Source organism: Brevibacterium picturae (assembly GCF_030453725.1).
In the GTDB taxonomy this organism is placed as follows: domain Bacteria; phylum Actinomycetota; class Actinomycetes; order Actinomycetales; family Brevibacteriaceae; genus Brevibacterium; species Brevibacterium sandarakinum_A.
The window spans coordinates 1-46256 of sequence record NZ_JAKDJU010000006.1 but is presented as its reverse complement, the minus strand read 5'-3'; the positions used below and the strand labels follow the sequence as shown (position 1 = coordinate 46256).

The 46256-nt window shown below is 64.7% G+C and carries 40 protein-coding genes; 19 read left to right on the top strand and 21 right to left on the bottom strand.

Annotation, left to right across the window (positions count from 1 at the left end):
- Nucleotides 1-127: 127 nt before the first annotated feature.
- Nucleotides 128-5020 (bottom strand): NAD-glutamate dehydrogenase, encoded by a 4893-nt coding sequence (locus L0G76_RS01605; protein WP_304355679.1) that lies wholly within the window; start codon nt 5018-5020, stop codon nt 128-130.
- Nucleotides 5021-5159: 139 nt separating this feature from the next.
- On the opposite strand from L0G76_RS01605, the gene L0G76_RS01600 reads away from it, so the two are divergent.
- Nucleotides 5160-5624 carry a DUF2505 domain-containing protein gene (locus L0G76_RS01600; RefSeq protein ID WP_304355678.1) on the top strand — a complete coding sequence of 155 codons (465 nt, stop codon included), beginning with the start codon at nt 5160-5162 and terminating at the stop codon, nt 5622-5624.
- Between the two features lie 52 nt (nt 5625-5676).
- Here the strand turns inward: L0G76_RS01600 and L0G76_RS01595 are convergent, their stop codons facing one another.
- From L0G76_RS01595 to L0G76_RS01585, 3 genes are read right to left on the bottom strand one after another with little or no spacing between them, the layout of a single operon-like run.
- Nucleotides 5677-6129 carry a DUF6912 family protein gene (locus L0G76_RS01595; RefSeq protein WP_304355677.1) on the bottom strand — a complete coding sequence of 151 codons (453 nt, stop codon included), beginning with the start codon at nt 6127-6129 and terminating at the stop codon, nt 5677-5679.
- A 9-nt stretch (nt 6130-6138) separates the two neighbouring features.
- Nucleotides 6139-7359, bottom strand: coding sequence for a CpaE/TadZ family protein (locus L0G76_RS01590; RefSeq protein WP_304355676.1), 1221 nt, complete (start codon nt 7357-7359; stop codon nt 6139-6141).
- Complete coding sequence (locus L0G76_RS01585; RefSeq protein WP_304355675.1) at nt 7356-8006, bottom strand: hypothetical protein; 651 nt, start codon at nt 8004-8006, stop codon at nt 7356-7358. The genes L0G76_RS01590 and L0G76_RS01585 overlap by 4 nt, the downstream gene beginning before the upstream one ends.
- Before the next feature lie 140 nt (nt 8007-8146).
- Here L0G76_RS01585 and L0G76_RS01580 point away from each other — a divergent pair, with 140 nt between their 5' ends.
- Nucleotides 8147-8368: a helix-turn-helix domain-containing protein gene (locus tag L0G76_RS01580; RefSeq protein ID WP_092102246.1), complete on the top strand. Its 222-nt coding sequence runs from the start codon at nt 8147-8149 to the stop codon at nt 8366-8368.
- A 45-nt stretch (nt 8369-8413) separates the two neighbouring features.
- On the opposite strand, the gene L0G76_RS01575 is transcribed toward L0G76_RS01580, so the two are convergent.
- Nucleotides 8414-8929 carry a hypothetical protein gene (locus L0G76_RS01575; RefSeq protein WP_304355674.1) on the bottom strand — a complete coding sequence of 172 codons (516 nt, stop codon included), beginning with the start codon at nt 8927-8929 and terminating at the stop codon, nt 8414-8416.
- A gap of 148 nt (nt 8930-9077) precedes the next feature.
- Here L0G76_RS01575 and L0G76_RS01570 point away from each other — a divergent pair, with 148 nt between their 5' ends.
- Together L0G76_RS01570 and L0G76_RS01565 are read left to right on the top strand one after the other, a co-directional pair.
- Nucleotides 9078-9773, top strand: a complete 696-nt coding sequence (locus L0G76_RS01570) for a LysM peptidoglycan-binding domain-containing protein (RefSeq protein ID WP_304355673.1) — start codon at nt 9078-9080, stop codon at nt 9771-9773.
- On the top strand, nt 9770-10240 hold the full coding sequence (locus tag L0G76_RS01565) for an Rv3235 family protein (RefSeq protein ID WP_304355672.1): 471 nt from the start codon (nt 9770-9772) through the stop codon (nt 10238-10240). The genes L0G76_RS01570 and L0G76_RS01565 overlap by 4 nt, the downstream gene beginning before the upstream one ends.
- A gap of 22 nt (nt 10241-10262) precedes the next feature.
- On the opposite strand, the gene secA is transcribed toward L0G76_RS01565, so the two are convergent.
- The gene (gene secA, locus L0G76_RS01560; RefSeq protein WP_304355671.1) at nt 10263-12959 is read right to left on the bottom strand and encodes a preprotein translocase subunit SecA; all 2697 of its coding nucleotides are present in this window, start codon (nt 12957-12959) and stop codon (nt 10263-10265) included.
- A gap of 54 nt (nt 12960-13013) precedes the next feature.
- A complete protein-coding gene (locus L0G76_RS01555) occupies nt 13014-14255 on the bottom strand; it encodes a winged helix-turn-helix domain-containing protein (protein ID WP_304355670.1) in 1242 nt (413 codons plus the stop codon).
- Between the two features lie 178 nt (nt 14256-14433).
- Here L0G76_RS01555 and L0G76_RS01550 point away from each other — a divergent pair, with 178 nt between their 5' ends.
- From L0G76_RS01550 to L0G76_RS01535, 4 genes are all read left to right on the top strand, one after another.
- Nucleotides 14434-14844, top strand: coding sequence for a hypothetical protein (locus tag L0G76_RS01550; RefSeq protein ID WP_304355669.1), 411 nt, complete (start codon nt 14434-14436; stop codon nt 14842-14844).
- A 40-nt stretch (nt 14845-14884) separates the two neighbouring features.
- Nucleotides 14885-16018, top strand: coding sequence for a sensor histidine kinase (locus L0G76_RS01545; RefSeq protein ID WP_304355668.1), 1134 nt, complete (start codon nt 14885-14887; stop codon nt 16016-16018).
- A 28-nt stretch (nt 16019-16046) separates the two neighbouring features.
- Nucleotides 16047-16688: a response regulator gene (locus L0G76_RS01540; RefSeq protein ID WP_197679651.1), complete on the top strand. Its 642-nt coding sequence runs from the start codon at nt 16047-16049 to the stop codon at nt 16686-16688.
- A gap of 68 nt (nt 16689-16756) precedes the next feature.
- Entirely contained in the window at nt 16757-17830 is a 1074-nt protein-coding gene (locus tag L0G76_RS01535; RefSeq protein ID WP_304355667.1) for a DUF418 domain-containing protein, read from the top strand.
- A gap of 101 nt (nt 17831-17931) precedes the next feature.
- Here L0G76_RS01535 and hpf read toward each other — a convergent pair whose 3' ends face one another.
- From hpf to mtrA, 5 genes are all read right to left on the bottom strand, one after another.
- Nucleotides 17932-18591, bottom strand: a complete 660-nt coding sequence (gene hpf / locus L0G76_RS01530; RefSeq protein ID WP_304355666.1) for a ribosome hibernation-promoting factor, HPF/YfiA family — start codon at nt 18589-18591, stop codon at nt 17932-17934.
- A gap of 66 nt (nt 18592-18657) precedes the next feature.
- On the bottom strand, nt 18658-19368 hold the full coding sequence (locus tag L0G76_RS01525) for a ComF family protein (protein WP_304355665.1): 711 nt from the start codon (nt 19366-19368) through the stop codon (nt 18658-18660).
- Between the two features lie 31 nt (nt 19369-19399).
- Nucleotides 19400-21121, bottom strand: a complete 1722-nt coding sequence (locus L0G76_RS01520) for an LpqB family beta-propeller domain-containing protein (RefSeq protein WP_304355664.1) — start codon at nt 21119-21121, stop codon at nt 19400-19402.
- Nucleotides 21118-23085, bottom strand: a complete 1968-nt coding sequence (gene mtrB, locus L0G76_RS01515; protein WP_304355663.1) for an MtrAB system histidine kinase MtrB — start codon at nt 23083-23085, stop codon at nt 21118-21120. Before mtrB ends, L0G76_RS01520 begins: the two co-directional genes overlap by 4 nt.
- The gene (gene mtrA, locus L0G76_RS01510) at nt 23082-23762 is read right to left on the bottom strand and encodes an MtrAB system response regulator MtrA (protein ID WP_167951561.1); all 681 of its coding nucleotides are present in this window, start codon (nt 23760-23762) and stop codon (nt 23082-23084) included. Before mtrA ends, mtrB begins: the two co-directional genes overlap by 4 nt.
- 135 nt (nt 23763-23897) lie before the next feature.
- Between mtrA and L0G76_RS01505 the strand changes: the two genes are divergently transcribed.
- The 5 genes from L0G76_RS01505 to L0G76_RS01485 are packed head-to-tail and all read left to right on the top strand — an operon-like array spanning nt 23898 to nt 29210.
- Nucleotides 23898-24950, top strand: a complete 1053-nt coding sequence (locus L0G76_RS01505) for a hypothetical protein (protein WP_304355662.1) — start codon at nt 23898-23900, stop codon at nt 24948-24950.
- The gene (locus L0G76_RS01500) at nt 24947-25603 is read left to right on the top strand and encodes a DUF4129 domain-containing protein (protein ID WP_304355661.1); all 657 of its coding nucleotides are present in this window, start codon (nt 24947-24949) and stop codon (nt 25601-25603) included. Before L0G76_RS01505 ends, L0G76_RS01500 begins: the two co-directional genes overlap by 4 nt.
- Nucleotides 25600-26865 (top strand): DUF4350 domain-containing protein, encoded by a 1266-nt coding sequence (locus L0G76_RS01495; protein ID WP_304355660.1) that lies wholly within the window; start codon nt 25600-25602, stop codon nt 26863-26865. The genes L0G76_RS01500 and L0G76_RS01495 overlap by 4 nt, the downstream gene beginning before the upstream one ends.
- Nucleotides 26862-27923, top strand: coding sequence for an AAA family ATPase (locus L0G76_RS01490; RefSeq protein ID WP_304355659.1), 1062 nt, complete (start codon nt 26862-26864; stop codon nt 27921-27923). Before L0G76_RS01495 ends, L0G76_RS01490 begins: the two co-directional genes overlap by 4 nt.
- Nucleotides 27924-29210, top strand: coding sequence for a DUF58 domain-containing protein (locus tag L0G76_RS01485; RefSeq protein WP_304355658.1), 1287 nt, complete (start codon nt 27924-27926; stop codon nt 29208-29210).
- Nucleotides 29211-29252: 42 nt separating this feature from the next.
- On the opposite strand, the gene L0G76_RS01480 is transcribed toward L0G76_RS01485, so the two are convergent.
- On the bottom strand, nt 29253-30251 hold the full coding sequence (locus tag L0G76_RS01480; RefSeq protein WP_304355657.1) for a stage II sporulation protein M: 999 nt from the start codon (nt 30249-30251) through the stop codon (nt 29253-29255).
- Between the two features lie 93 nt (nt 30252-30344).
- Here L0G76_RS01480 and L0G76_RS01475 point away from each other — a divergent pair, with 93 nt between their 5' ends.
- The gene (locus L0G76_RS01475; RefSeq protein ID WP_304355656.1) at nt 30345-31169 is read left to right on the top strand and encodes an RDD family protein; all 825 of its coding nucleotides are present in this window, start codon (nt 30345-30347) and stop codon (nt 31167-31169) included.
- A 31-nt stretch (nt 31170-31200) separates the two neighbouring features.
- Here L0G76_RS01475 and ahcY read toward each other — a convergent pair whose 3' ends face one another.
- The 3 genes from ahcY to L0G76_RS01460 are packed head-to-tail and all read right to left on the bottom strand — an operon-like array spanning nt 31201 to nt 34489.
- The gene (ahcY, locus tag L0G76_RS01470) at nt 31201-32694 is read right to left on the bottom strand and encodes an adenosylhomocysteinase (RefSeq protein WP_304355655.1); all 1494 of its coding nucleotides are present in this window, start codon (nt 32692-32694) and stop codon (nt 31201-31203) included.
- An 11-nt stretch (nt 32695-32705) separates the two neighbouring features.
- The gene (locus L0G76_RS01465) at nt 32706-34151 is read right to left on the bottom strand and encodes a phosphohexomutase domain-containing protein (protein ID WP_304355654.1); all 1446 of its coding nucleotides are present in this window, start codon (nt 34149-34151) and stop codon (nt 32706-32708) included.
- Nucleotides 34148-34489 carry a DUF3499 family protein gene (locus L0G76_RS01460; RefSeq protein WP_487246975.1) on the bottom strand — a complete coding sequence of 114 codons (342 nt, stop codon included), beginning with the start codon at nt 34487-34489 and terminating at the stop codon, nt 34148-34150. The genes L0G76_RS01465 and L0G76_RS01460 overlap by 4 nt, the downstream gene beginning before the upstream one ends.
- 130 nt (nt 34490-34619) lie before the next feature.
- On the opposite strand from L0G76_RS01460, the gene L0G76_RS01455 reads away from it, so the two are divergent.
- Nucleotides 34620-34979 carry a hypothetical protein gene (locus L0G76_RS01455; RefSeq protein ID WP_304355652.1) on the top strand — a complete coding sequence of 120 codons (360 nt, stop codon included), beginning with the start codon at nt 34620-34622 and terminating at the stop codon, nt 34977-34979.
- Here the strand turns inward: L0G76_RS01455 and L0G76_RS01450 are convergent.
- From L0G76_RS01450 to L0G76_RS16310, 3 genes are read right to left on the bottom strand one after another with little or no spacing between them, the layout of a single operon-like run.
- Nucleotides 34976-36433, bottom strand: coding sequence for a DUF5719 family protein (locus tag L0G76_RS01450; protein ID WP_304355651.1), 1458 nt, complete (start codon nt 36431-36433; stop codon nt 34976-34978). The genes L0G76_RS01455 and L0G76_RS01450 overlap by 4 nt on opposite strands.
- Entirely contained in the window at nt 36430-39561 is a 3132-nt protein-coding gene (locus L0G76_RS01445; protein WP_304355650.1) for a glycosyltransferase, read from the bottom strand. Before L0G76_RS01445 ends, L0G76_RS01450 begins: the two co-directional genes overlap by 4 nt.
- Nucleotides 39558-39950: a WhiB family transcriptional regulator gene (locus tag L0G76_RS16310; RefSeq protein ID WP_487246974.1), complete on the bottom strand. Its 393-nt coding sequence runs from the start codon at nt 39948-39950 to the stop codon at nt 39558-39560. The genes L0G76_RS01445 and L0G76_RS16310 overlap by 4 nt, the downstream gene beginning before the upstream one ends.
- A gap of 545 nt (nt 39951-40495) precedes the next feature.
- Between L0G76_RS16310 and L0G76_RS01435 the strand changes: the two genes are divergently transcribed.
- The 4 genes from L0G76_RS01435 (at nt 40496) to L0G76_RS01420 (ending at nt 43852) form a co-directional block, all read left to right on the top strand.
- Nucleotides 40496-41623, top strand: coding sequence for a coenzyme F420-0:L-glutamate ligase (locus L0G76_RS01435; protein WP_304355649.1), 1128 nt, complete (start codon nt 40496-40498; stop codon nt 41621-41623).
- A gap of 79 nt (nt 41624-41702) precedes the next feature.
- Nucleotides 41703-42416 (top strand): hypothetical protein, encoded by a 714-nt coding sequence (locus L0G76_RS01430; protein WP_304355648.1) that lies wholly within the window; start codon nt 41703-41705, stop codon nt 42414-42416.
- Nucleotides 42404-43174, top strand: a complete 771-nt coding sequence (locus tag L0G76_RS01425; protein ID WP_304355647.1) for a CoA transferase subunit A — start codon at nt 42404-42406, stop codon at nt 43172-43174. The genes L0G76_RS01430 and L0G76_RS01425 overlap by 13 nt, the downstream gene beginning before the upstream one ends.
- Before the next feature lie 12 nt (nt 43175-43186).
- Nucleotides 43187-43852, top strand: coding sequence for a 3-oxoacid CoA-transferase subunit B (locus tag L0G76_RS01420; RefSeq protein ID WP_304355646.1), 666 nt, complete (start codon nt 43187-43189; stop codon nt 43850-43852).
- 295 nt (nt 43853-44147) lie between these two features.
- On the opposite strand, the gene manA is transcribed toward L0G76_RS01420, so the two are convergent.
- A complete protein-coding gene (gene manA, locus L0G76_RS01415) occupies nt 44148-45461 on the bottom strand; it encodes a mannose-6-phosphate isomerase, class I (protein ID WP_304355645.1) in 1314 nt (437 codons plus the stop codon).
- Nucleotides 45462-45815: 354 nt separating this feature from the next.
- Nucleotides 45816-46256: C40 family peptidase (locus L0G76_RS01410; RefSeq protein ID WP_304355644.1), on the bottom strand; the 441-nt coding region annotated here is incomplete at its 5' end.

Here is a 46256-nt window from a genome sequence, read left to right as displayed (position 1 = left end):
CAGGGTCACCTGCTCTGGCCGTTTTTGGCGCCCATTCCGGGGGACTTGTTCGCCGTGTGTTCGCCGGGCGATGTGGGCCGACGTCAGCGATGATCTGACGCTATCACTGATCTCTTGCGGTCACTGCTCAGAAACCGTGCTCCGATTCCCATGCCGAGGAGCGGACCACGCCGCGCATCATGCGCAGCAGCACCGACAGAGGGGCCTGGGTGACGGACTCGAGTCCGAGGATGGTCTCGGTCGTATCCAGCACCCGCGCGGCCACTGTGTCATTGCGTTCGAGCCATTCGGCCAGACGCTGCTTGGCACGCTCGTCCGGAGTCCCGGAGATCGGCGAGTCCGTCGCGGCGAGAACTGTCCCGGCCACAGAGAGGATGGCCGAGTAGAAGTCATCGCGCAATGAGCCGCGGGCCAGTGCCGACCACCGGTCGCTGCGGTCGAGGGCGCCGATGAGTGTCAGCACCTGCGAACCGGAGAACTTGTCGTTGACGGCGTAGTACACCTCTGCGACATCCTCCGCGGATTCATTCGTCCGGCCGGACAGCTGGGCGACGTCGAGGAGTGCGAATTCGTCGAGCAGAGCTGCCGCGCGCCACGCGAGTTCGCTCGGCACGCCTTCGTCGATGTAGCCCTGAGCCGTGGCCCTCATGCTGTCGGCGTCGAACCCATCGACGAGGTCGGGCACCCTGGCCCGCAGCGCCGCGACGACCTTGCCGTACGTCTCGATGCCGGAGTCGACGTCGAGTGTGTCGGGGGCCTGCTGCACCAGCCAGCGAGAGGACCGATCGAGCAGACGCACATAGGCGTGCTGCAGCTGGACCTGCACTGAGGTGGGCACCTTATTGTCGAGTGCACACACCGCCTCGAAGAAGTCGTCGAGTCCGAAGATCTCGGAGACGACGACGAAGACACGGGCGATCTGCGGCACCGAGGCGGGCGTCTCCTCCAGCATCCGGTAGACGTAGGTGAGCCCACCTCGGTCGATCATCCGGTTGACGAGCTTCGCTGTCGCGATCTCGCGGTGCAGGGGGTGCTCCGGTATCAGCTCTCCGTACTTCTCGACCAGGGAATCAGGGAAGTAGGAGGTCAGCTCCCGCCTCATCCAGTCCTCATCGGGAACCACGCTGTCGAGGATCTCATCGGCCGCATGCATCTTGGCGTAGGCCAGCAGAACGGCCAGTTCCGGGGAGACATACGAGCTGAAGTCACGGGTGGACAGTTCCAGCGCATCGGGCAGGAATTCGACCTGACGATCGAGGTCGGCGTTCTTCTCCAGATAACTGAGCATCCGCCCGTAGGTGCCCGACATCGATTCGGTCTGTGCCCGTGCCTCACCGAGGACGACGTTCTGGGCGTAGTTGTTGGCCAACACCCGATCGGCGACGTCATCGGTGAAGGACAGCAGCACGCGTTCCCGATCCTCGGCTGCGAAAGCTCCCTTGTGGAGCAGGGTGCGCAGGAGCAGCTTGATGTTGACCTCGTGGTCGGAGCTGTCGACTCCTGCGGAGTTGTCGACGGCATCGGTGTTGATCGCCACGCCGTTCAGCGCTGCTTCGACTCTGCCCAACTGGGTCACGCCGAGGTTGCCGCCTTCTCCGACGACCCGGCTGCGCAGGTCACGACCGTCGACGCGGATGGCGTCATTGGCCTTGTCGCCGACATCGCTATGGCTCTCATCCGAAGACTTGATGTAGGTCCCGATCCCGCCGTTGTAGACGAGATCGACAGGTGCTTTGAGGATCTGCGTCATCAGCTCGGCAGGGCTGCGTCTGCCGGGCTCGAGTCCCAGGGCCGCTGCGGCCTCGGGGCTGAGGTCCACGGACTTCGCGGATCGCGGGAAGACCCCGCCTCCGGTGGAGATGAGCTCCCTATCGTAGTCCTGCCAGCTGGAGCGCGGTAAGTCGAAGAGGCGCTTGCGTTCGACGAAGCTGCGTGCGGCATCGGGATTCGGATCAAGGAAGATGTCCCGATGGTCGAAGGCCGCGACGAGCCGAATGTGCTCGCTGCGCAGCATGCCGTTTCCGAAGACGTCACCGCTCATGTCGCCGATGCCCACGACATTGAAGTCATCGGCCGCGGTGTTGACACCGAGTTCGCGGAAGTGACGTTCGACGGATATCCATGCGCCGCGGGAGGTGATCGCCATCTTCTTGTGGTCATAGCCGACCGATCCGCCGGAGGCGAAGGCGTCACCGAGCCAGAAACCGCGACGCTCGGCGATGGCGTTGGCCACGTCTGAGAAGCGTGCGGTTCCCTTATCGGCGGCGACGACGAGATAGTAGTCATCACCGTCGTGGCGGATCACACGGTCCGGATGGACGACCTCCTGCTCACCGCCGTCGGCGGAGTAGACGAGGTTGTCGGCGACTTCGAGCAGACTTTCGATGAAGACCTCGTAGGCGGCCTGGCCAGCGGCCATCCACGCTTCGCGGTCGCTCATCGGAGGCAGCTGCTTGGGGAAGAACCCACCCTTGGCGCCTGTCGGGACGATGAGCGCGTTCTTGACCATCTGGGCCTTGACGAGGCCCAGGACCTCGGTGCGGAAGTCATCACGACGATCGGACCACCGCAGGCCGCCACGGGCTACTGTGCCGAAGCGCAGGTGCACGCCTTCGACCTGGGGCGAGTAGACCCACATCTCAAGAGCCGGTTTGGGCTTGGGCACGAAACTGAGCTCGTTGGCTCGGATCTTGAGCACGAGCGCCGTCGGCAGTTCGCCGGACTCATCGAGGAAGTAGTTCGTTCTCACGGTGGCGCGCAGCAGTTCGAGAGAGGAACGCAGCACACGGTCCGCGTCGAGGCTGGCGACCTGGCTGAGTGCCGTCTCGACCGACTCGTTGAGTTCGACCATCCTGTCTGCGCGACCGGACTCGTCAGTGGCCGGGTCGAACTTCGCGAAGAAGTAGTCCACCAGCAGCCGTGAGATATCCGGATTGTCGCTGTAGACCTCGCCCACATAGGCGTCGGAGTAGGTGAAACCGGCCTGACGCAGGTATTTGCCCAGTGCACGGATGATCGTCACATGCTTCCAGTGCATACCGCACACGACGAGACGATCGAAGACCCCGGCTTCCTTCTTGCCCTCCCAGCCGGCGATGAACGCATCTGAGATCCGTTCGCAGTCGGCATCGTCGAGCCCTTCGGGGAAGGTCAGTCCGAAGTCGTAGATGTAGCGGTGTGTACCGTCGACGAGGTCCAGCTCATGCGGGCGTTCGTCGAGAACGGTTGCTCCGAAGGCGGTGAGGAACGGCAGCACCTCCGAAAGTCCGACCCGCTCGTCGCGATAGAGCGCCAAGCGCACCGGGGCGTCCGAGGTGTCCTCCGGTCGGTAGAGTCGCACAACCGAACCATGACCGGCTTCCAGCGCTTCGAACCGTGCGACGTCGGCCACCGCATCAGCCGGTGTGTGGTGTTCTTCGTAGCTGGGTGGGAACGCCTTTGACCACCGGTCGGCGCGAGCGACCGAGCTGTCCCTGTCTCCACGCTCTGTGGGCGCGAGGAAAGCGTGGACGTCTTCTGACCAGGAGCGCACGGCGCCGACGATCCGCTTCTCCACGGTTTCGGGATCGATCTGCGGCAGTTCGACATCACGGGCGACGCGGGCAACGAAGTGAATGCGGGCCAGCGCGGATTCGGTCAGCAGCACGTCGAAGTCGACGCTTTCGGCCTGATAGAACTTTCGCAGAACCTCCTGGACCCGCATGCGCGCCGCCGTGTCGTAGAGGTCGCGGGGCAGGTAGAGGATGACGGAGACGAACCGCTGGTAGGGGTCACGGCGGACGAAGACCCTTGACTGGCGACGCTCCTGCATGTCGACGATCTGCATGACGACCTCGAAGATCGCCTCTGTTCCATCGTGCAGGAGGTCATCGCGCGGATAGGTCTCGAGGATGCCCAGGAGTTCGTTCGCCGAATGGGATCCGGCGGGGAATCCGCTGGCGGAGAGGATCTTGCGCACCTTGCGGTTGATGACCGGAATGTTGAGGACGCTGTCGTTGTAGAACTCGGGCTTGAACACACCGACGAAGCGACGTTCTCCGACGATCTCACCGGCTGCGTCGAAGGTCTTGACCCCGATGTAGTCCATGAAGGACCTCCGGATGACCCGGGAACGTGAGTTCGCCTTCGTCAGCACCAGCACATGGGGCTCATCGGCCTTATCGGCCACTGCCCGACTCAGGCGCGACTTCACCAACGGCCGCAGAGTGGAGATGCCCAGGGATGTGTGCTCGATCGGTTCGAGGCTGCTCTGGCTCTCATCATGGGAGTAGTCGTACTCGCGGTATCCGAGGAAGGTGAAATGGCCGTCGAGCCAGTTGAGCAGCTCCGCGGCGGCCTCGGCTTCGGAGGCGAGGTCTGAACGCGGAGGTTTCGCCTGCAGCTCCTTCGCGATGTCCTTGGCCCGGAGCGCCATGGCGCTGGCATCGGTGGCTGCGGCAACGACGTAGTCGAGGACGCTGCGCAGCTGGTCCTCGAGCTTGCCGTGCTCCTCTTCGGGAAGTCGATCGATCTCGAGGCGGATCCAGGACTGCTGCTGCGGAAGGACGGACCCGTCCGCCTCGGCGGTTTCAGCGATGAGAGGGATGCCGGCGGTGTCGGCGGAGACCGCCGGGGCCTCGGCCGGGGACAGCACCGACAGCTCGGAACCCTGTCCTTCGACGGCGATGATGGGGTGGTGGACCTGACGGATCGCCCGACCGCTGGTCGCCAGATCGCTGACGGTCGAGGAGACGAGGTGCGGCATGTCCGTCAGGACCATCGCGATGACGGTGTGGTTGTCACGGAACTCGGGAGAGTCGACTCCGGGATTGTAGATGGAGATCGCCGGTGATCGCCCGTCGTACTCGAGTCCCAGTGCGTAGTGCGAGGCGGCCGCCGCGGCCAGTGCCTCTGTTCCCGCTTCGGCTGTGCCAGGTTCGAAACGCGGATAGTACGCTTCGAGGAAATTCTCCGGGGCACCTTGCCCCTTCTGCTTCCTCCACTCTTCTGCAATGTCCGAATATGAGACCTGAGACACCATGTCACCTCTATGATCAGCGCGCAAAATTTACTGCGATTCGACACCGAACCGCCATCTCCCACACTATGCTCAAACGCTGAGAAAGGCACGCCGACGGCCCTGCCGCGTCATGACCCTGATCGCCTGGCAAACTTAAGCCATGCGAACTCTGACACTCAGCCATGAATACGCGGACTCACTGTCGGCTCTTCTCCTCAGGCTTGCCGACGTCTCGACCTGGCAGTCCCTGGGATCCGAGGCCCATGCGAAGCGGATCGATCCCGACACCGAGGTGACGGTGAAGACGCCGCTGCCGAAGAGCGAGATGCCCTCTGCCCTGGCCTCTCATCTCCCGGCGAATGCCGAACTCGTCGAGGTCTACCTCATTCCCGGAGATGTCATCGGAGACAGCGCGGAGATCCGGATGACCGCCCATGCGGCAGGGGTGCCCGTCGAGATCGATGCGCTCATCACGCTCGCGCAGACAGATTCGGGGACGTCTCTGTCGGTGCGCGCCGAGATCAGCTCTTCGATTCCCCTCTTCGGATCGATGGTCGAACAGGCAGTTGTGCCTATTCTTCAGACGCGACTCGACGACCGTCTGCACAAGCTCGACCAGTCCTAGGGCTGCCGATCTGAGACTGGCGTCCTGAGACTGAGGCCGGGTTCGCCCGGCCTCAGTCTCGGTCGCGCAGCAGTTCGGGCAGCTCGCTCACGTCGTACCAGAGAAGGTCAGCCTCGCCGAGGTGGTCCTCCGCTGCTTCGGTTCCCCGCCGGGCTGCGATGTCGGCAGCGTCCTCCCAGACCTCGGCCTCGTCGAGGTGGATGCTCGCGATTGATTTCATCTCGACTCCGTCCAGGGTGAGCACGTCGAATCCTTCGGCCAGCCCTTCACCGGCACTCGAATCGGGCGCGTCGTAGGCGACGACCGCGCGCGGTGAGACAGCGGCGGTCTCGAACGACTGGGTGGCGGCCAGTGCGGCCGCGATGCACAGAGCGTCGAATTCCCGTGCTTCGAGTTCTTCCCCTCCCAACTCTCGACCTTGGGCGTCGGGGGCGACTGCGTGCACGGATTCGAGTCCTGCACGCAGCGCGGTCAGTGTGGTCGGGATGTAGCAGCGAATGGACATGCTCCAATCCTAAAGGGACGCCGCTCTGCGCCGGGTACCCGGCTTCCGTGAGCGCTTCCGGGCCGGCAGCAGCTCGGCCACCACGTCAGCGATCTCCTGGCTGAGCACCGATTTCGGATTCGTCTCGTGGAGGGTGTGACCGGCCAACATGGCGGCATCGACCGTCGCCCGCTCGTCGCTGAAGATGAAATCGGGGTCGCGACGGACGAATCTGTTGAGCACTTCGCGAATGCGCACCTCGGCGGGGTGGCCGACGGCACCTGCACGGACCTTCGTGATGCCGATGCGCATCTTCGAGCCCATTGACTCCGCCCTGTCGGTGCCGAGCAGCTTGACGAGTCTCTGCAAACCGATCGGGTCGCCGGCGGCGAGGACGAGAACGGTGTCCGCGGCGTCGAGTGCGGCCCGAGTCGCACAGTGTCGATCGTAGAACGGATCGGCGAAGTCATCGTCGGGGTCCACCCGGTCTGCGACGTCGACGACGACGAGGTCGAACATCGTGGCCAGACGGGCAAGCACAGCGGTCAGGACCGAGGCTCGAATCTCCGGCCATCTGTCAGGCCTGGTCAATCCGGTGACGGCATGGAAGTCCTCGCGTATCGCAGCATGCGGAACGGCGGAGACGTCCAGGGGCGGAGTCTTCTCCGCCTCGAGTCGGCACAGACGTGCCAGATGCGCCGACTCCTCCGTCAGCCCCAAGGTCGTGGCCACCGTCGCGGCCACGGTGTCGGCGTCGACGACGACGCTGCGATGCCCTTGTCTGGCACCGTGATCGCCGAGGTTGACCGCCGTCAGGGTGCGGCCGGGTGAGGAGCCCGTCCCCCACACTGTGACGATGTGTCCCTGCCCGCCCGGTGGTCCGGGTGGGGTGCTGGGTCGCGGCGGGACGACGGTGGAATCGCGGGTGTCGTCGAGTGCCTGGGCAACGGTTTCGGCGTCTGCGGTGGACGGCACATGGCTGCCGATGCCGAGTGCCTCCAGCGACTCGGCGTCGTTGCCGAATCCCAGCACCGCCGTCCCCGCCGCCAGGATCGCGGCGATGACCTGTGCGTCCAGCCCCGGGAAGTACTGGCCGACGATGACGGCGTCGGCGCTGCCGGTCCTGCACAGCGCCAGCAGTTCGACGTCGTCTGCGGGTCGGGCGACGATGGTGACCTCGTCGACCTCGCTGAGGAGCTCGAACAGGATCAGGTCGAATTCGAAGTCCACGGCCAGAAGAACCTGCGTCATGACTGACCACTCCCGGCCCTGACCGCCGCGGGGGCGCCGACGACTGAGAGGAGACTGTTGCCGTCGAGGGCACCGAGCACATCGGAGAGCTCCGTGCTGGCGACGAAGACCTCGATTCTGGCACCATCCCCGACGCCGAAGCTGCCGACCTCACGAGTGATGTTGGAGACCGGAGCCGAGGTCACGATCTGTTGGGGGTCGACGCCCTCATCGTCGAGCCCTGTGGACTCAGGCTGAGCCCACACGTCGACCAGACTGCCGGCGTCGACCACCGTGGGCACTGAGCCGGCGACATCGATGGCCACGATCCTGCCCTCGAGCTCAGCGACCGGGGCCAGGGCCGAGGCCGGCAGAAGCTCACCGGCGGCGATCACAGCGCGTACGCTCGACTGATCCGGGAATCCGGCATCCGCGGACAGGTACTTGTCGCCGATATCGGCCAGATTTACCTCTGCCACCGTCAGATCCTCAGTACTGACCACCTGACCTGGGACAAGCGGCACCGCACTGGCCCACACACGGGTGGTGGCGTTCGCAGCGCTGATGAGCAGGTAGGTCGCGACGATGGCCACGACGACCAGGACCGCACCGACGAGCAGACGGGCATCGGTCCACTTCGGCCGACGAATTCGTTTCGAGAGCTCCATTGCATCTCCACCTCTGGAAAATTTCCCATGACAGGAACTGTTTCTGAGTGATAGTATTGAACACCAAACGAGGTCAAAGCAATGGTTTTGGCAAAAATTGTCACCAAGCAATCAGTCACCTGGAATGGGAAAGGGCCCTCATGGTCGTCGAAAATCGCTTCCTGCCGCTCACCGATGTGGCCGATCTGCTCAATGTCTCGATCGCTCAGGCCCGCGCCCTGGTCCGCACCGGGGATCTCCGTGCCATCAAGGTCGGCGGACGCGGACAGTGGCGGGTGGAGAAGACCGAGATCGAGGCGTACATCCAGCGCATGTACGAACGCACCGAGCACGAGATCAAAACCGGTTCGTTCGACGACTGAAGCGAGAGTCGCTCCCCTGGTCGAGGAACGACCGGGCACCAGCGCCTAGGCGAATGGGTTGACTCGGGTCTGCACCAGCGCAATCGCACGGTGAGGCACGATCCGCCCCGAGATCTCGACATAGTCAGAGGCCACCAAGTCGCAGCGCCCGCGGATAGCCCCGCCCTCACCCGCCAATTCCAGGGACACCTCCTCATGGACGGCGGCCAGACGCCTGAGCGCCGATCCCATCCCCAGCCGCTCCAAGGGCCCGGATTCGCGGCTGTGCCTTCTCGATCGGGTGCGAATCTCTCGTATCCATTCGATCGCCACAACGGCCGTCTCGATGCCGGCGATGACGAAGATCCCATTGCCCAGAAAGACAGCCGTCCCTGATATCTCTCGAGCGGCGACAACCACCTGCACCGGCTGGCCGATCGCGCCTCGCATGCGCTCGATCAAAGTTCGCTGTGCGGCATGAGCCGCGACTTCGTCACTGAGCTCACCTCTCCTGGCGTGGGCCTCACGCGAAGCGTGCATTGCTTCGACATCCGACAGGAGCGCGTCGATACGATCATCCATGAGATGAAGCCTGCCGCAGCCGAGAGCGACAGACAAGAGCCTCGGCACATATCAGCAGAACTACACCTTCGTAGTTATATTTGTCTATTGACACCAAACTACATCTAACAGCACTATAGAGTTACGTTTCCAATGAAGGGCGACTCTCATGTATCTGCTGATAGCTTGCACCATCTCGTGGCTCTGTCTGATCGGTGCTTTCCTCACCACCTGGGATCACCTCCCTGCGCCGCGCAGCACCACTGATCTGGTTGTCATCATCGTCGTGGGCACGGCCACCGTGCTGTTCTCTCGGCTGGGTGTCGTCTCGCTGCTGACGCTGCTGGTCAGGCTCCTTCCACATGGGCGCATGAGAACAATCGCCACGCGGACCGTGCTGCGCATCGTACCCACCATGCTGCGTTCGAGTGTTCTTGCCGCAGCCTCGGCCAGCCTGGTTGTCCACGCGGCGCACGCCTCTCCCCTGCCGGCCGATGCACCTTCGCTCGACGACCATCGGGTATCCGTCGCCGCCACAGCTGCCCCTTCGCTCGATCCGGGGTGGCCGACCGCAGTCCCAGACGATCCCCCGCCGGACCCGGGCTGGCCGACCGCTCCACCGGCTGCTCCACCGGCCGCCGGACCGGAGCCCTCGCCACACCAGAATGGGCCGACCACCGACGATGAGGCTGAGGTTCATATTGTCGGAGTCGGGGAAAGCCTGTGGTCGATCGCTGTGAACCAGCCCTCATCCCGTGGCCTCACTCAAGACATCGTCGACGACATCTACTCAGACAACCGGGACGTCATCGGTGCGAATCCGAACCTCATCATGCCCGGCCAACGATTGGAGATTCAGCCATGACCGCCCCACTGGTGCTTTCACGTCCTCGAGTGGCATCGACGCCATTGCGCAGCGGAGCGCAGAATCCTGTTGCGACCGCCCCTGCTGCGAAGCAGAGCAGGGGCAGCGAAGACGACAGAGACGACGGCCGCATTGCGGCTACCGCGACATCGTTGGCGGTGGCGTGTTTGGAGATCTTCGCCGGCATACGGCGCAGCGATTCCATCTCCCGCTGGGTCGACCGAGCTCTGCTGGACAAGATCGATCAACGCGCCCAGCTTCGAGCAGAGGTCGCCCCGAGCAAACCGATGGGAGAACTCGGCGCAACGCGCACCCTGCGTGCGGGCAATGCCAGAGTCTGCCGGGTCACCGACGCAATCGCCGAAGTCACCGTCGTGGTCCGCACACAGAACCGGTTCCGGGCGGTGGCAATTCGCTTGGAGCTGCTCACCACCCGGTGGACGATGACTGCGCTGCAGACGATGTGAGCGCGAGGTCAGAGATGCAGAGTCAGCTCTTCGCCTTCTTCTTCGCGCGACGCTGAGCACGGTTGGCCGGCTGCTCGGCCCCGGCCTCCTCATCCTCAGATTCTGACATTGAGGACGAACCGTCCTCGGAGGGCGCCGACAGCTGCATCTTGGGCGTCGTGTGACGCAGTTCGGCCGCATCGACCTCAACGTCGGAGTCATCGTCGGACGTGTCCTCGGCCTGTTTCACGGTCACCTGCAGTGTGTTGGTGAGTCGGACGACGTCCTCCTTGATCCCATCCTGCATGGTTTTGAACATGTCGAAACCTTCGCGCTGATATTCCACCAGCGGATCCTTCTGCGCCATGGCTCGCAGACCGATGCCGTTCTTCAGGTAGTCCATCTCGTAGAGGTGTTCGCGCCAGCGCTTGTCGATGACCGAGAGAACGACGCGTCGTTCGAGTTCACGGGTGGCTTCTTCGCCCAGCGTCTCTTCCCGCTGTTCGTAGAACACCTCGATATCCGACTGGATCTCCTGGTTGAGGCGGTTCTTCGTCAGGTTGCCGATGCCGCCGACCTCTTCGGCCAGGTCCTCTTCCGTGATCGAAGGCTCATAGATCTTGCCCAGGGCTTCGAAGAGTTCGTCGACCTTCCAGTCCTCGACCGGCCCGGTGGTGGCCTCTGCCACATAGTCGTCGATGATCTCCTCCCGGAACTTCGCGACCTGTTCTTCCAGATCTGCCCCGTCGAGGACACTGCGCCGCTCATCGTAGATCACGGTGCGCTGACGGTTGAGCACGTCATCGTATTTGAGGACGTTCTTGCGCTGTTCGGCATTGCGCTGTTCGATCTGAGTCTGCGCCGAGAGAATGGCTCGGGAGACCATTTTGGATTCCAGCGGAACATCGTCGGGGACATTGGCAGTGGCCATGATCCGCTCGGCGGCACCGGAGCCGAAGAGTCGCATCAGATCATCGGTCAGGGACAGGTAGAAGCGACTCTCACCGGGGTCGCCCTGGCGTCCGGAACGTCCACGGAGCTGGTTGTCGATGCGCCTGGACTCGTGACGTTCGGTGCCGAGGACGTAGAGTCCACCGGCCTCGACGACTTCTTTGGCCTCGGATTTGACTCGCTTCTCCGCTGCCTTGATGACGTCGTGCCATTCGGCCTCGTACTGCTCTTCGTCCTCCTGCGGGTCCAATCCACGCTGCTCCATCTCGGCCACCGCGAGGAATTCGGCGTTGCCGCCGAGCATGATGTCGGTACCGCGACCGGCCATGTTCGTCGCCACTGTGACGGCACTCTTCCGTCCGGCCAGCGCGACGATGGAGGCTTCACCTGCGTGGTTCTTCGCGTTGAGCACTTCATGGCGGATGCCGCGCTTCGCCAGGTGCTTGGAGAGGTATTCGCTCTTCTCGACGCTGGTGGTGCCGACGAGGATCGGCTGTCCGGTCTCGTGGCGTTCGGCGATGTCGTCGACGACGGCATCGAACTTCGACACCTCGTTCTTGTAGACGAGATCCGACTGGTCCATGCGCTGCATCGGCTTGTTCGTCGGGATCGGGACCACACCGAGTTTGTAGGTCGACATGAACTCCGCGGCTTCGGTCTCTGCCGTACCGGTCATGCCGGAGAGCTTCTCGTAGAGACGGAAGAAGTTCTGCAGGGTGATCGTCGCCAGGGTCTGGTTCTCTGCCTGGACCTTGACGTTCTCCTTGGCCTCGATGGCCTGGTGCAGACCCTCGTTGTAGCGGCGCCCCTTGAGCACACGACCGGTATGTTCGTCGACGATGAGGACTTCACCGTCGAGGATCACGTAGTCCTTGTCCTTCTTGAAGAGCTCTTTGGCGCGGATCGCATTGTTGAGGAAGCTGATCAGCGGGGTGTTCTCTGCGTCGTAGAGGTTGCCGATTCCCAGGTAGTCCTCGACTCGCTCGATGCCGGGTTCGAGAATACCCACCGTGCGCTTCTTCTCATCGACTTCGTAGTCTCGGTCGGTCTTGAGTCTCTTGACGACCTTGGCGAACTCTTCGTACCAGCGGTTGCCATCGCCTTCGGCCGGGCCGGAGATGATGAGTGGGGTGCGGGCCTCGTCGATGAGGATCGAGTCGACCTCGTCGACGATCGCGAATGCGTGTCCGCGCTGCACCAGTTCCTCGGCAGACCAGGCCATGTTGTCGCGCAGGTAGTCGAAGCCGAACTCGTTGTTCGTGCCGTAGGTGATGTCGGCGGCATACTGCTTGCGACGGTTGTCCGAGGACATGTTCGCCTGGATGCAGCCGGTCTCCATGCCGAGGAACCGGAACACGCGGCCCATGAGTTCGGACTGATAGGTGGCCAGGTAGTCATTGACCGTGATGATGTGCACGGAGCCACCGGTGAGGGCATTGAGGTAAGCCGGGGCGGTCGCGACCAGGGTCTTGCCTTCACCGGTCTTCATCTCAGCGATGTTGCCCAGGTGCAGTGCCGCCCCACCCATGAGCTGCACGTCGAAGTGGCGCATGCCCAAGGTCCGTTCCGAGGCCTCACGGACGGCTGCGAAGGCCTCCGGAAGCAGCGACTCGAGCGTCTCACCATCCTGATAGCGCTTCTTGAAGCGATCGGTTTCCTCCCGAAGCTCAGCGTCTGACATTTCGCTGAACTCCTCGGACAGCGCATTGATCGCATCCGTGTACTGGCGGAGCTTCTTCAGCGTGCGTCCCTCACCGGTACGCAGAAGCTTCTCGAGGAAATTAGCCACTTTTCTCCTAAACGGCATAAATGCCTGACAACAACTCGGACGACTCTATAATCCCTAGCTTAATGGCAGGTGAGTACCACTCATATCCACCGCCCCCAATCCGAGCCACTTCGCCATTTCGCGCAGTTCGAGTGCCAGGTCCTCCTCGTGCTCTTCGTCGGGTTCCCACGTCACCTTGAGCGCCCGGAGGGTGTTCGCCGCCCGGTCCCGATGCAGATCGACTCGTCCGACGAGGCGTTCGCCGAGGAGGAACGGCAGCACGTAGTATCCGTGGATACGGTCCTGGGCCGGAGTGTAGATCTCGATCCGGTAGTGGAAGTCGAAAAGCCATTCGATCCGCGGCCTGTGGAAGACCAAGGGGTCGAATGGGGCCAGGAGAGCTCTGGCCGTGACAGCACGAGGTGTCTTCGCGGCATGCCATTTCAGCGCCCGTGTCCCCTCGACGTCGACTTCGATGAGTTCGCCCGAGACGAGCAGCGAGGTGATCGCCTCGTCTGTGGGCCCGCGCCGCTGCCGGAAGTAGTCCGCAAGGCAGTCGGGTCGGGCGATGCCCAGTGCCCGGGCCGCGATCCGGGTCAGTTCGAGCACGTTGTTGGCTGTGCCGGATACACCGCGGGGTCGTTCGGCTTCGGGATCGATGCCCAGTTCGGGATGGGAGGCGGGTCCATAGGACAGCGTCGTCTGCGGCAGAGCAGGGCTGACGTCGTGCGGCAGAGCGTAGACGCGTTCGAAGTGATCGTTGCGCCCGGCGGCACTGATGACGCCGCCGGCGAACAGCGCTTCGAGCGCAATCTTGACCTGGCTGGGATTCCATCCCCAGTGACCGCGGTTGCGTTCGGGGATCTCATGGTCGACGAGTGCGGCGACCGCTCGTGCGGTTTTCGGCCCCGATCCCACAACGTCGAGGACTGACTGCTGCAGGGCTCGGAAGTCCCCTCCGCTGTCGGGGTGACGCTGACCGTAGTCGTTGCGCCACCATTCGGTTCTGGTCCGTTCGAAATGTCGCCATGTCTCCGGCGGAACGAAGGCCGCAGCATGGGCCCAGTATTCGACGCCCATGCGTGGTGCGGAGTAGAAGAGCCGGTCAAGGGTCTCACGTGGGTAGGGGCCGAGCCGCGAGTAGTACGGCAGGTAGTGCGCACGCACCACTCGTGAGACCGAGTCGATCTGGGTCAGTCCCATTCTGGCAAAGGTGGATTTCAGATGCCGCGCCGTCACCCGCGACGGGCGCGGACGATCGAGCCCCGTCGCTGCGATCGCAGTTCTCCGTGCTGCTGACAGTGTCATCTTCTGCATGGGCCCACAGTAGAGCACACCGATGTCACGGCACAGACGACCGCAGAGCCCCGCGCAGCCACATGTGTCCATCCGGCCGAGACGGATCAGCCCTTCGGCCGAAGCCGGGAGAGGTCGCGAGCGGAAGGATTGTGGATGTCACAACCGATCTCCCCAGCCGAAGGAACCAGGACACCTCATGAAGAAGGCCATCATCGCCCTCGCCTCCCTGCTCGTCATCATCGCCGCCGCCGTCGGCGCGCTCTTCGTCTGGGAGCACCAATCGAAGCTCGCGTTGGAGGGGCAGGTCGAGGACTCCGTCGACCTCACCTATGTCGATCTCGAGCTGCAGGACGGGACGAACAAGGACCAGCTCCTCGTCCACCAGCTCAGCAACGGCGAACCTGAGAGTCTCACCCGCTTCGTCACCTTCGACCACCCTGAAGGCGAGGTTGATCCGATCGAGCGCGTCGACGGCGAAAAGGTCACCTACTCGGCCGATGTGAAGGACCACAAGCTGCGCCTGGTCGCCGATGGACACAAGACCGGTGAGATCGCGGTGGAAAAGGGCGTGAGCCAGAATGGTGCAGCCGTGACCGATACCGGCTGAGCATCTGAGCGGCACAGTGCCCCGATTACACTGTGAAGAGATGAAGACTGTGATCACGTGGCTGTGGCTCGTCCCGCTGCCCCTGACGTTCGCGCTCGAGCTGCTGACCGGGACAGGGTGGCTGCTCACGGTCGCCGATGTGTTCGCATCGGCGACCGCGCTGCCGATCCTGGTGCGTTCTCAGCGCCGCACCGCCCGAGGCGAGGTCCCGAGCACGGGGATGCTCGCACTCGCGGCTCTGGCCCTGCTCCTTGCCCTCGTGCCGGTGGCCCTGGCCACAACCCTGAGCCTGACCGTGCTGTGGCTGAGCATGGTGACGGTGGTCATGCTCGCCCGCTGGTTCGCCGCCGGCCCACAACTCCTGATGCTCATTCTCCTCTCGGTGGGCAGCATCGTCACGCCCGCTCTGATGGCGGGCGATGGCCTGACATTCGCCTTCGGCGCATCCACAGTGATCGTGGCCAGCCTCGCCCTGGGTCTGCTCCTGCGGATGGTCGACCGGTCCCTGATCGAACGTCATGCCACCGCCGTCGAGGCGGAACGACGCCGGATGGCCACCGAGCTCCACGACCTGGTCGCCCACGAGGTCACCGGGATCATCGTCCTCTCGCAGGCCGCGGCACGCAGCGAGGACGCCGGTGTTCTCACGACCGCGCTGGCCACGATCGAGGAGTCCGGAACCCGTGCCCTCGAGGAGATCCGGGCGCTTGTCTCGAATGCCCCTTCACACGCCAGTGCCCGCTCGCCGATCGCTTCCGGCATCCAGGCTCTCCTCGATCGGGCCGAGAGCTTCGAGGGCGCATCGGTCCTCACTCTCGAAATCGATGACACCGTCACCGAGGTGGTGCCCTCCTCCGTCTGGCCCGTCCTCGACCGGGTGCTGGCGGAGGCGCTGACGAACATCCGCCGACATGCGGGAGCCGCGGTCCCGGTCACGGTCCGGGTGTCCACCGCCGCCTCGGCGAGGCCAGAGCACCGACGCGTTCGCGACATCGCCCTCACCGTGGTCAACGGCCCCGGTCCCGGTGGGATCGGAACCGGCAGTGGAACGGGGCTGCACGGGCTGCGCGCACGGGTCGACCACCTCGGCGGGAGTCTGCTCGCGGGGCCGGGCCACGAAGGCGGGTGGGTGTTGGAGGCTCGGATACCCTTGAACCCGACAGCAGACGAATGAGGCCGATGGCGGCCGATGGAGGGCGAACGTGATTCGAGTGGCGCTGGTCGATGACCAGGACATGGTGCGGATGGGGTTCTCCCTCATCCTCGACGCCGATGAGTCGATCTCCGTGGTCGGGCAGGCAGCCGACGGCGTCGATGCCATCGAATTGGCCAAACGCGAACAGCCGGACGTCATCCTCCTCGACATTCGGATGCCCAAACTCGACGGGCTCGCCGCACTTCCCCGCCTGACCCCGATCTCGAAGGTCATCATGGTCACGACCTTCGACGATGATGACTACGTCGATGCGGCACTGGCCGGCGGTGCGAGCGGGTTCCTCCTCAAGGATGCCGGACCCGATCTGCTGCTGGCCGCTGTCAGGGCAGCCGCGAACGGTGATGCTCTGATCTCACCGTCGCTGACCCTGGATCTGCTCAGCCGCCGCGCCCAGGCCGGGGGTGCGGGCGAGGACCGGGTCGCAGGCTTGAGCGGTCGGGAGAACGACGTCGCTCGTCTCGTGGCCAGGGGCCGGACGAACCAGGAGATCTGCGCCGAGCTCTTCATCTCGCTCGGGACCGTGAAGACCCACTTGGGCAACATCCAGACTCGCCTCGGAGCCCGCAATCGGGTCGAGATCGCCGCCCGGATGTGGGAGTCGGGTGTGATGAATCGGCCGAATGGCTGATCCCCGTTCTCACAGTCGGGCCATTGTGCTGATGTGGGCGGCGGGCGCATCCGACCAGAATGGCAATCATGAGTTCAGACACCAGTGACCACCCGTCCGCATCACCGACCATCACCCCGGCCCACACCACGGACACAACCCGTGCCATGAGCGGATCACATTCAGCAGGCCGATCCCGCATCGCAGCCCTCGACGTTCTGCGCGGGCTCGCCCTGTGCGGCATCATGATCGTCAATCTGCCGCCCATGTTCGGCCTCGACGCCATCACCGAGACCGGAGCGGTCGAGAGCTTCTACAGGGTCGAACAGGACTTCGTGCAGAACCGCTTCTTCCCGATCTTCTCCCTGCTGTTCGGCATCGGCTTCGGCATCATGTGGAACTCGGCCAGGGCCCGCAGCCCCCGACCTCGGCTGGCGCTGCTGCGTCGTTTACTCTTCCTCGGCGTCATCGGAGTCGGCCACACGTTCCTGCAGCCCGGCGAGGCTCTGCTGCCCTATGCGATCGTCGCGCTCCTCATCCTGATTCCCTCGACATGGATTCCCGCCCGAGCACTGGCTGTGACCACGTCGATCACCGGAGCGGTGCTCCTGGCCGCGGGGGTCTGGTCCGGCGGCGGTATGGTGATCATCCCCGGACTCTTCCTGCTGGGATTCGCCGCCGGGTACTCCGACATCGTCCGCCGCGGCCTGCATCATCCGGGCTGGCTGGCCCTGGTCGGTGCCGTGAGTGCCGTGATCTCCGTGCTCGGATTCCTCATCACCGACTACAACACCCGCCACCTGTACATGTGGATCACCGCCGGCCTCGGCATCACCATGGCGCTGTGCTTCGTCATCATCGTCATGCTGCTGATGACCACCCCCGCCGAGGCGATCCTGCGACCGATCTTCGCTCCTCTGGGTCGGATGGCGCTGAGCAACTACATCGGTGCCACCCTGCTCATCCTCGCTGCCAAGGCCGTTGAGCCCGACCTGGCCCAATTCGATGACCATGGCGGATATCTGGCGGGCGTGCTCATCTGCGTCGGCATCATGGTCATCCAGATGCTGGTCTCCGCCCTGTGGCTGCGCTTCGTCGGGCAGGGGCCGTTGGAGAGGCTCTGGCGTCTGGTCACCTGGGGTCGCGAAGGCGCTCGAGCCTGAGACCGGCTCCCCTCACGTCAGAGATTCCAGACGCAGATCGCCGAGGCGGGGACACCCACCTCGGCGATCGAGCTCGTGTTCTCGGGTGTGTTCAGATCGGGTCAGTCGAGAGCGCCCTGAAGTTCGCGATCGAGTGTGATGACGCCGTAGCTCCATCCCTTGCGGCGGTAGACGACGGACGGTTTGCTCGACTCCTCGTCGATGAACAGATAGAAGTCGTGACCGACGAGCTCCATGCGATTGAGTGCTTCCTCGATGCCGATGGGAGCCCCGTTGAATGTCTTCTCACGCAGAACCACGGGTGAGTCGCCTTCGGCCTTGATGCGACCGTTCGTCTTGTCGGCGTTCTCCGGCTCGTTCGGAGTGAGAGCCGCGCCTTCCTCGGGAACCAGAGAATCGGCGACGGGCATCTTGGCCAGTGCCTCAGCGGTCGATTCCTTCCGGTGATGACCGGCTCGAGGCACCTTGTTGCGGTCCCGGGCACGCCGTAATCGCTCGACGAGCTTCGCCCAGGCGAGGTCCAATGCAGCATATTTGTCGCTTGCCATGGCTTCTGCGCGAATGGCCGGCCCCTTCGCTACGACGGTGAGCTCGACTCGTTCGCTGGTTTCTGGCTGGCGAGAGTTCTTTTCATGAGCGACGTGCACCTCGACTCGTTGGGCTCGCGGCGCGAGCTGCTCGACCTTCGCGATCTTGTCCTCAATGTGGGCCCGAAAACTGTCGGAGATGGTCAGTTGACGTCCGTTGACAACAATGTCCATGATGCGTCCTTAGCGACTCGTTCCTCGGATTCATCCGATCCCATTCCCTTGGATGGGTAAACCCCGTTATACAGTAAAGGGAGAGACAAATCGAGTGCCCCCGCGGCCGAGCCCGAGAACGGCTCCTGCAGCGGGTCTGATCTGCACCGATGCTAGTACCCGTGCGCTTTCTGCCAAGGTAGCTCCAGTAGTTGAGAAGTCATCGACGAGAATGTCAGCACCGGATTCGCCTCCGCCTGCGGGAGATATCGAGTCTGAGGCCCTCGGCTCGAGGTACTGCGACCTGGCCACATTGCGCTGCCTCGCATGGGCTCCCAGACCGACCTGGTCATGGTGGCGTCGTGTGAGGAGAACGTCGACGACCTCCAAGGACAGTTCGGGAACGAGTTCGGCGGCGCGTCGGGCAAGGACCGCGGTGTGGGAGCCGCCTCGGCGTCGCCGTGCCTGCGCGGAGCTCGGCGCGGGGAACAGTCTGACCGGGCCGCCCGAATGATGAGCCAACTCCAAGGCCGCGGTGATGGAACGCGCAAGTGCCAGGGCCAGAGGGTCGAGGATGTCGCGGCGACCATTGTCCTTGAAATTGACCACCATGTGAGAGACCTGCGAACTGTATTCCGAGACGCCGACGACGGGGATCTGGCCGTACCGCGGCTCCATGGCTCGCGGGATGCCGCCGAGCAGCTTGAGACAGGCTGTGCACAGGGAGACGTCCTCCCGGCCGCAGCCGGCACACCGGCGGGGCAGGAAGAGTTCGCCGAATTCGGTCAGCAGTCCCATGGGAGAAATCTACTATGCCGGGCCCTGAGCCTCAGCCCGGGTAGGAGGGGTCCTTGGCCGAGATGTCGATGAGTTTCTGCCAGGCATTGGAATTGTAGGAGTAGATCTCTCCGGACGAGCTCGTCACGAGGATCGAGCGGCCGTCCTCACCGGAGGCGATTCGGCTGCCGTCAGGGACCTCTCCCAGCTGCGCGGGAGGCCCGGTCACACCGATGCGGAAGGGCTGGACCTGTTCGCCTTCCTTCGCGGCCAGCGCCGCCAGGGAGGTCGAACCGGCCCAGGAGATGTCCTTGACCTCCTCGAAGTTCGACCCGACTTCGATCGGGGCATCAGAGACCGCGCTGGCAGGTTTGCCCGCTTTGTCACGTGGGATGCCGACGACGTCGATGCGCGATGGTTCGCCCTTGTGCCGGCTCAGCACCGCGATTCGCGTGCCGTCTCGGGAGACTTCCAGGTCGATGAGGTCTCGACCGGAGAGGAAGTCCGTGGCGATGGTGTATTCCTGGCTGTCATCGCCGATGGCTGTGAGCTCGCCCTTGTTGTCGCGCTCTCCGGTCCAGACCGTATTGAACCGGTCGATGCTGGGCCGTACGAGCCTTTTGCCCTTGAGGATCGGAGTCGCGTCAACGGCATCGTCCTTGAGGCGCATCAGCTCCTTTCCGGAATTCTGCAGGTAGACGTAGAGCGAATCGTCGAATGACACTGCAGGATCGCTGGCCTTGGCTTTGGACAGATCGGGACTGTTCTCGACCTTGGCCACGGTCGTGCCCGAGATGCGCGAGAGCCGGTCTCTGGCCAGCACCACCGGTGGGCCGTCGACCTGGACCGAGGTGTCGGTCTTCGGCTGCAGACTCTTCGGGACGGCCTGTCCGCCGATGGTCAGCTCGATGCTCGAGATCGAGGGAATCACCTTCAGCGTCGACGCGATCTGCTGCCGGATCAGTCCCTTCTCCTTGTCCGTCGGTGAGTTTCCCTGGTTGCTCAAGGCGATGTGTGCGACGCCGTTTTCGATCGTCACCACGTTCGTATCGCTGAGCTTCACACCGTCGGGGATCGAGGTCACGACCGCGCCCGAGAGATATGAGGCGGGACCGCTGAGGAGTTCGTTGATGAGAGCGGTCGGAGTCGACGAGGACCGGAGGAACCAGCGGGAGTCCGGCACCAGGTACGAGTAGTCGGAGGTGAAGAATTGCAGTGAGTAGTTGAGGAAGATCGTCTGGAACTCCGTCTGGGAGATAAGCAGTCCGTCGGGCGCCGAGGCGATCCGCCATTCCCCGTTCTCCTGCCGCAGCGAGAACTCCATGTTCGACTGGGTTCCCGGTTTGGTGGAGTTGAAGACGCCCGAAGAGTCGACGAGCCCGACAACGGGCGCCGACATCGTCAGCGTCTTCTGGTCGGAGGTGATTTCGGCATTGAGCGAATCCAGATCGGTGTCATTGGGCAGCAGCGACACCGATTCCTGCGGGTTCCATTCCTGTGCCTCGGCCTCTGTGAGGAAGGACTTGGCCACCGAGAAGTTGTTGCCGGTCCCGGCACCGGCAGAGAGGAAGCCGCGGACGATCTCGCCGACGCTGTCCCCGGGTTCGGGTCCGTCCGGGATCCGAGCACTGCTGTCTCCCGGGGCACCGGAGCCCGCTTCGATATGGCCCACAGGCGAATTGCTCGGGATCGAAGAGCAGGCCGTCAGCGCCAGGGCGGCGACAGCGGCGAGGACGAGCACGTGCAGTCCTTTCTTACGGCGGGGCGTCGTCATGACTGCGATCCTCCTTCGGGTGCTGCATCGGTGGGCCAGACGGTGTCAGCGTCAATCTCACTGCGGGTGTCAATGCCGTCTGCATCGTCGTCGACGTCTGCACCAGTGTCGGTGTCGGTGCCGCTGTCGGTGTTGTCGTCTGCGTCCTCGGGGTCGTCTGCCCTCTCGCTGCTGCCGGTGAGGTCGGTCCCGTCGTCGATGATGGCATCGTCACCGCGGACGACCTCGGGCTGGCCACCATACCCTTCGGGAGTGGGAGGAGCCTGACCGGTTTCGACCACGATGGGAATCGACCCTGTCTGGATCCGCACGGAGCCGTCCGAGGACAGCGGACCCGCGACCAGGGCAGCACCCTGGACCTGCGCGTCCCGGGGCGGCAGGGGCAGAGGTGAGGAGGTGATCTCCTGATCGGGGCGGCGCGGAACGGTCAGACGGAAGCATGAGCCTTCTCCGGGTTTGCCCCAGACCTGCAGCCAGCCGTTGTGCAGGTGGGCGTCCTCGAGTGAGATCGCCAGTCCCAGACCTGACCCGCCCAGGGTGCGCTTGCGAGCAGGATCCGCACGCCAGAAGCGGTCGAAGACGTGCTCGACCTGCTCCTCATTCATTCCGACGCCGTGGTCGCGCACGCTCACGGCCACTGCCTCGGCGTTGGAGGCGACGTAGATGTCGATCGGGTTGGACTCTCCGTGTTCGATCGCGTTGACGATGAGGTTGCGCACGATCCGTGTGATGCGCACCCGGTCGACCTCGGCCATCACCGGTGAGGACGGGGAGTGGACGACGATGTTCGTCGACATCTGGTCCGCGACCATCGACACCGTCTCGATGATCGCGGTGACGATCGCACCGACGTCGACGGGTTTGGCCACCAGGGCAGCTGCACCGGCATCGTAGCGGGAGATCTCAAGCAGGTCCGACAGGAGGCTGTCGAACCTCTCCGCCTGCGAATTCAGCAGCTCAGCGCTGCGGGCCGTCACCGGATCGAGGTCGTCACGTGAGTCGTAGATGAGGTCCGCGGCGGCCCGGATCGTGGTCAGGGGTGTGCGCAGTTCGTGGGAGACGTCGGAGACGAACTGCCGCTGCAGCACGGACAGTCGCTCCATCTGCTGGATCTGATGCTGGAGGGTGTCGGCCATGTCGTTGAAGGACTCCCCCAGCACCGCGATTTCGTCATTGCCGTGGACCGGCATGCGCTCGTCGAGGTCACCATCGGCGATGAGACGGGCCACCTCGGCGCCGGTTCGCACCGGAGTCACCACGAGCCGGGTGACGATCCACGCCACGGCGCCCACGAGGACGACGAGGACGAGGGCGGCAACGAGCATCGACCTCTGGACGAAGTCGAGGGTGTCCTGCTGCTCGGACAGGTCGCCGAGATAGTAGAGCTGGAACTGCCCGGCGCCGGGGATCTGGAGCTCCTGAGAGATCAGCAGGCCGGGTCCGGTCCCATCGGGAAGACTCACCGACTGATAGAGCATGTCATCGGTCGGGGCCTTGCCGATGGCGTCCTCGAGCTCACCGCTGATGGGCACCTCGTACGGCGCACCATCGGAATCGGTCGTCCCGGCAGAGATCGTGGAGAACGAGGAGTTCGGGTCGCTGGGCTCCAAGGTCAGTGAATACACGGATCCGGTGGAGCGGTTGTAGATCGACGACAGCTGAGAGCTCAGGTTCTCCTGAGTCACGGCCTGACCATCAACGGGGGCGAGGCTGCGCAGCTCTGAGACGATCGTGCCGGCCTGGGACGACAGGGACTGCAGCCGGGTGTCGAAGAGACCTCGCGAAATCTGCTGTGACATGTACGTGCCCACCCCGAAGATGGCCACCGAGGTGAGGACGATGGTGAGAACGACGATCCGCAGCTGCAGGGAATGACTGAACGAGCGGAGGAGGAACCTCCAGAACGCCCTCATCGCCGAGGCCGCGGTGCGGATTGCGCCGCCCACAGCCGAAGAGCGACTCACGCCGCTCTGCCTGCCTTATAACCCACGCCGCGAACGGTGACGATGATGTCCGGCTTCTCCGGGTCACGTTCGATCTTCGAGCGCAGACGCTGCACGTGCACGTTCACGAGGCGAGTGTCAGCCGCATGCCGGTAGCCCCACACTTCTTCGAGCAGGGTCTCGCGGGAGAACACCTGCCACGGCTTGCGGGCCAGAGCCACCAGCAGATCGAACTCGAGCGGAGTCAGAGAAATCGGGGAACCGCCCTTGGTCACGGTGTGACCGGCGACGTCGACAACGACGTCGCCGACGGTGAGCAGCTCCGGGGCCTGCGGTTCGGAGATGCGCAGGCGGGCTCGCACCCTGGCAACGAGCTCCTTGGGTTTGAACGGCTTGGGAACGTAGTCGTCGGCGCCGGACTCCAGACCGAGGACGACGTCCACGGTGTCCGATTTCGCCGTGAGCATGATGATCGGCACCGAGGAGATCTCGCGGATCTCTCGGCAGACCTCGAGGCCGTCCTTTCCGGGCAGCATGAGGTCGAGGAGGACCAGGTCCGGGTTCACCTTCTCGAATTCGCCGAAGGCCTGATCACCGGTAGCGCAGAAAAAGGGCTCGAAGCCTTCACTTTTGAGCACAATTCCGATCATTTCGGCCAAAGCCGTGTCATCATCAACTACGAGGATACGAGCGTTCATCCTCCCATTGTCGCTTATCAGCGCCCAATCTTTCGACCTCGACACCCTCACCTGCCGATGCAGACGCTGTGAAGTTCGCGCCCGGGGCGGTTCGACTCTGCACCGGAGTGCCAATCATGGCAGGATTGTTCGGTGATGGAACGATCGAATGCGTGGACCTCCGAGGTCGACTGGCAGACCGGTCAGTGGCAACGACGAGATCAGGGCCCGACGCATCACGAATGGCACCCGCCTTCCCCGCGTGGAGTCCTGGCCAAACGGCCGCTGACCTTCTTCGAGGTGCTCGATTCCGGGTTCCGACTGCTGCGCTTCGTCCCCGGGCTCACCATCGGCGCGGCTCTCATCGTGTTCACCCTCTGGACTCTCGTCCTCACTGCGCTCGGAACCTTCGTGGTTCTTGAGTTCCTGCCCTTCCTCAACGACCTCGTCAGCAATGACGATGCGATGTCCGGGTTCCTCCTCCTCGCGCAGATGGGGTCGGTCGTCATCAGCCTGCTCAGCCTCGGCGTGGCTCATTTCCTCGCCGGATTGGCCGCCAGCGGCGCCGAGGGTTCGTTCGGTGCACGCAAGACCACGCTGACGCAGTCGTGGAGGTCTCTGCACGGCCGCCGGTGGACGCTCATTCTCGCCGCGCTCGTCCTGGGTGCCATCAATCTGGGTCTGCTCACCCTGCTTGGGCTCCCCTCTCTGCTGTTCGCACTGTTCGACAACACGGTCCTCGCGATCGTCACCGCCGTCATAGCGCTGGGACTCTGGCTGTGCGCCGTGATCTGGCTGAACCTGCGATTCGCCTTCACCGGTTCGGCGATCGCCGTCGAGAGGCTGGGCGTCCGTGCTGCGCTGGGACGCTCCTGGAGGCTGACCGGCCGAGGTTTCTGGCGCACCTTCGGTCAGCTCGGCCTCGGCTACTTCCTGTCCAACCAACTGGTCCAGCTCGTCATCACCCCACTCGTCACGGTCATCACCGCCGTCGCGACGGTCGCCGTCACCACCGTTGATGCAGCTTCCTCGGCGATGGCGCTCATCACCGTCATCGCCGGAGCACTTCTCCTGGTTCTGACGACGGTGTCCTCGGCGATCCTCTTCGCGTACTTCTCATGCCTCGTCTGTGTCTGCTACTTCGACCAGCGCATGCGCTCCGAAGGGTTCGATCTGGTCCTCATCCGTCGTGAGGAGAACACTGCATGAGCGCACTGCTGAGTTCGGTCATCGATCGTGGGACCGGGCGAGAATGGGTCGACCACGAGCTGTCGAAGAAGGAGTACTCGGACACCGACCTCACCCCCTTGGAACAGCTGGGACAGTGGCTGAGCGACATGTGGGACTCGATCGTCTCAGGTGCGCTGCAGGGCAACTCTCCCTGGCTGATTCTCATCGTCGTCGTGGCCCTCGCCGCCATCGTCGCGCTCATCGTCTGGCGGGTGCGCCGAGCCGGGCTGAGGAAGACCTCCCTTCCGCTGTCTGCCTTCGACCCCGTCGTCGCCTCACCGGAGCCCGGCCCGTGGAGGGACAGTGCACGGGCTGCTGCGCAGCGCGGCGACATGACGACGGCCGTCATCGATTCCGCACGCGCCATCTTCGCCGTGCTCTCCCAGAAGCAGATCGTCACGCTCGATTCGGCGTCGACGGCCAGCGAGCTCAGTCGCACCGCCGGAGGCGAGCTGCCCGAGCACCGGCGGGAGCTGACACGGGTCGCGAATGTCTTCAACGACCTGCTCTTCGGCGAGGACCCCGCCCGGACCTCCGCTGCCGCACTGAATGCAGCCTACGGCGAATTCCGCGCATTCGATGAGACCCTGAGCGTCCTGACTCCCAGGCATCGATCGGCGGTGGCATCGTGAGCGCCCTCATCGACGTCGCGACCAGAGGCACCCGCTCGAGCCCGGCGGTGCCGCTGACGGCTCGGCTGAGATCAGTTGGGGTGTGGATCGTCGCGGCCGCCGCCATCCTCATCACCGTGATCGTGACGATGCTGATGACGTCTGATCGTGGGGCCGATGCTCCGCTCCACTACGACTCCACGGCCCGCGACGGCACGAAGGCCATGGTCGAGACTCTGCGCGACCACGGGGTCGAGGTCACCACCACCGAGGATTTCGACACGGCCCACACGGCCTCCGGTCAGCCGGATACGACACTCCTGGTTCCGACGAAGACCGACATGCTCTCGCCGGGAGACATCGACGGATTCCGGTCCGAACTCGCCGCCAATGACAACCGTCTTGTGCTCATCGACCCCGGCTACACGGTCCAGGACTTCACCGATCGCATCACGGTCAATGACAGCCTCAGTCCGCTGGCGTCTCCGGAGGACATCTCACAGCCCGACTGCACCGTGGCCTCAGCTCAAGCTGCCGGCCCGACTGAGACCGGTGATGCCGAGTATGCCGAGTCCCGGAAGGGCACCGAGGGACTGCACACCTGCTATCCATTCGCCGGCCCCGGCGTCACCCAGATCGACGGCGGCGAAGTCACCCCCGGGTCTGCCCACGGGCAGCTCATCGTCGATGAGGGTGCCGGAGGAAAGGGAGATTTTCCCGTCACCGTCCTGGGCAATCCCGACTGGGTGACCAACGCCGGCATCGATGAGGAGGGCCATGCCTCGTTGGTGCTCTCCCAGCTGTCGCAGACCGACCATCTGGTCGTCTACTACCCCAGCCGGACCGATGAGTTCCAAGCACCGCCGTCGACCCTGGACTATGTGCCCAGCTGGTTCATCGCCGGGGCCCTGTGGCTGGTTCCATGCGTGTTCATCCTCCTGCTCATCCTCGGTCGCAGGTTCGGTCCCCTGGCCGTCGAACGACTGCCGGTCATCGTCCCCGCGGTCGAGACCGTGCATGGTCGGGCGGCTCTGGCCGCGCGCAGCCATGACCGGACCGGGGCGCTGCACACCCTGCGCACGGGAGCCCTGCTCCGCATCGCGAAACGGTTGGCCCTGGGCCCCGAGGCCGGCCTCCACGACATCATTCTCGCCATCGCGAACACGACGGGCCGCGATCCGGCCCAGGTCGAGTCGGTCTTCTCCTCCGCGGTGCCCCGCACCGACGCAGATCTGCAGCACATCGTCCATCTGCTCACCCTCATCGAAAGCGAGGTCCCATGACACAGACTCCTGGAGAGAACTCCGCCCAGCAGCCAACGCAGACCCAGGCAGCACAGTCTCAGTCGGCTCAGCCTCAGCCGACTCAAGAGCCCCATCCGCCCCAAGAGCGCGATCCCCTGCGGGAGGCGTTCGTCGATGTGCGCGCGCAGATCGCCAAGGCGGTCGTGGGTCAGGACGAGGCGGTCACCGGCATGCTCATCGCACTGCTGTGCCAAGGCCACGTGCTGCTCGAGGGTGTCCCCGGTGTCGCCAAGACCCTCCTGGTGCGCAGCTTCGCGAAATCGGTCAGCCTCGACAACACACGCATCCAGTTCACGCCGGACCTCATGCCCAGCGACGTCACCGGCTCACTGGTCTACGACGCGTCCGTATCGAACTTCGAGTTCCGTCCCGGCCCGGTGTTCACGAACATCCTCATCGCCGATGAGATCAACCGCACCCCGCCCAAAACCCAGTCGGCTCTGCTCGAAGCCATGGAGGAGCATCAGGTCTCGGTCGGCGGAGGCTCCCGTGCCCTGCCCGAACCATTCATGGTCGCGGCCACCCAGAACCCGCTCGAATACGAAGGCACCTATCCCCTGCCCGAGGCTCAGCTCGACCGGTTCCTATTCAAACTCGCGCTCGGGCTGCCCGAACGCGAGCTGGAACTCGAGATCCTCAACCGTCACGCCCACGGCTTCGATGCTTCCCACCTCGCCGAGGCGGGACTGACACCTGTCGTCGACGCGGACATGATCGCCCAGGCACGGGAGCGCATCGCCGAGATCTACATCGCACCGCAGGTCATCACCTACATCGTCGACCTGGCCCGAGCGACCCGAGAGGCACCGTCACTGGCTCTGGGCGTGTCTCCCCGCGGCGCCACCCGGATGCTCGGTGCCGCACGCGCCTTTGCCTGGCTCTCGGGCCGCGGCTATGTCACCCCCGACGATGTCAAGGCGCTGGCCCACATGGCCCTGGGGCACCGTGTGATCCTGCGCCCGGAGGCGCAGATGGACGGCCTCAACGTCGATCAGGTCCTCAACTCGATCATTGCGACCACCGAAGTACCGCGCTGAATGACGACCCGACTGCTCCTGCTCGCCCTGTTCGGGCTTGTCCCCGTCATGCTCATGCCGGGGTGGACGAGTGCATTGATCGTGGCCGGTGTCATCATCATCGTCGCCGTTGTCGACTTCTTCCTCGTGCCCCCGCCGAGGTTGGCCTCCCTTCAGCGCACCCCCGGACCGATGGTTCGACTCGGTGATCCCACCGATGCCACTCTCACAGTCGTCAATGACTCCCCCAGGCGTCTGCGCATCGCGGTCCGTGATGCGTGGTCACCGAGTGCCGGAGCGAAGAACACCCGCTCACAATTCGACTTACCCCCAGGCGAGAACACGCAGATGGTGACCCAACTTCTGCCCGTGCGCCGCGGCGCGCTGCACGGGGACAAGGTCACCGTGCGCTCACGCAGCGTCCTCGGGTTCATCTCCCGACAGCGGAGCTTCGATGTGCCGGCGATCGTGCGGGTCCTGCCCCCGTTCATCTCCCGGCGCGAACTTCCGTCGAAGACGCAGAAGCTGCGCGAACTCGACGGTCGGTCAGCTGTGATGATCCGCGGCATGGGTACGGAGTTCGATTCGCTGCGCGACTACGTCGACGGTGATGATGTGCGCTCAATCGACTGGCGCGCCAGTGCCCGCGCCCAGGATCTGGTCGTCAAGACCTGGCGGCCGGAGCGCGACCGGAGGGTCGTCATCGTCGTCGATTCCTCGCGGCTGGCCGCACGTCGCTGCGCAGACGGCACGGTCTTCGACGCAGCCCTGGAGTCTGCCCTGCTGTTGACGGCTCTGGCCTCGGGAGCAGGTGACAGGGTCGATGTCGTCGTCGCCGATGCACGCATCCGCGCAATCGCCTCGAGCCATCGTTCGAAGGACCCCGTCCATGACCTGTCGGTGGCCCTGACCACGGTCCACCCGGAACTCTACGATGCTGACTGGGAACAGATCTCGACGACTGTTCTGGCCACCTCCCGCCAGCATGCCCTCGTCGTCCTCGTCACCGCACTCGATGAGGGCAGCGTCTCCGATGAGATCCTGCCGGTCCTGCCGACGCTGTTGGCCAGGCACCGTGTGGTCCTCGCCTCGGTCGAGGATCCCGGATTGAGGGAGCTGGCTGCCAAACGCGAGGGAACCGATGAGATCTTCAGCGCTGCGGCCGCGGAATCGGAGCTGCTGACGTCGAAGTCGCTGCAGACCCGCCTGCGCGGAGCCGGTGTCCAGTCCGTCGAGGCCGCCCCCGACGACCTGCCCGGTGCGCTGGCCGATCTCTACATCAACCTCAAGGCGACCGGGAAGCTCTGAACTCCGCGCATCGATGAAGGCCGCAGGTCTGCGGTGGGCCCTCTACCGGTCTGTGGCGAGGATCGAATAGCCTGCCTGGTGCTCGTCGAGGTCGGCGCTGAGGCCGGCCCTGGCTGCGCGCTTGCCGAAGTACCAGACATAGGCGATGACTGCAGCGGTGTAGGCGACGCCGATGGCGATCTTGAGTGCCGGCGGAATCGGATTCGGCGTGACGAAGCCTTCGATGAGCCCTGAGACGAACAGCATGATGACCAGACCACCGGCGACGGTGAGCAAGGATCTGGCTTCGGAGGCGAGTTTGTTGCGTCGCAGCTGCGGTCCCGGCACCACCCAGGAGAAGAACAGTCTCAATCCCGCCGCTGCGGCGAGGATGATGCAGCTGATCTCGGGGATGCCGTGCGGGAGGATGTAGAGGAAGAAGTCCGAACCGCGGTCGAACTCGAACATCATCGCACCGGAGAAGCCGACGTTGACCGCATTGGAGAACAGCCCGGAGACGACGAAGACACCGGTGATGCCCAGGAGCACGAACTGCACCGCGATCCAGGCGTTGTTCGTCCACACTCCCACTGCGAAGAAGCCGTTCGGGTTCTCCTTGTAGTAGTCGACGAAATCATGTTCGGCGAACTGTTTGCGGAAGGCACGGTCACCGAAGGTCTCGAGCACTTCCGGGTGCATGCCCGCCCAGATCCCGGCCAGGCACGCCACTGCCAGAAAGCACGCGGCGACGATGAGGAAGTCCCACCGCAGCCGGTAGATCGACAGCGGCAGGCCGATGACGAAGAAGCGGGAGAGACCGCTCAGCCCGCCGGCGGGAACCGCGGAGAGATGATTGCGCGAACGATGGACGATCGCGGACAGCCGCGCAGCCTCCAGAGAGTCGGGAGCCACCGTCATGATCCGCGACAGGTCCTTCGATGCGTCCCGATAGAGGTCGAGGAATCTGTGCGTCTGCGCCGGAGTCAGCGTGTTCTTCTTCGCCAGCATGGACAGTTCTCGCCACTTGTCGCCGTGCAGTTCGGCCAGCAGATTCGGGTCCATGCTTCAAGCCTATCTGAGACTCCCGTCGACCAGAGTATGCGTCCCAGGCGATCGGCAATGAACCGGAGATGCGAATTATGACAAGATGGATCTGTGAGTATTCTGGTGACGGGTGAAGCCGTCGAACTGAGCATCCAGCCCGCAGCCCTGGCAGCACGCGCGCTGAGCTGCCTCATCGACTACATCGTCTACGCGATCGTCAACATCGGGCTCATCATCGCCATGTTCTGGTTCCTGCTTCAGATCCTCGACGTCAATGAGCTCCTCCTGACATCGGTCATGACCATCATGAGCATCTCGGTGTTCGTTCTCCTGCCGATGATCGTCGAAGTCCTCACCCATGGTCGCTCCATCGGCAAGCTCATCCTGGGCCTGCGGGTCGTCCGTGACGACGGTGGCGCAGTACGAGCCAGGCATTCGTTCATCCGGGCCATTCTGTGGCCCTTCGAGATCTTGTCGACCGGTGGCGGCCTGGCCGCCCTCTCCGGGCTGATCTCGCCACAGGCCAAACGCCTCGGCGACTACATGGCCGGAACAGTCGCCGTCAGCGAACGCACCGCCCCACCCCAGCCGGTCCGCACGCATGTCTCACCGCACCTGCACAACTGGCTGGCGGAGACCGATATCGCCACACTTCCTGCCGGCCTGCACCGACGAGTCGTGCAGTTCCTGTCGATGTCGGAGAACCTGGGACGCGATTCGCGCTGGGATCGTGCGAAGGAGCTCGCCACCGAACTCAACCCCTATGTCGCGCCAGCGCCGCCGGAGGGGACGATGCCCGAACAGTTCTTATCGGCCGTCATCCACCGGCAACGGTCTGCGGAGTTTTCGAAGCAGCAGCGCCGCAGTGAACAGTCTCAAGCCTTCCGCGCAGGAGTCAACAACCTCCCGCACGGGCTGAGCCTGCAGAGCCGGTAGGGCTCTGCAGGCTCAGGTTCGACTCAGTACCTCAGTACCGGTAATGCTCGGGCTTATAGGGTCCGGCGACGTCGACGCCGATGTATTCGGCCTGTTCCTTCGACAGCTCGGACAGGTTCGCTCCGAGTGCCGGCAGGTGGAGGCGGGCGACCTTCTCGTCGAGTTCCTTCGCCAGGCGGTGCACATCGTTGTCGTAGCGATCGGGGCTGTTCCAGAGTTCGATCTGCGCGAGCACCTGGTTGGCGAATGAGGCGCTCATCACGAACGAGGGGTGACCGGTAGCGTTGCCCAGGTTGAGCAGACGTCCTTCGGAGAGGACGAGGAAGTCCGTCCGATCCCGGTCCACCCCCTGATCGGCGGGGACGGGCACGCGCCACTCATGGACCTGTGGCTTGATCTCGACCTTGCTCACTCCGGAGACCTTGGCCAGCCCGGCCAGATCGATTTCGTCGTCGAAGTGTCCGATGTTGCCGACGATCGCCCCGGGCTTGAGGCGTGTCAGCACCTCGACTCCGACCACACGAGTGTTGCCGGTGGTCGTGATGATGATGTCGGCGCTCGGTGCCACCGTGGCCAGGTGTTCGACCTGGTAGCCGTCCATCGTCGCCTGCAGGGCGCAGATCGGGTCGATCTCGGTGACGATGACCCTGGCTCCCTGGCCGCGCAGCGCCTCGGCGGCGCCCTTGCCGACATCACCGTAGCCGACGACGACGGCGATCTTGCCGCCGATGAGGACGTCTGTGGCGCGGTTGAGACCATCGGGCAGGGAGTGGCGGATGCCGTAACGGTTGTCGAACTTCGACTTCGTCACCGAATCGTTGACGTTGATGGCGGGGAACGGAAGCTTGCCTTCCTCGGCCAGACGATAGAGGCGGTTGACTCCCGTCGTGGTCTCTTCGCTGACGCCCTTGATGCCGGCAGCCATGCGTCCGAAGCGGCCGGGCGAGGCTGCGAGTGATCTCCGAACCTGTGCCAGGAGGACCGCGAACTCCTCCGGGTCGTCCTCGCCCGCGGCCGGTACTCCCCCGTCGAGTTCGGCCTGGGCACCCTTGAGGACGTACATCGTGGCGTCGCCGCCGTCGTCGAGGATGAGGTTGGCGCCCTCGGCGAAGTCGAAGATCTTGTCCGCGGCCCACCAATACTCCTCGAGGGTCTCACCCTTCCATGCGAAGACGGGCACACCGGCGGGCGCTTCGACGCTGCCGGCGCCGACCACGACGGCGGCGGCCGCCTCGTCCTGGGTGGAGAAGATGTTGCAGCTGGCCCAGCGCACCTGTGCCCCGAGGGCGACGAGGGTTTCGATGAGCACGGCCGTCTGCACCGTCATGTGCAGGCTGCCGGCGATGCGGGCACCGGTCAGAGGTTTGCTGCGGCCGAACTCTTCGCGCAGTGCCATGAGTCCCGGCATCTCGCGTTCGGCCAGTCGGATCTGGTGCCGTCCGGCCTCGGCCAGACTCAGATCGGCAACCTTGAAGTCGGTGGGTTCGAGCACGGTACCTCCATCGGGAGCGAAAGCTGTTGTCATCTGCGTCGAGTCTATTGCCTGCGGGCCTCGACGAAGTCACTGGCCTGTGCGGTCAGTTCACGCAGGCGCTCGGGGTCGCCGGCTTCGACGTTGAGGCGCACCAGCGGTTCGGTGTTCGACTTGCGCAGGTTGACCCACCAGTCCTCGCCCTGCAGGCCGATGCCGTCGAGGTCGTCGACCGTGTTGGTCGGGAAGTCACCGGCCGCGGTGGCGAAGGCGGAGAGCACAGCATCGGGATCGGCCACGGTGAAGTTGATCTCTCCCGATTGGACGTAGAGGTCGTAGTCGGCGACGAGTCGTGACGCCGGTGCCCCGGTCTTCGCCAGGGCGGAGATCAGGTGGCAGGCGGCGAGCATGCCGGAGTCCGCACCGTAGAACTCATCGAAGTAGAAGTGTGCGGAGTGCTCGCAGGCGAAGACGGCGTGTTGGGAGCGCATGAGAGTTTTGATGCCGGAGTGGCCGACCTTCGAGCGCACTGCTCGCCCGCCGGCAGCTGTGATCGTGGCCGGAACGCTGCGTGAGGTGATGAGATTGTGGATGACCACGGGTTCGGCCACGCCTGCGGCCCTGGCGCGAACGATTTCGCGTTCGGCGACGAGTGCCCCCACTGCCGATGGTGACAGGGTCGCTCCGGTTTCGTCGATGAAGAAGCACCGGTCGGCATCGCCGTCGAAGGCCAGCCCCAGGTCAGCACCGTGCTCGAGTACCGCGCGGGAGACGTCGAGGAGGTTCTCCGGTTTCAGCGGGTTCGCCTCGTGGTTGGGGAACGTGCCGTCGAGTTCGGTGAAGAGTCCGATGACGTCGAAGGGAACAGCGGCGTAACCGGCATCGGTGCCGAAGACCTCGCCGAGGAGTTTGCCCGCCATGCCGTTGCCGCAGTCGATGACGACGCTCAGGCCCGTGACCTCTTCGACGTGGGTCAGGGTGCGGATGCGCTCGACGTAGCGTTCGCGCATGTCCGCGCCGGCAGCCTCGTCGATGGCGACCTCGGCAATGGTGGCGTCCGTGGGTGCCTGCGGTGCCAGTTCCCTGATCCGTCCCAGCCCCGAGGCGAGGCTGACTCCGGCCGCACGCGGGCCGCAGATCTTGATCCCGTTGTAATCTGCCGGGTTGTGGCTGGCGGTGATCATCGCGCCGGGCAGATCGAAGATCCCCGAGGCGAAGTACAGCTGGTCGGTCGAGCACAGCCCCAACAGCACGGCTCGATATCCGGCCGCTTCGATGCCGGCGGCGAAGGCCTGGGCGAAATCGGGTGAACTGGGTCGCATATCGTGGCCGACGACCACCTCGGCGCTCGAATGGAGCTGTGCCATCGCTGTCGCGGTGGCCCAGCCGAGGGCGAAGAGCACATCCTCGTCAAGCTGGTCGGGGATGCGGCCCCGGATGTCATAGGCTCCGACCGCGGGCTCGAGCGCAGTCGTGCGGGCCTCGACGAGTTCGGGACTGGGGTCTGTCATGAATCGCCGATGATGCGCAGGTGACCGTGTTTGCGACCGGGCATCGATCCGTCGCTTCGCCTCTCAGACGTCGACGACGACGCACTCGACGACGCTTCGTCTGCTCTCGTTCCCTCCCCGGGACGTCCCGCAGCTTCCCGGACGGCGTCGGCGATGGCCAACAGGTCGTCATGGGTGCGCTCGGGCGGCGCCTGCTCACCTTCGATGCGGATGAGCTGCCATCCCACGGGCGGGGTCAGTTTTGCGGCATGATCGGCGCACAGGTCATGGGCACCGGGCTCGGCGCGACGCGACAGCGGACCGATGACGACACAGGCATCAGCGTGCACGTACGTCATGGTGGCTGCGGCACTGCGCGAGCAGCTGACTTTTGAACACAATCTCACGGCTGACACAGTCCCTCACTTTACACGCGAGCACCGCCTGTCCTCGTCAGTCAGGGCCGTGTGGTCAGTACAATATTGACTCATGAGCACCAGGCGTCATCGTGATCGGCACGGCCGCGGACTGCGGTCCCCACTGTTCTTGGCCGATGTCCCCGCGCGCCTGCGCCGGGCCGACAGCTTCGCCCGTGTCGCGGCCGCGGAATTCGCCCGCTTCCGGGCGCAGGAACCGGCACTCCTCGCCGAGGTGGTACTGGCCATCGATGCCGTTCCACCGGCGAGTTCCACCGAGCCAGCATTCGGCCGGGTCTTCCCCGCCACCGCGCACAGGCTCACGCACATCGTCCTCTACCGGCGCGTCATCGAGTATCACAGCAGCGGACAGAGGGATTCCCTCATCGCCGAGGTGGTCGCCGACCAGGTCGAGATCCTCAGGAATTCCTAGCCGAGACGGATGTCGCGATAGGCCACGCCGGCAGGAGCCGGAGCCGGCGAGACCGCAGAGATCCCTGAGTCGGTGGTGACCACATAGCTGGCGTGGACACCATTCGACTGGGACCCTGAGGCGTTCTCACCGCTGATGACGATGGCGCGAACGGCGTCCGGCGACACCTCGGCGGGGCTGAACTCGGTGGTGCCGGTGGGATTGAGGTCGATCGACTGCGGCTGGGTGAGTGAACCGTCGTCGAGCATTCCTCGCACCTGCACCTGCCCCTGGCCGGGTGAGAGGTAGAGCTTTCCGGTGCCCGTGCGCGGCAGAGCCATGACCTGGGAGTCGGCGAGGGCACCGGTGGCTTTGACGCTGCCGAAATCGGCGCTGCCCTTCTCCCCGTCCTGACCGATGAATGCGCTGGCCTGAATCGGCTGGTCCGAGTCGAGGACGACGCTCGTGGCGTCGAGATCGCCGAGTTCAGCCTCTGCGACCCCGTGGGCGACCACGCTCATCGACGAACGGGGAATGTCGATCTGCCCATCGGGACCGTAGGCCTTGAGAGAGACCTCCGACAAGTCATCACTCGGATTGGCCACGCGCAGGCGGACATCCTGACCATCGAGGCCGGTGACGACCTGCTGCGGATCGGCGTCTGCTCCGCTTGTGGCCAGGTCGATGCCCTTGGGGGTGAGGCCGTCGAGCACGGTCTCCTGCACGGAGCCGGCCACAACTCCCCCATCGACGTTGACATCGACGGCCAGGGACTCGGCCCCGGCAGCCAGACCGGCGAGACGGATGGCGCGCTGCTTCCCGGCCTTGATGCTGACCTCTGTCGGCTCCCCACGCTGTCCGGACGGCGTCATGAGTGTGACCTCGGCCTGGACGGGAACGTCGCCGGGGTTGCTCAGCAGCAGCTGGGAGTTCGATCCCGCGGCGCCGGAGCCGGCCAGAATCCGGAAGTTGCTCGACGCTGACCCGCAGCTCAGGGTCGCGAGTCCGGTGAGGTCGCCGGATGTGCCCTCGACGGTTTCGACACCGGTCGTCAGCGCCGGTGCCCCGGGACGGGCGAAACCGGTGATGAGTTTGGTCTTGTCGATCGGGTCATCGCCGGAGACGAAGCCGGAGGAGCTGGGGTTGTCGAAGTTCGCGGACCCGCCCAGATCAGCCACCTGCAGACGGGCCGCAGAGACCGAGCCGTCGGTGGCGCTGATCGGTGCAGAGGCGGAGACGACACGTGTGGAGACGTTCGAATCGTCGACGAACTCCGCGTCGGTGCCCTCAGCCTCGTCATCGGTCAACAGCGGGCCGGGGCAGATCACACGAGTGTCGGCGGTGGGCATTCTCACCTGCTCGGGACTGCGATCGAGCGTGCCGGGAGTCAGCGGCGTCAGGAACGAGGTCGTGGCCACGAGCACCCCGGGCACGGCGATCGCCGCGAAGGTCACGATGCTGCGCATGTGTTTCATGACTTCTCCTCCACGGGTTGCTCGGGCGCCGGCTGTCCCGGTGTCGGCTCCTCGGGCGCCGGCCGCGACGGCCCGTCCGATCTCGAACGAGTCGTTCGGGACCAGGCCCGGGTCTGCCGCTGGGATCCGAACGGGATCGCGACGATGAGGGTGAGGAGGCCGAGGATCCACCCGACCACGACGCCGGGAGCGAAGAGTTCCGGCCCGTGGTTCAGCTCCACCTGACCCCCATCGGCGGGCAGCGTGAATTCGGAGGTCCAGCCGAACGTGGACTCCTCCGGCTTCGGCAGGTCACTGCCATCGATGCCGGCGGTGATGTTGTCGGCGCTGCTGGCCACGATCAGGGTGCGTCCCTCGTCGCCAGCGGCCACCTCGGCGGTGGTGCCATCCATCGGTGCGGTGCTCATCGTCCCGTCGGGCTCACGCACGAGGAAACGACCGCTGTAGGGGGTGTCGACCTGCCACAGTCCACCCGACTCGGTCGGACCGACCTCGACCACACCGTCGGCGGCGGCCACCGAGTTCGCGAGATTCTTCGCGCTGGGATCGACGAGGACGAAGTCCACGCCGAGCTGGCCCAGGATGGATCGGACGTCTCCGACGTCATCGGCCGAGAGTGCTGCCGCGGCCTGCGCGATCAGCCTCTGATCCTCACCGATGGGCAGGGGTCTGCGCTCCCACAGCCAGCCTCCGACCGCCTCGGCGGATCTCATCGTCGAGGTGCCGATGATCGTCCCATCGGCCGACGACAGGAGGCGGGCACGGACCTCACCGTCGCTGACGTCGAGGCGCAGGGTGCGTGCCTGGGTGTCACCGGAGGCACGGTCGGCAGCCAGTGCCGGGACGGTGCCGTGCTCCTGAGTGGTGACGGAGTCCGCCGAGGTGGTGCTGGGTCCGGCGCCGACGATGATGAGACCGACGGCGGCGAGGGCCACAAGCCCTGCCAGACCGCGCATGGGCAGCCTGCGGGAGTTCGTCGATCGAGTGGTGGTGGACTGGGCGCCGAGCGTCAGCAGCATGACCGCGCCGAGACTGAGCAGTGTCAGGCCTGCGGCCGGATAGGAGCCGATGAGATGGAAGGGCCCGGTCTGGGCCGGGATGAGGACCTGGACGGTGGCCAGCAGCAGACCGGCGAGGTAGAGGCCGACGGCCCACATCAGGCGGGAGAGTCCGAGGTGGGCTTCGATGAGCGTGAGGAACGCGAGGATGAGCATCGGCAGCACGAGGACCGGCGCCCACAGCTGCAGCATCGCCGGGCTGACGCCGCCGACGCCGATCGTCGCGAGCAGATCGGACAGCCAGGTCATGTCGATCGGTGAGGGGAAGCCGACCGCCAGGAGGTAGCTCGGCGGGGCAGGTGGGGCCAGGGTCTGGCCGGGCATGACGAAGACCGCGCCGGGTTCGCTCACGAGTGCTGCCAGCCATGGCCAGGCCAGGAACAGGGTCGGGGCCAACAGCCACAGGTGTCGCAGGCCACGGCCGGTGCACAGCAGCACGACGGTGCCGATGATGCCCAGGGGGAGCATCAGCGGGACGCCGGCGATCATGACGAACAGGAGGAGCCCCCCGGTGGCGGCCGCGGCGATCGACCCTGTGCGCAGGCTGCGCCGCAGGGCAATGACGAAGAGGGGTGCCGCGATCCAGACGAGGATCACGCCGAGGCGGCCGGTCGAGAGTGCGGTGACGAAGAGCGGGGCGGCGATCCACAGCAGACCGGCGAGGCCGCGCACCCAGCGCCTCTTCACGATCACGCCCGCCGCGGCGTAGGCGGCGATGACGGCAAGGATCGGGGCGAGGAGGATCAGTGTGCGGACCATGATGTCGACGTGGCCCAGGAACGGAAGGCTCAGCACTGCCAGGACCAGCTGGTAGGGGTCGGCGGGAACAGCGGCACCGGTGGAGACGTCGAGGTTCGGGCTGAGCAGGCGGGCGACGAGTTCCGCCAGCGACACGTCGGTCGATCCCAAGGCTCCCCCGACGAGGTGGCCGGGGCCGAAGAGGCGGAACGAGACGAAGCCGCTCAGTGCCGCAGCCGCGACGAGGAGGTAGGTCAGGGGGTTGTGGAAGAGTCCCGCACCGCCGGTGACTTCCAGGCGCGAGAACGAGTCGATGGCCTCTTCCGTGTCGCCGACCGGGTTGAGTTCGGTTTCGTCCATGGTCTCCGGGCCTTCGGCAGCTGCCGAGTCGGCCTGAGCCTGCCGGGCGTCCTCGGCGGAGTTCATGCTCCGGCGCTGGACGGCGAGTTCGTCCGGGTCCGCGTAGAGGGCGGCCACATGGGAGTCGGCACTGCGTTTGGCGATGCGGCTGCGACGGGCGTTGGAACGCCTCAGCCGGGAGGTCGTGCGGGCGTCGGCGCCGAGCCCGAGCAGCGCGGAGAAGTACCAGGAGGCGGCGCGGACATTGTTCGACAACAGACCCGCCACGGTGTTCCTGAGCTGGGTGAGGGCGAGGAGACAGAAGATTCCCGCAAATCCGGGACTGGCGAGGCTGAGCCGGTAGCGCTGTTCGGTGCGGATCTGAGCTTTCGAGCTCGGCGGCAGTGATGAGGAGCCCAGCTGGGATGCCGACATCGCGGAAACTGTGAGCCTGGCGTGCGGGGCGACGACCACCCGGCGGCCGAGGTCACGCAGTCGACGCGAGTATTCGAGACCGCGATATGCCACGCCGAGGACTCGGGAGGGGGCTCCGATCCTCTCGAGTTCCGTGGTGGCGATGAGCATGCCGGGCAGGTCGAGGCCGAGCGTCTCCGACCGGCCGTCGCGCTGCCCCTGGTCGATCTCCCCGTCCGCGACCGGGTTGACCCTGGCCCCCGCCGAGGTGGTGGTGACGCCGGCGGAGACGATGCGATCGGAGCGCATGATCTTGGGACCGACGGCGCCGATGGATTCGGTCTCACCGATCGCGTCGAGAAGTTCTTCGAGGCAGTCGGGTTCTGGCCGCGAGTCGGCTGTGAGGAACCACAGATGTGTGCTGCCGGCTACCTCGGGGAGGGTCTGTGCCTCTGTGACGGCAAGACCCCCGAGATCCACGATCGGGATCCCGGGGTAAGTCTTGTCCAGAGCTGTTTCGAGCTCGACCCTGCTGCTGTCGTCACCAGCGGCGACGACAACGGTGACGGCAGGTTTCACACGACTCGTTTCTTGAGTCGACGGCGTTCACGTTCAGACATGCCGCCCCAGATTCCGAAGCGCTCGTCGTTCGCCAGGGCGTATTCGAGGCAGTCCGAGCGGACATCGCAGGATGCACAGACACGTTTGGCCTCACGAGTCGATCCGCCCTTTTCGGGGAAGAATGCCTCGGGATCGGTCTGCGCACACAGCGCTTGGTCCTGCCAGGAAAGTTCGCCGTCCTCGGCTGCCCCTAAGAGCAGTGAGAGCGGCGATACTGCGGAGTTGTCCGTGGGAAGCGGTGTCAGATCGTTCGGATCGATCGCCAATGGATCAGGCAGAGTATCCGGTGTACGCGCCCCTGGTTCGACGAACCAGTCTTCGGCACTTCGAGAAGTGACTCCGGGCACTGTGGAGAAGTCTTCCCTCTCCTGCCTTTTGCTCTGTGCGCTTTGCACGGTTTTCCCCTTTCTCACTCTCGGCTCATCTCCCACTGCGGGCTCCTGTTCCGGTACCGTTCGAGGAGTGAACCGGTCTGGGTGCGACCGACTCTCCGAACGGTTCCGGAGGTGAGGCTCGTGCTGACGGTATCAGCGTGGGGGATGCTCGAATCCGAGGATTCGTGCCGAGTGCGTTCCCCTGTTAAGTATAAATTACACGCGTGTCATTACCGCCTCGTCAAGCCCTTGTGGAGTATTGCAGGAGGCGCCTGCGGGTTATTCGAACACACCTTCACATACACACGCGCCGAGAACACCACATATAGCGACCACTATCTGGGATGGACACAACCCGTAGTGATCACCTGAGCAAATCTGGAGAATTTCGAAATCATTCACCGTCGGTGGGATTATGGAGTCATGAGAGTCGAATCACTCGCGATCGTTGCCCGATCCCAGCACCCGCCGCCTCAATTCGGGCTTCGTGGCACTCCGACGACGCTGTGGACGCGAGGATGAACGACCGGCTGCTCACCGTGTATGCGCCTCCGGTCGAGGAGGACATCGCACCCGGATCCGATCTGGCAGCGATCCTTGTCAACGCCCTGCGTCGGAATCGCATCGACCTCAAGGACGGCGACATCCTCGTCATCGCGTCGAAGGTCGTGTCCAAGTCCGACGGACGTCTGCACACCGTGAAGGACCGGGCAGAGTTCGAGGACCTCGTCGAGGATTCGTCGAACCACCTCGTCGCCGAACGCACCTATGCCTCCGGGTCCACCGTTCAGATCGTTCGCACCCATTCGGGGACAGTTCAGGCGGCAGCCGGACTCGACCAATCGAACTCGAGCGGCTCCGTCGTCCTCCACCCCGCCGACAGCGACGTTTCGGCGCAGAAGCTGCGCACACGTGTCGAAGATGCCTTCTCGGTGCGGATCGGCGTCGTCATCTCAGACACCATCTCGCGGCCCTGGAGGATCGGCGTCGGTGATTTCGCGCTCGGTCTCTCGGGCCTCTCCGGTCTCGATGATCAGCGCGGCAGACCCGACGATGACGGTCGCGTGCAATCGGTGACTGTGCGCGCGATCGCCGACGAGATCGCTGCCGCAGCCGACCTCGTCAAGGGATCCTCGCGAGGCCTTCCGATGGCACTCGTTCGAGGTGCGGGCGGATACCTGGACAGTGGACGGTCCGGGGCGAAGGCCCTGAGCCGCGATCTCGGCGAGGACTGGTTCCGCTACGGCCACGTCGAAGCCATCCACAGGGGCCTCGGGGTCACCGAGCTGCCGGGCCGGGCCGCGGCCGGTGACAACAGCGACGACATCCTCGAACGCGTCTCCCGCGCCATCCGAGTCGTCCGCGCCGGAGGTTCGCGCACACCCGGTCAGGCCGCCTGGCGGATGCGAATCGAAGGCTCCGGGTCCCGGATCACGATGGCCCCGTCCGACTCTCCGGCCACACCCCAGGCCGGTGGCCCTCCCCTGCTCGAGGCGATGGTGGGCCTCGGCTCACTCGTCGAACGCATGCACACCGCGCTGTTCGCCGAGGATCTCAGTGCGACGACGAAATGGGAATGGGCCGACGGTGAGCTCGGCGCGTTCCCTCGCGGGGTCAACATCAGCATCGGGCTCCTGTCCCCCTGAACTCCCGCGCCCGCCGAACCGCCATCGACCAACCGACGACCGAACCTCCACCGACCAACGAGAAAGCAGGTCATCCTTCGTGGATCTCTCCATCATCAGCCGCACCGGCGGGCCCGTCCTCTTCTGGCGCGGCCCCGACTACGACAGACTCGATCTCACCGGTCCGGTCGCAGCGAACTGGGTGAACAAGGGCGTCGGCCTCTTCGGCGACTACGACCTCGGACCCGATTTCACGCTCTTCGTACCGATGCCGACTGGACTGCACTGGCGTGAGCTCGTCGCGATCCTCAGCGTGCTCCTCGCCGATGGTCGCGTTGTCCTCGACTCGGCCATCTCCGAGCCCGGAGTCGAGGTCACTGCGGCTCCGGAGGGTGACTTCCACGCCTTCGTGCCTCTGGGGCACGAGGACGACGAGCGTCTGACTGCGGCCGAGGAGGTCTTCGTCTACAACCCGCCCGCGCTGGCCCTGAGCACCCCCGTCGATGAGGACTTCATCGACGTCAATTCGGCGATCCGCGCCTACCCGGACGTCACGCCTCGGCGTCTCCAGTCAACCGGGACCCTCATCGTCGGCGACCAGGAGATCCAGTGGACCGAGTCCCCGAACGACTCCGGTTCCGGCATCCTCGTCGCGAACTCGACCCCGCTCCCCGACGAGTGGGCGACGTTCCTGGGCCACCTCCTCCGCGGGGGTGAGACCTTACTGGGCAACGGGATGGACGAGGTTCGCATGACGGACCTGGCGCGCAGCCTCGGCGAGGTCCGTGGCAGACTGGGAACATGGACAAAGTAGTTGATACGCCCGCTGCGGCGGTAGCCGATATTGCAGATGGATCATCGATCGCCGTGGGCGGTTTCGGTGTCGTCGGCGTTCCTGAGTTCCTGATCCGAGCGATCAAGGAGCAGGGGGCCAAGGACCTCGAGGTGATCTCGAACAACGCCGGTGTCGACGGGCGGGGCCTGGGCCTGCTGCTCGCCGACCATCGTCTCCGACGCATCATCGCCTCCTACGTCGGTGAGAACAAGGAATTCGCACGCCAGTACCTCTCGGGCGAACTCGAGGTCGAGCTGACCCCACAGGGCACCCTTGCTGAGAAGCTGCGGGCCGGCGGGGCCGGAATCCCGGCGTTCTACACGATCACCGGCGCCGGCACCCAGATCGCCGAAGGCGGCATGCCCTGGAAGTACGACGCCGAGGGCAACGTCGTCAAAGAATCCCCTGCCAAGGACACCCGTGTCTTCGACACCTTCGGCGAGGAGAAGGAATACGTCCTCGAACAGTCGTTGGCACCCGATTACGCCCTCGTGCGCGCCGCCGTCGGAGACCGCCACGGCAACCTCGTCTTCAACTCCTCGGCCAGGAACTTCAATCCCCCGGCGGCACAGTCGGCCCGGATCACCATCGCCGAGGTCGAGAAGCTCGTCGAGCCCGGCGAGATCGATCCCGATGACGTCCACGTACCCGGCATCTTCGTCCACCGCGTCGTCCCGCTGAACGCGGAGCAGGTGGCCGACAAGCCCATCGAAAAACGCACCGTCCGCGAAGCCTGAGGAGAGCCAGATATGTCACTGACAAGAAACCAGATGGCGGCCCGCGCAGCCCAGGAACTCGAAGACGGCAGCTACGTCAACCTGGGCATCGGAATGCCGACACTCGTGCCCAACTACCTGCCCCAGGGGGTCCACCTCGTCCTCCAGTCGGAGAACGGGCTGCTGGGTGTGGGCCCCTACCCCACAGAAGAGGAGATCGACCCTGATCTCATCAATGCCGGCAAGGAGATCGTCACAATGAACCCCGGCGCCTCCTACTTCGACTCCGCGGCCAGCTTCGGCATGATCCGCGGCGGTAAGATCAACGCCGCGATCCTCGGCGCGATGCAGGTCGCCACGAACGGCGACATCGCGAACTGGATGATCCCGGGCAAGATGGTCAAGGGAATGGGCGGTGCCATGGACCTGGTCCACGGTGCCCAGCGCGTCATCGTGATCATGGACCATGTCGCCAAAGACGGTTCGCACAAGCTCCTGTCCAGCTGCGACCTCCCGCTGACCGGCAAGGGCGTCGTCAGCCGCATCGTCACCGACATCGCCGTGCTCGACGTCACCGGAGACTCCTTCACCCTCGTCGAACTGGCTCCCGGAGTCAGCGTCGAGGAAGTCAAGGACAAGACCGGCGCCGAGGTGAACGTCCCGGACGACGTCCCCACCATCAGCGTCGACGCCGCCTGAGGCGTTTGCGCGACCTCGCGACTGGTTCGCTATCGCCTGGGCGACTGGTTCGCCGATGGCCTGGGCGACTGGTTCGCCGGAGGTTGCGACGAGGCCGCCCTGGACCGATTTCTGAGAAGGAGCTCGGCCCCGGGCGGCCTCTTCCATGTGCGAATGTGCTCGGCGGCCGCAGGGCGCACCGTAAGCGGCATAGACCACGTTTAGTTCAGCATCCCCTACAGTCAGCGCTGAACGGCACCCCAGCAAAGAGTAGATTCACTGCTGACGGTGCGTGGTGCTCCCTGCCGCTGACGGTTCAGACGAAGGGCAGCGAGGTGTCGAGCCCGGTGGTGGCCACGAACAGGTCCCCATGGCCGTCTGCGGTCACTGTGGGCTCATTTGCCGCGATGAACACGCTCTGACCACGTGTGAGTGTCACTGTGGAGCCCAGAGACGTCAGAGTGATGGTTCCCGAGGTGCACAGGGCTATGCTTGCGCCTCGGCGTTCGACCTGTGTCAGGCGTGGGCACCGCAGTGACTGCAGGGCGAAGTCCTCGGTCGTTCCGAGCAGGATTCCGTCGCGGTCGGGTTCGACCATGCAGGGTGTGGCCGAGGTGAACTTCGCAACCGTGCCCAGTTCCGGGATGTCGATGTGTTTGTTCGTCAGTCCCCCGCGAAGAACGTTGTCGCTCGAGGCCATGACTTCGATACCGGTCCCGCCCAGATAGGCATGCAGCACGCCGGATTCCATTGCCAGGGCCTCCCCCGGCTGCAGGTGCACCCGATTGAGCATGAGCGCCACGAGGACACCTGGATCGGACGGGTAGTCGGATACGAGCTCGTGGAACGTCTCTGCAGGATCGACTGCTGTCCCCGAACGGCTGATGTGGCCTTCGGGGAGTTCTGCCAGGTCCTGTGCGGCGGCTTCGTCGACGAATTGGGCAGACCGCGAGTCTCCGAGGACGAGTTCGACCGCTTTGGAGAAGGCCCTTGCCTCGGTCACGGACTTCAGTGCCGAGATCACGTCGCCCAGAAAGTCCAGCGAGGCCGGTGACAGTGACAGCGACAGCAGTCGTTCAAAGGTTGCGCGTACGGCCTTGCGCGACCGGAATCCGGTCAGCGCGTGAAACTCGGTGAGGGCGTAGATGAGTTCCGGTTTGGCGGAGGGGTCCTTGTAGTTGCGGGTCGCGGAGTCGAGGTCGGGCCCCCGGGACTCTTCGCGTGCGAAGCCCGCGGCCGCCTGTTCCGGGTTCGGGTGAACCTGGATCGACAGTGCCTTCTGCGCGGAGAGGACCTTGAGCAGGAAGGGCAGACGCGGTCCGAAGGCCTCCAGCGAATCCTGGCCCAGCAGGCCTGCGGGATCGCCGGCGAGGTATTCGATGAGGTTGGGACCGACCGTGCTGCTGTCCGTCTTCACATTCAGAGATGACGATGATCCGCGCTGTGCGGCACGGCGGCTCGAGCGCTGCTGCTCGACGTCTCCGGCGTCCACACGAGAGGGGCTGAGGGGATGTGCTCCGAGCCAGAGCTCGGCGCAGGGTGTGCCGTCGGGCGCGGTTCCCAGGATTGCCGGGATCGCGTCCGTGGTGCCCCAAGCAAAGTTCTTGACCGTGTTGTGCAATCGACGCACTGTCTTGGTCCCCTTCGGCTGGACTGATCGGACGAACACGCGTGAATGCCGCGTGCGTTCCTCCACGTTAGCGCGTTCATGCCGACTGATCATCGATTCGCGAGGTGGCTTCACCGACTGTTCAGACCAGGACATCTGTTGTTCACCGCCTGCGACCAGGACGTATGGTCAACAGGAGCGGTTAACAAACGATCAGCGGGCGGACAACCTCATCGAAATTGTCCGGGAGTCCGGAGTCCCATACGTGCGTATGCCCGAAAGCAGAAAGCCTCGCGGCCGGTTCTCTTCAGAACAGACCGCGAGGCTGTGGGGCTATCCGCCAGGGGTCACCCGACTGATATCGTCCGGCTGGTGTCAGCCGACGACGCGAATGACCTTCGCTCCACGATCGAGCATCCAGCTGTAGCTGCGCTCCGTCGTGTTCGTCCGGGACGAGCCGGCATCGTACATCTTTCCCTCGGTTTCGGAGATGATGCCGATGTGGCCCGGGATCCAGATCAGATCTCCCGGCTTGGCGTCCTCGGTCGGGATGACTGTGCCGGCGTTGCGCTGCTGACCGGTTGTACGTGGCAGCTCGATGCCGTTCTTGCCATAGACATACTGGGTGTATCCCGAGCAGTCCCAACCCTTCGTCGGCGAGGAGCCTCCCCAGACATACCTCACGCCGAGGTGGGACTTCGCCTCCTTGATGATGGAGTCACGCTGAGCCTGGATCTTCTCTGCCTTGGACGGCTTGTCCTTCTTATCGTCCTTGGGCTCGTCGGATTTCGACTTGTCGTCGTCCTTCTTGTCGTC

Excerpts from the sequence above, each read along its gene's own strand:
- L0G76_RS01545 (WP_304355668.1), top strand. The coding sequence starts at position 14,885 with ATGAAGACTGTGATCACGTGGCTGTGGCTCGTCCCGCTGCCCCTGACG.
- L0G76_RS01460 (WP_487246975.1), bottom strand. The coding sequence starts at position 34,489 with ATGACGTACGTGCACGCTGATGCCTGTGTCGTCATCGGTCCGCTGTCG.
- L0G76_RS01585 (WP_304355675.1), bottom strand. The coding sequence starts at position 8,006 with ATGGAGCTCTCGAAACGAATTCGTCGGCCGAAGTGGACCGATGCCCGT.
- L0G76_RS01480 (WP_304355657.1), bottom strand. The coding sequence starts at position 30,251 with ATGGACCCGAATCTGCTGGCCGAACTGCACGGCGACAAGTGGCGAGAA.
- L0G76_RS01555 (WP_304355670.1), bottom strand. The coding sequence starts at position 14,255 with ATGCAGAAGATGACACTGTCAGCAGCACGGAGAACTGCGATCGCAGCG.
- L0G76_RS01500 (WP_304355661.1), top strand. The coding sequence starts at position 24,947 with ATGAGCGCACTGCTGAGTTCGGTCATCGATCGTGGGACCGGGCGAGAA.
- L0G76_RS01450 (WP_304355651.1), bottom strand. The coding sequence starts at position 36,433 with ATGAAACACATGCGCAGCATCGTGACCTTCGCGGCGATCGCCGTGCCC.
- L0G76_RS01580 (WP_092102246.1), top strand. The coding sequence starts at position 8,147 with ATGGTCGTCGAAAATCGCTTCCTGCCGCTCACCGATGTGGCCGATCTG.
- L0G76_RS01425 (WP_304355647.1), top strand. The coding sequence starts at position 42,404 with ATGGACAAAGTAGTTGATACGCCCGCTGCGGCGGTAGCCGATATTGCA.
- L0G76_RS01590 (WP_304355676.1), bottom strand. The coding sequence starts at position 7,359 with ATGACGCAGGTTCTTCTGGCCGTGGACTTCGAATTCGACCTGATCCTG.
- L0G76_RS01605 (WP_304355679.1), bottom strand. The coding sequence starts at position 5,020 with ATGGTGTCTCAGGTCTCATATTCGGACATTGCAGAAGAGTGGAGGAAG.
- L0G76_RS01465 (WP_304355654.1), bottom strand. The coding sequence starts at position 34,151 with ATGACAGACCCCAGTCCCGAACTCGTCGAGGCCCGCACGACTGCGCTC.
- L0G76_RS01490 (WP_304355659.1), top strand. The coding sequence starts at position 26,862 with ATGACACAGACTCCTGGAGAGAACTCCGCCCAGCAGCCAACGCAGACC.
- L0G76_RS01455 (WP_304355652.1), top strand. The coding sequence starts at position 34,620 with ATGAGCACCAGGCGTCATCGTGATCGGCACGGCCGCGGACTGCGGTCC.
- L0G76_RS01525 (WP_304355665.1), bottom strand. The coding sequence starts at position 19,368 with ATGGGACTGCTGACCGAATTCGGCGAACTCTTCCTGCCCCGCCGGTGT.
- hpf (WP_304355666.1), bottom strand. The coding sequence starts at position 18,591 with ATGGACATTGTTGTCAACGGACGTCAACTGACCATCTCCGACAGTTTT.
- L0G76_RS01550 (WP_304355669.1), top strand. The coding sequence starts at position 14,434 with ATGAAGAAGGCCATCATCGCCCTCGCCTCCCTGCTCGTCATCATCGCC.
- L0G76_RS01485 (WP_304355658.1), top strand. The coding sequence starts at position 27,924 with ATGACGACCCGACTGCTCCTGCTCGCCCTGTTCGGGCTTGTCCCCGTC.
- mtrA (WP_167951561.1), bottom strand. The coding sequence starts at position 23,762 with ATGAACGCTCGTATCCTCGTAGTTGATGATGACACGGCTTTGGCCGAA.
- L0G76_RS01535 (WP_304355667.1), top strand. The coding sequence starts at position 16,757 with ATGAGTTCAGACACCAGTGACCACCCGTCCGCATCACCGACCATCACC.
- L0G76_RS01565 (WP_304355672.1), top strand. The coding sequence starts at position 9,770 with ATGACCGCCCCACTGGTGCTTTCACGTCCTCGAGTGGCATCGACGCCA.
- L0G76_RS01435 (WP_304355649.1), top strand. The coding sequence starts at position 40,496 with ATGAACGACCGGCTGCTCACCGTGTATGCGCCTCCGGTCGAGGAGGAC.
- L0G76_RS01575 (WP_304355674.1), bottom strand. The coding sequence starts at position 8,929 with ATGGATGATCGTATCGACGCGCTCCTGTCGGATGTCGAAGCAATGCAC.
- L0G76_RS01595 (WP_304355677.1), bottom strand. The coding sequence starts at position 6,129 with ATGTCCATTCGCTGCTACATCCCGACCACACTGACCGCGCTGCGTGCA.
- ahcY (WP_304355655.1), bottom strand. The coding sequence starts at position 32,694 with ATGACAACAGCTTTCGCTCCCGATGGAGGTACCGTGCTCGAACCCACC.
- L0G76_RS01600 (WP_304355678.1), top strand. The coding sequence starts at position 5,160 with ATGCGAACTCTGACACTCAGCCATGAATACGCGGACTCACTGTCGGCT.
- L0G76_RS01505 (WP_304355662.1), top strand. The coding sequence starts at position 23,898 with ATGGAACGATCGAATGCGTGGACCTCCGAGGTCGACTGGCAGACCGGT.
- L0G76_RS01570 (WP_304355673.1), top strand. The coding sequence starts at position 9,078 with ATGTATCTGCTGATAGCTTGCACCATCTCGTGGCTCTGTCTGATCGGT.
- L0G76_RS01420 (WP_304355646.1), top strand. The coding sequence starts at position 43,187 with ATGTCACTGACAAGAAACCAGATGGCGGCCCGCGCAGCCCAGGAACTC.
- L0G76_RS01520 (WP_304355664.1), bottom strand. The coding sequence starts at position 21,121 with ATGACGACGCCCCGCCGTAAGAAAGGACTGCACGTGCTCGTCCTCGCC.